Source organism: Stenotrophomonas sp. YJH_SMC_43, assembly GCF_059372535.1.
On record NZ_JCAFVQ010000001.1, the window covers coordinates 227264 to 281040 of the forward strand.

At 65.5% G+C, this 53777-nt stretch carries 59 protein-coding genes and 6 tRNA genes (2 of these 65 running past the window's edge); 47 read left to right on the forward strand and 18 right to left on the reverse strand.

From position 1 onward, the window contains the following. From tpiA to AC5QAH_RS01120, 28 genes are all read left to right on the forward strand, one after another. A protein-coding gene (gene tpiA / locus AC5QAH_RS00985) for a triose-phosphate isomerase (protein WP_010486422.1) crosses the window boundary here: on the forward strand, positions 1 to 362 show its end. 394 nt of this gene lie to the left of the window's left edge; only the last 362 of its 756 coding nucleotides appear in the window; its start codon lies beyond the left edge, outside the window; the stop codon is at positions 360 to 362. A gap of 31 nt (positions 363 to 393) precedes the next feature. Further along, on the forward strand, positions 394 to 831 hold the full coding sequence (gene secG, locus AC5QAH_RS00990; RefSeq protein WP_010486424.1) for a preprotein translocase subunit SecG: 438 nt from the start codon (positions 394 to 396) through the stop codon (positions 829 to 831). 51 nt (positions 832 to 882) lie between these two features. Next, positions 883 to 967: transfer RNA gene (locus AC5QAH_RS00995), tRNA-Leu, on the forward strand. A 111-nt stretch (positions 968 to 1078) separates the two neighbouring features. Continuing rightward, entirely contained in the window at positions 1079 to 1435 is a 357-nt protein-coding gene (locus AC5QAH_RS01000; RefSeq protein WP_010486426.1) for an NADH-quinone oxidoreductase subunit A, read from the forward strand. Beyond that, complete coding sequence (locus AC5QAH_RS01005; RefSeq protein ID WP_005410463.1) at positions 1426 to 1980, forward strand: NuoB/complex I 20 kDa subunit family protein; 555 nt, start codon at positions 1426 to 1428, stop codon at positions 1978 to 1980. The genes AC5QAH_RS01000 and AC5QAH_RS01005 overlap by 10 nt, the downstream gene beginning before the upstream one ends. Before the next feature lie 33 nt (positions 1981 to 2013). Continuing rightward, positions 2014 to 2763, forward strand: a complete 750-nt coding sequence (locus AC5QAH_RS01010; RefSeq protein ID WP_010486428.1) for an NADH-quinone oxidoreductase subunit C — start codon at positions 2014 to 2016, stop codon at positions 2761 to 2763. Further along, positions 2760 to 4067, forward strand: coding sequence for an NADH-quinone oxidoreductase subunit D (locus tag AC5QAH_RS01015; protein ID WP_010486430.1), 1308 nt, complete (start codon positions 2760 to 2762; stop codon positions 4065 to 4067). The genes AC5QAH_RS01010 and AC5QAH_RS01015 overlap by 4 nt, the downstream gene beginning before the upstream one ends. Positions 4068 to 4164: 97 nt before the next feature. Next, positions 4165 to 4692, forward strand: coding sequence for an NADH-quinone oxidoreductase subunit NuoE (gene nuoE / locus AC5QAH_RS01020; RefSeq protein WP_006381132.1), 528 nt, complete (start codon positions 4165 to 4167; stop codon positions 4690 to 4692). A 4-nt stretch (positions 4693 to 4696) separates the two neighbouring features. Then, positions 4697 to 6037 (forward strand): NADH-quinone oxidoreductase subunit NuoF, encoded by a 1341-nt coding sequence (nuoF, locus tag AC5QAH_RS01025; protein ID WP_010486436.1) that lies wholly within the window; start codon positions 4697 to 4699, stop codon positions 6035 to 6037. Next, complete coding sequence (gene nuoG, locus AC5QAH_RS01030) at positions 6034 to 8268, forward strand: NADH-quinone oxidoreductase subunit NuoG (protein WP_019338576.1); 2235 nt, start codon at positions 6034 to 6036, stop codon at positions 8266 to 8268. Before nuoF ends, nuoG begins: the two co-directional genes overlap by 4 nt. Further along, positions 8265 to 9359 carry an NADH-quinone oxidoreductase subunit NuoH gene (nuoH, locus tag AC5QAH_RS01035; protein ID WP_006381129.1) on the forward strand — a complete coding sequence of 365 codons (1095 nt, stop codon included), beginning with the start codon at positions 8265 to 8267 and terminating at the stop codon, positions 9357 to 9359. Before nuoG ends, nuoH begins: the two co-directional genes overlap by 4 nt. A gap of 4 nt (positions 9360 to 9363) precedes the next feature. Then, a complete protein-coding gene (gene nuoI, locus AC5QAH_RS01040; protein ID WP_005417924.1) occupies positions 9364 to 9852 on the forward strand; it encodes an NADH-quinone oxidoreductase subunit NuoI in 489 nt (162 codons plus the stop codon). A 9-nt stretch (positions 9853 to 9861) separates the two neighbouring features. Further along, positions 9862 to 10518: an NADH-quinone oxidoreductase subunit J gene (locus AC5QAH_RS01045; protein ID WP_010486441.1), complete on the forward strand. Its 657-nt coding sequence runs from the start codon at positions 9862 to 9864 to the stop codon at positions 10516 to 10518. Beyond that, positions 10515 to 10820: an NADH-quinone oxidoreductase subunit NuoK gene (nuoK, locus tag AC5QAH_RS01050; RefSeq protein ID WP_006381125.1), complete on the forward strand. Its 306-nt coding sequence runs from the start codon at positions 10515 to 10517 to the stop codon at positions 10818 to 10820. Before AC5QAH_RS01045 ends, nuoK begins: the two co-directional genes overlap by 4 nt. Before the next feature lie 7 nt (positions 10821 to 10827). Then, entirely contained in the window at positions 10828 to 12993 is a 2166-nt protein-coding gene (nuoL, locus tag AC5QAH_RS01055; RefSeq protein WP_495232031.1) for an NADH-quinone oxidoreductase subunit L, read from the forward strand. A gap of 23 nt (positions 12994 to 13016) precedes the next feature. Beyond that, positions 13017 to 14525 carry an NADH-quinone oxidoreductase subunit M gene (locus AC5QAH_RS01060; RefSeq protein ID WP_005410452.1) on the forward strand — a complete coding sequence of 503 codons (1509 nt, stop codon included), beginning with the start codon at positions 13017 to 13019 and terminating at the stop codon, positions 14523 to 14525. 15 nt (positions 14526 to 14540) lie between these two features. Further along, complete coding sequence (gene nuoN, locus AC5QAH_RS01065; protein ID WP_005410451.1) at positions 14541 to 16001, forward strand: NADH-quinone oxidoreductase subunit NuoN; 1461 nt, start codon at positions 14541 to 14543, stop codon at positions 15999 to 16001. 127 nt (positions 16002 to 16128) lie between these two features. After that, positions 16129 to 16205, forward strand: a tRNA-Met gene (locus AC5QAH_RS01070). Between the two features lie 82 nt (positions 16206 to 16287). After that, a tRNA-Met gene (locus AC5QAH_RS01075) sits at positions 16288 to 16364 on the forward strand. Positions 16365 to 16766: 402 nt separating this feature from the next. Continuing rightward, positions 16767 to 17357, forward strand: a complete 591-nt coding sequence (gene rimP / locus AC5QAH_RS01080) for a ribosome maturation factor RimP (RefSeq protein ID WP_005410450.1) — start codon at positions 16767 to 16769, stop codon at positions 17355 to 17357. A gap of 4 nt (positions 17358 to 17361) precedes the next feature. Then, positions 17362 to 18873, forward strand: coding sequence for a transcription termination factor NusA (gene nusA, locus AC5QAH_RS01085; RefSeq protein ID WP_006458580.1), 1512 nt, complete (start codon positions 17362 to 17364; stop codon positions 18871 to 18873). Positions 18874 to 18965: 92 nt separating this feature from the next. Then, positions 18966 to 21611 (forward strand): translation initiation factor IF-2, encoded by a 2646-nt coding sequence (gene infB / locus AC5QAH_RS01090; protein WP_010486450.1) that lies wholly within the window; start codon positions 18966 to 18968, stop codon positions 21609 to 21611. A 132-nt stretch (positions 21612 to 21743) separates the two neighbouring features. Continuing rightward, entirely contained in the window at positions 21744 to 22127 is a 384-nt protein-coding gene (gene rbfA, locus AC5QAH_RS01095) for a 30S ribosome-binding factor RbfA (protein WP_005410447.1), read from the forward strand. Between the two features lie 108 nt (positions 22128 to 22235). Further along, positions 22236 to 23144 carry a tRNA pseudouridine(55) synthase TruB gene (truB, locus tag AC5QAH_RS01100; RefSeq protein WP_010486453.1) on the forward strand — a complete coding sequence of 303 codons (909 nt, stop codon included), beginning with the start codon at positions 22236 to 22238 and terminating at the stop codon, positions 23142 to 23144. Positions 23145 to 23317: 173 nt separating this feature from the next. Next, entirely contained in the window at positions 23318 to 23578 is a 261-nt protein-coding gene (gene rpsO, locus AC5QAH_RS01105) for a 30S ribosomal protein S15 (protein WP_005410445.1), read from the forward strand. 151 nt (positions 23579 to 23729) lie between these two features. After that, a complete protein-coding gene (pnp, locus tag AC5QAH_RS01110) occupies positions 23730 to 25838 on the forward strand; it encodes a polyribonucleotide nucleotidyltransferase (protein WP_019336892.1) in 2109 nt (702 codons plus the stop codon). Positions 25839 to 26115: 277 nt separating this feature from the next. After that, positions 26116 to 27306 carry a glycoside hydrolase family 18 protein gene (locus AC5QAH_RS01115; RefSeq protein WP_049455698.1) on the forward strand — a complete coding sequence of 397 codons (1191 nt, stop codon included), beginning with the start codon at positions 26116 to 26118 and terminating at the stop codon, positions 27304 to 27306. A gap of 90 nt (positions 27307 to 27396) precedes the next feature. Continuing rightward, the gene (locus tag AC5QAH_RS01120; protein WP_010486459.1) at positions 27397 to 27801 is read left to right on the forward strand and encodes a VOC family protein; all 405 of its coding nucleotides are present in this window, start codon (positions 27397 to 27399) and stop codon (positions 27799 to 27801) included. A 24-nt stretch (positions 27802 to 27825) separates the two neighbouring features. On the opposite strand, the gene AC5QAH_RS01125 is transcribed toward AC5QAH_RS01120, so the two are convergent. The 3 genes from AC5QAH_RS01125 to AC5QAH_RS01135 are packed head-to-tail and all read right to left on the reverse strand — an operon-like array spanning position 27826 to position 29955. After that, positions 27826 to 29385 (reverse strand): PepSY-associated TM helix domain-containing protein, encoded by a 1560-nt coding sequence (locus AC5QAH_RS01125; protein WP_019336890.1) that lies wholly within the window; start codon positions 29383 to 29385, stop codon positions 27826 to 27828. A gap of 10 nt (positions 29386 to 29395) precedes the next feature. Further along, entirely contained in the window at positions 29396 to 29659 is a 264-nt protein-coding gene (locus AC5QAH_RS01130) for a hypothetical protein (protein ID WP_049455699.1), read from the reverse strand. Then, positions 29659 to 29955 (reverse strand): hypothetical protein, encoded by a 297-nt coding sequence (locus AC5QAH_RS01135; RefSeq protein WP_005410439.1) that lies wholly within the window; start codon positions 29953 to 29955, stop codon positions 29659 to 29661. Before AC5QAH_RS01135 ends, AC5QAH_RS01130 begins: the two co-directional genes overlap by 1 nt. A 428-nt stretch (positions 29956 to 30383) precedes the next feature. Between AC5QAH_RS01135 and thrS the strand changes: the two genes are divergently transcribed. The 9 genes from thrS to AC5QAH_RS01180 all read left to right on the forward strand — a co-directional run bounded on the left by thrS (position 30384) and on the right by AC5QAH_RS01180 (position 38211). Next, on the forward strand, positions 30384 to 32285 hold the full coding sequence (gene thrS, locus AC5QAH_RS01140) for a threonine--tRNA ligase (protein ID WP_010486466.1): 1902 nt from the start codon (positions 30384 to 30386) through the stop codon (positions 32283 to 32285). Between the two features lie 48 nt (positions 32286 to 32333). Beyond that, entirely contained in the window at positions 32334 to 32876 is a 543-nt protein-coding gene (gene infC / locus AC5QAH_RS01145) for a translation initiation factor IF-3 (RefSeq protein ID WP_005410437.1), read from the forward strand. A 265-nt stretch (positions 32877 to 33141) separates the two neighbouring features. Next, positions 33142 to 33339, forward strand: a complete 198-nt coding sequence (gene rpmI, locus AC5QAH_RS01150) for a 50S ribosomal protein L35 (RefSeq protein WP_005410436.1) — start codon at positions 33142 to 33144, stop codon at positions 33337 to 33339. 11 nt (positions 33340 to 33350) lie between these two features. Then, positions 33351 to 33710 (forward strand): 50S ribosomal protein L20, encoded by a 360-nt coding sequence (gene rplT, locus AC5QAH_RS01155; RefSeq protein WP_005410435.1) that lies wholly within the window; start codon positions 33351 to 33353, stop codon positions 33708 to 33710. A 193-nt stretch (positions 33711 to 33903) separates the two neighbouring features. After that, positions 33904 to 34899 carry a phenylalanine--tRNA ligase subunit alpha gene (gene pheS, locus AC5QAH_RS01160; protein ID WP_049409272.1) on the forward strand — a complete coding sequence of 332 codons (996 nt, stop codon included), beginning with the start codon at positions 33904 to 33906 and terminating at the stop codon, positions 34897 to 34899. A 121-nt stretch (positions 34900 to 35020) separates the two neighbouring features. Next, positions 35021 to 37402: a phenylalanine--tRNA ligase subunit beta gene (gene pheT / locus AC5QAH_RS01165; protein ID WP_049455700.1), complete on the forward strand. Its 2382-nt coding sequence runs from the start codon at positions 35021 to 35023 to the stop codon at positions 37400 to 37402. 27 nt (positions 37403 to 37429) lie between these two features. Next, on the forward strand, positions 37430 to 37729 hold the full coding sequence (locus AC5QAH_RS01170) for an integration host factor subunit alpha (protein WP_005410432.1): 300 nt from the start codon (positions 37430 to 37432) through the stop codon (positions 37727 to 37729). After that, entirely contained in the window at positions 37710 to 38066 is a 357-nt protein-coding gene (locus AC5QAH_RS01175) for a MerR family transcriptional regulator (protein WP_005410431.1), read from the forward strand. Before AC5QAH_RS01170 ends, AC5QAH_RS01175 begins: the two co-directional genes overlap by 20 nt. Positions 38067 to 38134: 68 nt before the next feature. Beyond that, a tRNA-Pro gene (locus tag AC5QAH_RS01180) sits at positions 38135 to 38211 on the forward strand. A 68-nt stretch (positions 38212 to 38279) separates the two neighbouring features. Here AC5QAH_RS01180 and AC5QAH_RS01185 read toward each other — a convergent pair. The 3 genes from AC5QAH_RS01185 to AC5QAH_RS01195 are packed head-to-tail and all read right to left on the reverse strand — an operon-like array spanning position 38280 to position 39666. After that, entirely contained in the window at positions 38280 to 38720 is a 441-nt protein-coding gene (locus tag AC5QAH_RS01185) for a GNAT family N-acetyltransferase (RefSeq protein ID WP_049455701.1), read from the reverse strand. Next, on the reverse strand, positions 38717 to 39160 hold the full coding sequence (locus AC5QAH_RS01190) for a DUF6713 family protein (protein ID WP_235650871.1): 444 nt from the start codon (positions 39158 to 39160) through the stop codon (positions 38717 to 38719). Before AC5QAH_RS01190 ends, AC5QAH_RS01185 begins: the two co-directional genes overlap by 4 nt. Continuing rightward, positions 39157 to 39666, reverse strand: coding sequence for a DUF3011 domain-containing protein (locus tag AC5QAH_RS01195; protein WP_010486479.1), 510 nt, complete (start codon positions 39664 to 39666; stop codon positions 39157 to 39159). The genes AC5QAH_RS01190 and AC5QAH_RS01195 overlap by 4 nt, the downstream gene beginning before the upstream one ends. Positions 39667 to 39908: 242 nt before the next feature. Between AC5QAH_RS01195 and AC5QAH_RS01200 the strand changes: the two genes are divergently transcribed. After that, on the forward strand, positions 39909 to 40304 hold the full coding sequence (locus tag AC5QAH_RS01200; protein WP_012511691.1) for a hypothetical protein: 396 nt from the start codon (positions 39909 to 39911) through the stop codon (positions 40302 to 40304). Between the two features lie 24 nt (positions 40305 to 40328). Here the strand turns inward: AC5QAH_RS01200 and AC5QAH_RS01205 are convergent, their stop codons facing one another. Next, positions 40329 to 41021, reverse strand: a complete 693-nt coding sequence (locus AC5QAH_RS01205) for an aspartate/glutamate racemase family protein (protein WP_010486483.1) — start codon at positions 41019 to 41021, stop codon at positions 40329 to 40331. A gap of 85 nt (positions 41022 to 41106) precedes the next feature. Here AC5QAH_RS01205 and AC5QAH_RS01210 point away from each other — a divergent pair, with 85 nt between their 5' ends. The 5 genes from AC5QAH_RS01210 to AC5QAH_RS01230 all read left to right on the forward strand — a co-directional run bounded on the left by AC5QAH_RS01210 (position 41107) and on the right by AC5QAH_RS01230 (position 43422). After that, a complete protein-coding gene (locus AC5QAH_RS01210) occupies positions 41107 to 41418 on the forward strand; it encodes an ArsR/SmtB family transcription factor (protein ID WP_010486485.1) in 312 nt (103 codons plus the stop codon). Beyond that, positions 41418 to 41768: an SRPBCC family protein gene (locus AC5QAH_RS01215; RefSeq protein ID WP_049482234.1), complete on the forward strand. Its 351-nt coding sequence runs from the start codon at positions 41418 to 41420 to the stop codon at positions 41766 to 41768. The genes AC5QAH_RS01210 and AC5QAH_RS01215 overlap by 1 nt, the downstream gene beginning before the upstream one ends. Before the next feature lie 37 nt (positions 41769 to 41805). After that, on the forward strand, positions 41806 to 42414 hold the full coding sequence (locus tag AC5QAH_RS01220; protein WP_049482236.1) for an ATP-dependent Clp protease proteolytic subunit: 609 nt from the start codon (positions 41806 to 41808) through the stop codon (positions 42412 to 42414). 98 nt (positions 42415 to 42512) lie between these two features. Next, positions 42513 to 43154, forward strand: coding sequence for a LysE family translocator (locus AC5QAH_RS01225; protein WP_019336882.1), 642 nt, complete (start codon positions 42513 to 42515; stop codon positions 43152 to 43154). 94 nt (positions 43155 to 43248) lie between these two features. Next, a complete protein-coding gene (locus tag AC5QAH_RS01230) occupies positions 43249 to 43422 on the forward strand; it encodes a DUF1328 domain-containing protein (RefSeq protein ID WP_006380555.1) in 174 nt (57 codons plus the stop codon). 22 nt (positions 43423 to 43444) lie between these two features. On the opposite strand, the gene AC5QAH_RS01235 is transcribed toward AC5QAH_RS01230, so the two are convergent. From AC5QAH_RS01235 to AC5QAH_RS01250, 4 genes are all read right to left on the reverse strand, one after another. Then, positions 43445 to 43777: an SMR family transporter gene (locus AC5QAH_RS01235; protein WP_100446302.1), complete on the reverse strand. Its 333-nt coding sequence runs from the start codon at positions 43775 to 43777 to the stop codon at positions 43445 to 43447. 13 nt (positions 43778 to 43790) lie between these two features. Next, on the reverse strand, positions 43791 to 44363 hold the full coding sequence (locus tag AC5QAH_RS01240; protein WP_019336880.1) for a TetR/AcrR family transcriptional regulator: 573 nt from the start codon (positions 44361 to 44363) through the stop codon (positions 43791 to 43793). An 88-nt stretch (positions 44364 to 44451) separates the two neighbouring features. After that, a complete protein-coding gene (locus tag AC5QAH_RS01245) occupies positions 44452 to 44685 on the reverse strand; it encodes a DUF1653 domain-containing protein (RefSeq protein ID WP_005410421.1) in 234 nt (77 codons plus the stop codon). Between the two features lie 12 nt (positions 44686 to 44697). Continuing rightward, positions 44698 to 44970, reverse strand: coding sequence for a hypothetical protein (locus AC5QAH_RS01250; RefSeq protein WP_010486501.1), 273 nt, complete (start codon positions 44968 to 44970; stop codon positions 44698 to 44700). A gap of 402 nt (positions 44971 to 45372) precedes the next feature. Here AC5QAH_RS01250 and AC5QAH_RS01255 point away from each other — a divergent pair, with 402 nt between their 5' ends. From AC5QAH_RS01255 to AC5QAH_RS01265, 3 genes are all read left to right on the forward strand, one after another. Further along, positions 45373 to 45579, forward strand: coding sequence for a hypothetical protein (locus AC5QAH_RS01255; RefSeq protein ID WP_010486505.1), 207 nt, complete (start codon positions 45373 to 45375; stop codon positions 45577 to 45579). A 132-nt stretch (positions 45580 to 45711) separates the two neighbouring features. Next, positions 45712 to 46275 carry a DUF3011 domain-containing protein gene (locus AC5QAH_RS01260; protein WP_010486507.1) on the forward strand — a complete coding sequence of 188 codons (564 nt, stop codon included), beginning with the start codon at positions 45712 to 45714 and terminating at the stop codon, positions 46273 to 46275. A gap of 167 nt (positions 46276 to 46442) precedes the next feature. After that, positions 46443 to 46646: a hypothetical protein gene (locus tag AC5QAH_RS01265; RefSeq protein ID WP_005417823.1), complete on the forward strand. Its 204-nt coding sequence runs from the start codon at positions 46443 to 46445 to the stop codon at positions 46644 to 46646. 100 nt (positions 46647 to 46746) lie between these two features. On the opposite strand, the gene dxs is transcribed toward AC5QAH_RS01265, so the two are convergent. The 7 genes from dxs to AC5QAH_RS01300 all read right to left on the reverse strand — a co-directional run bounded on the left by dxs (position 46747) and on the right by AC5QAH_RS01300 (position 53296). Continuing rightward, the gene (gene dxs, locus AC5QAH_RS01270; RefSeq protein WP_010486509.1) at positions 46747 to 48654 is read right to left on the reverse strand and encodes a 1-deoxy-D-xylulose-5-phosphate synthase; all 1908 of its coding nucleotides are present in this window, start codon (positions 48652 to 48654) and stop codon (positions 46747 to 46749) included. A 105-nt stretch (positions 48655 to 48759) separates the two neighbouring features. Next, a complete protein-coding gene (locus AC5QAH_RS01275; protein ID WP_019336875.1) occupies positions 48760 to 49425 on the reverse strand; it encodes an HNH endonuclease in 666 nt (221 codons plus the stop codon). A 437-nt stretch (positions 49426 to 49862) separates the two neighbouring features. Further along, positions 49863 to 51653, reverse strand: coding sequence for an acyl-CoA dehydrogenase C-terminal domain-containing protein (locus AC5QAH_RS01280; protein WP_049455704.1), 1791 nt, complete (start codon positions 51651 to 51653; stop codon positions 49863 to 49865). Between the two features lie 65 nt (positions 51654 to 51718). Beyond that, positions 51719 to 52195 carry an LEA/WHy family protein gene (locus tag AC5QAH_RS01285; protein WP_010486516.1) on the reverse strand — a complete coding sequence of 159 codons (477 nt, stop codon included), beginning with the start codon at positions 52193 to 52195 and terminating at the stop codon, positions 51719 to 51721. Positions 52196 to 52357: 162 nt separating this feature from the next. Continuing rightward, on the reverse strand, positions 52358 to 52909 hold the full coding sequence (locus AC5QAH_RS01290; protein WP_049455705.1) for a lipocalin family protein: 552 nt from the start codon (positions 52907 to 52909) through the stop codon (positions 52358 to 52360). 162 nt (positions 52910 to 53071) lie between these two features. Further along, positions 53072 to 53147, reverse strand: a tRNA-Phe gene (locus AC5QAH_RS01295). Positions 53148 to 53220: 73 nt separating this feature from the next. After that, positions 53221 to 53296 (reverse strand) — tRNA-Phe (locus AC5QAH_RS01300). A gap of 334 nt (positions 53297 to 53630) precedes the next feature. Between AC5QAH_RS01300 and curA the strand changes: the two genes are divergently transcribed. Continuing rightward, positions 53631 to 53777: the 5' portion of an NADPH-dependent curcumin/dihydrocurcumin reductase gene (gene curA / locus AC5QAH_RS01305; protein WP_010486522.1), read on the forward strand. 879 nt of this gene lie beyond the right edge of the window; the window shows 147 of its 1026 coding nt (coding positions 1-147); the start codon lies at positions 53631 to 53633; its stop codon lies beyond the right edge, outside the window.

Consider the following 53777-nt stretch of genomic DNA (forward strand, 5'->3'; position numbering starts at 1 on the left):
AGCGCGAGGCCGGGCAGACTGAAGCGGTCATCGCCAGCCAGCTGGCGCCGGTGCTGGAGCTGGTCGGCGCGGCCGGTTTCGCCAAGGCCGTGGTCGCCTACGAGCCGGTCTGGGCCATCGGTACCGGCCGTACCGCCACCAAGGAGCAGGCGCAGCAGGTGCACGCGTTCATCCGTGGCGAAGTCGCGCGTATCGATGCTAGAATCGCTGATTCACTGCCCATTGTTTACGGCGGTAGCGTGAAGCCCGACAATGCCGGGGAACTGTTCGCGCAGCCGGATGTCGATGGTGGGCTGGTCGGCGGCGCCTCCCTGGTGGCCGCGGACTTCCTGGCCATCGCAAGGGCGGCGGCCGCGAACTAATCCTAGAAGTTTTGTCCGAGGGCGGTTTCCAATGCTGATGTTGATCCTCAATGTCGTCTACGTGCTGGTCGCTGTGGCCATGATCGCGCTGATCCTGATGCAGCGTGGTTCGGGTGCGGCGGCGGGTTCGGGCTTTGGTGCCGGTGCCTCGGGTACGGTGTTCGGTGCGCGTGGCGCCTCGAACTTCCTGTCCAAATCGACCAAGTGGCTGGCTGTCGTGTTCTTCGGCATCAGCCTCTTCATGGCCTGGTATGCCGGTCATGGCAGCCGCCCGGCGGCCGACCAGGATCTGGGCCTGATGTCCGCTCCGGCGGCCGTCGCTCCGGCGGCTCCGGCGGGCGAGCTGCCGGCCGTTCCGAAGGCCGATGCGGTCCCGGCCGCCCCGGTTCCGGCCGCGAATGTGCCGGCTCAGGCGGAATCTTCGGTTTCTGGTGAAGAAAAGCCTTCGGAAGGCTCCCAGAAAGACTGAAGCCGGTTACAATACGCGGCGCATCGGGAAGATAGTCTGATGTGATCGTTTGCCCAGGTGGCGGAATTGGTAGACGCACTACCTTGAGGTGGTAGCGACGCAAGTCGTAGGGGTTCGAGTCCCCTCTTGGGCACCATTTGTAAGTAAAGCGGGTTCGTCTGGCGCGCAAGGCGCCAGGCAGATTTCCGTCCACTCCCCCATGCCAAAGCGCCTGCAGGCGCGGCGGCAGAGGCAAGAGAGAATCGCTGTGCTGGCCGAATATTTGCCGTCTCTGCTGTTTCTGATCGTTGCCACCGGTATCGGCGTTACGCTGATGCTGGTTGGTCGATTCCTCGGTCCCCGCCGCCCCGATCTGGAAAAGCTGTCGCCGTACGAGTGCGGCTTCGAGGCCTTCGAAGACGCGCGCATGAAGTTCGACGTGCGCTACTACCTGATCGCGATCCAGTTCATCGTCTTCGACCTGGAAATCATCTTCATCGTGCCGTGGACCCAGGTCTTCATGGAGCTGGGTGCCCGTTCGCTCATCACCATGGGCCTGTTCGTCGGCATGCTGTTCCTCGGTTTCATTTACGTCTGGAAGAAGGGAGCGCTGGAATGGGAGTGATTCAGACTCTCGATGGCCTCATGAACAACCCCACGCCGGAAGGCCGGGTTGATGACATCCTGCGGCCGGAAGGCGACAACCCGCTGCTGGAAAAGGGCTTCGTCACCACCAGCGTCGATGCACTGCTGAACTGGGCGCGCACCGGCTCGATGTGGCCGATGACCTTCGGTCTGGCCTGCTGCGCGGTCGAGATGATGCACGCCGGCGCCGCGCGCCTGGACCTTGACCGCTACGGCGTGGTGTTCCGCCCGTCGCCGCGTCAGTCCGACGTGATGATCGTGGCCGGTACCCTGGTCAACAAGATGGCCCCGGCGCTGCGCAAGGTCTACGACCAGATGCCGGACCCGAAGTGGGTCATCTCGATGGGTAGCTGCGCCAACGGTGGCGGCTATTACCACTACTCCTATTCTGTGGTGCGCGGCTGTGATCGCGTGGTGCCGGTGGACGTCTACGTCCCGGGCTGCCCGCCGACAGCCGAGGCGCTGGTGTACGGGATCCTGCAGCTGCAGAAGAAGATCTGGCGTACACAGACCATCGCCCGCTGACCCCTTCACCTGACAAGAGCGCGCCAAGCCCCCATGGCAGAGCAAGCATCCTTCATCGACCGACTGTCCGCACGTTTCGCTGGTGCGAAAGTCATCGTGGTCGAACCCCGCGGCGAAGTGACGCTGGAAGTGCCTGCCGCCGAGTGGCACGCCACCGCCCTGGCGCTGCGTGACGAGTTTGGTTTCGAACAGGCCGTGGATCTCTGCGGCGTCGACTACCTTGGTTATGGCTCCGACGAATGGGACACCGCCGACGTGTCTTCTCAGGGCTTCAGCCGCGGCGTCGAAGGCAAGGCCCAGGGCCGCTTCGCGTGGGGCGAGTTCCCCACCGAGGAAAACGGCGCCGACGGTGCCCGCCCGCAGCACATGCCGACCCAGCGCTTCGCCGTGGTCGCCCAGCTGCGCTCGTACCAGCACAACCTGATGATGCACCTGCGGTGCTTCGCCCCTGACGAAGCGCTGCCGGTGGTGTCCTCGCTGACCAGCATCTGGCCGGGCCTGAACTGGTTCGAGCGCGAAGCGTTCGACCTGTACGGCGTGATCTTCGAAGGCCACCCGGACCTGCGCCGGATCCTGACCGACTACGGTTTCGTCGGCCATCCGTTCCGCAAGGACTTCCCGTTGATCGGCAATGTCGAAGTCCGCTACGACGAAGAAAAGAAGCGCGTGATCTACGAACCGGTCACCTCGGTGGAGCCGCGCGTCGGCGTGCCGCGCGTGATCCGCGACGACGCCCGTCTGCAGACCGCAGAAGGTGAGCGCGCGCAGGAGGCAGTGAAGTGAGCCACGTACACCAGGCCGGCGAAGCATTCGCCAGCAACGCCGCCGAAAGCCGGCAGGAAATCCGCAACTACACCATGAACTTCGGCCCGCAGCATCCGGCCGCGCACGGTGTGCTGCGCCTGATCCTGGAAATGGACGGCGAAACCATCATGCGCGCCGACCCGCACGTGGGCCTGCTGCACCGTGGTACCGAAAAGCTGGCCGAGTCCAAGCCGTTCAACCAGTCGATCGGCTACATGGATCGCCTGGATTACGTGTCGATGATGTGCAACGAGCACGCCTACGTGCGCGCGATCGAGACCCTGATGGGCATCGAGGCGCCGGAGCGTGCGCAGTACATCCGCACCATGTACGACGAAATCACCCGCATCCTCAACCACCTGATGTGGCTGGGCTCCAACGCGCTCGACCTGGGTGCGATGGCGGTGATGCTGTACGCCTTCCGCGAGCGCGAAGAGCTGATGGACTGCTATGAAGCGGTCTCCGGCGCGCGCATGCACGCGGCGTACTACCGTCCGGGCGGTGTCTACCGCGACCTGCCGGACCACATGCCGAAGTACAAGGAATCGCGCTGGCACAAGGGCAAGGCGCTGAAGCAGCTCAATGCTTCGCGCGAAGGCTCGCTGCTGGACTTCCTGGAGAACTTCACCGTCGAGTTCCCCAAGCGCATCGACGAATACGAAACCCTGCTGACCGACAACCGCATCTGGAAGCAGCGTACCGTCGGTATCGGCGTGGTCACTCCGGAACTGGCCCACCAGTGGGGCATGACCGGCGTGATGCTGCGCGGCTCGGGCATTGCCTGGGACCTGCGCAAGAAGCGTCCGTACGCCAAGTACGATGCCGTCGATTTCGACATCCCGCTGGGCAAGGAAGGCGACTGCTACGACCGTTACCTGGTCCGCGTTGCCGAAATGCGCGAATCCAACCGCATCATCAAGCAGTGCGTGGCGTGGCTGAAGGCCAACCCGGGCCCGGTGATGGTGAAGAACTTCAAGGTCGCTCCGCCCAAGCGCGAGGACATGAAGGACGACATGGAAGCGCTGATCCATCACTTCAAGCTGTTCAGTGAAGGCTATTGCGTGCCGGCCGGCGAGACCTATGCGGCAGTGGAAGCGCCCAAGGGCGAGTTCGGCTGCTACCTGGTCTCCGATGGCGCCAACAAGCCGTTCCGCGTGCACCTGCGCGCACCGGGCTTCGCCCACCTGTCCTCGATCGATTCGGTCGTGCGCGGCCACATGCTGGCCGACGTGGTGGCGATGATCGGTACCTACGACCTGGTGTTCGGCGAGGTTGACCGGTAATGCCGTCCGCCACGCCAACGCCCGCTGCAGGCAGCCGGCGCAAGCCGGCGCCGCAGTTTCTGGAATTTCACGTTATGCATTTCGCTGAGGTCGGCCGATGAAGGCGACAGGTAATTTCGAGGCGGCGCGCGACGTCGACCCGATGGTGGTGCTGAGCGACAAGACCCGCGCTCACATCGATCACTGGCTGTCCAAGTTCCCGCCGGACCGCAAGCGCTCTGCCGTGCTGCAGGGCCTGCATGCGGCCCAGGAACAGAACGAGGGCTGGCTGACCGACGAGCTGATCGCCGGCGTGGCCAAGTACCTTGATCTGCCGCCGGTGTGGGCCTACGAGGTCGCCAGCTTCTACTCGATGTTCGAGACCGAGAAGGTGGGCCGCAACAACGTGGCCATCTGCACCAACATCAGCTGCTGGCTCAATGGCGCCGAGGACATCGTCCGCCATTGCGAGAAGAAGCTGGGCATCAAACACGGTGAATCGACCCCGGACGGCCGCGTCTACCTCAAGCGCGAGGAAGAGTGCCTGGCCGGTTGCGGTGGCGCGCCGATGATGGTCATCAACGGTCACTACCATGAGCGTCTGACCCTGGAAAAGGTCGACGAGCTGCTGGACGGGCTGGAGTAAGGGCATGGCACATCACCACGAATCCAAGGGTCCGGTCGGCCCCGCGCCGCTGCCGCACCAGGTGGTCTACACCACCCTGCATTACGACACCCCGTGGTCGTACGAAAGCTACCTGAAGACCGGTGGCTACGCCGCCCTGCGCAAGATCCTCGAAGAGAAGATCCCGCCGGAGCAGGTCATCGAGATGGTCAAGGCCTCGGGCCTGCGCGGCCGCGGTGGCGCCGGCTTCCCGACCGGCCTGAAGTGGTCCTTCATGCCCAAGGGCAACATGCAGAAGTACATCCTCTGCAACTCGGACGAATCCGAGCCGGGCACCTGCAAGGATCGCGACATCCTGCGCTACAACCCGCATTCGGTGGTGGAAGGCATGGCGATCGCCTGCTACGCCACCGGTTCGACCGTGGGCTACAACTACCTGCGCGGTGAGTTCCACCATGAGCCGTTCGAGCACTTCGAACAGGCCTTGGCCGATGCCTATGCGAACGGCTGGCTGGGCAAGAACATCCTCGGCAGCGGCGTGGACATCGACATCTACGGCGCGCTGGGCGCTGGCGCCTACATCTGCGGCGAAGAAACCGCGCTGATGGAATCGCTGGAAGGCAAGAAGGGCCAGCCGCGTTACAAGCCGCCGTTCCCGGCCAATTTTGGCCTGTACGGCAAGCCGTCGACGATCAACAACACCGAAACCTATGGTTCGGTGCCGGCGATCATCCGCAACGGACCGGAGTGGTTCAAGGGCCTGAGCCTGACCGCCAACGGCGGCCCGAAGTGCTTCTCGGTGTCCGGCTGCGTTCAGAACGGCGGCAACTTCGAAGTGCCGCTGGGCACCAAATTCCACGATCTGCTGGAAATGGCCGGTGGCCTGCGTCCGGGCCGCACCCTGAAGGGCGCGATCCCGGGCGGCGTGTCGATGCCGGTGCTGACCGCGGCCGAGCTGAAGGACCTGCCGATGGACTACGACACCATCCGTGCGCTGGGCTCCGGCCTGGGTTCGGGTGCGATCGTGGTGCTCGACGACAGCGTGTGCTGCGTCAAGTTCGCCTGCCGCATCAGCCAGTTCTTCCACAAGGAATCCTGTGGCCAGTGCACCCCGTGCCGTGAAGGTACCGGCTGGATGCACCGCGTGCTGGAGCGCATCGTCGCCGGCAAGGCCACGATGGAAGACCTGCACCAGCTGAAGGCGGTGGCCGGCCAGATCGAAGGCCACACCATCTGTGCGTTCGGTGAAGCGGCTGCATGGCCCATCCAGGGCTTCCTGCGCCAGTTCTGGGACGAATTCGAGTACTACATCGTCAACGGTCATTCGATGGTTGACGGCAAGAAGGTGGAGGCAGCCGCCGCATGAGCGCGCAACCCGTAAACCCGAACGTGCCACCGGATCACGTGACCATCGAAATCGATGGCAAGTCCCTGGTCGTGCCCAAGGGTTCGATGATCATCCAGGCGGCCGACAAGGCCGGCATTTCGATTCCGCGCTTCTGCTACCACGAGAAGCTGCCGATTGCCGCTAACTGCCGCATGTGCCTGGTGGACGTGGAGAAGTCGCCGAAGCCGGCGCCGGCCTGCGCTACCCCGGTGATGGACGGCATGAAGGTCGCCACCCGCAGCGAAAAGGCACTGAAGTTCCAGCGCTCGGTGATGGAGTTCCTGCTCATCAACCACCCCCTGGACTGCCCGATCTGCGATCAGGGCGGCGAGTGCGAGCTGCAGGACGTGTCGCTGGGCTATGGCCGTTCGGTCAGCCGCTTCAACGAGCGCAAGCGCGTGGTGCCGGACGAGGACATGGGCCCGCTGGTCGCCACCGAGATGACCCGCTGCATCCAGTGCACCCGCTGCGTCCGCTTCACCGCCGACGTTGCCGGTACCTACGAACTGGGTGGCATGTACCGCGGTGAGAACCTGCAGATCGGTACCTTCGACGGCAAGCCGCTGACCACCGAGTTGTCGGGCAACGTCGTCGACGTCTGCCCGGTCGGTGCGCTGACCAACAAGGTGTTCCAGTTCCGCGCCCGCCCGTGGGAACTGACCGCGCGCGAATCGCTGGGCTACCACGACGCGATGGGTTCGAACCTGTTCCTGCACGTACGTCGCGGCGAAGTGCTGCGCACCGTGCCGCGCGACAACGAAGCGGTGAACGAGTGCTGGCTGTCCGACCGTGACCGCTACTCGCACCAGGGCCTGTACAGCGAAGACCGTGCGGTCAAGCCGCTGCGCAAGGTCAATGGCGAGTGGAAGGAAGTGAGCTGGGCCGAAGGCCTGGCCGCGGCCGCCGAGATTCTCAAGACGAACCAGGGCGACAACCTGGGCGTGCTGGTGCATCCGTCCACCTCGAACGAGGAAGGTGCGCTGCTGGCCCGCCTGGCCAAGGGCCTGGGCTCGAGCAACATCGACCACCGCATCAACAACCGCGATTTCTCCGACGCCGCCACCGCCGAAGTGTTCGGCCTGCCGCTGGCCGAAATCGAAGGCGCCGACCGCATCGTCGTTCTGGGCAGCAACATCCGCCACGAACTGCCGCTGCTGCACGCCCGCCTGCGCAAGGCGCAGACCACCAACGGCGCGAAGATCCACGTCGTCAACCCGGTGGACTTCGACTTCGCCTTCAGCATCGCCGGCAAGCAGATCGTTGCGCCGTCGAAGTTCGTCGACGCGCTGGCCAACGCAGAGCTGCGCTCGGCAGTGCAGGGCGGCAACAACACCGTACTGATCGTCGGTGGCATCGCCGAGAACCACCCGCAGGCTGCCGCGATCCGCGCCGCTGCGCGTGATTTCGCTGCCGCCACCGGTGCCAAGCTGTGCCGCATCCCGCAGGGCGCCAATGCCGTGGGCCTGACCCGCGCCGGCGTGCTGCCGGCCGGCAAGGACGTGGCCGCCATGCTGGCGCAGCCGCGCCAGGCCTACGTGGTGTACGGCCTGGAGCCGGGCCTGGACTTCGCCGACGCACCCGCCGCGCGCAAGGCGCTGGTGGGTGCCCAGGTGGTGGCCTTCAGTCAGTTCGCCTGTGCCTCGACCCGCGACGTCGCCGACGTGATCCTGCCGATCGGTGCGCTGCCGGAAATCGACGCCACCCTGACCAACCTCGATGGTCGCGAGCAGTTGGCCCGTGCCGGCGGCAAGCTGCCGGGCGAGGCCCGTGAGGGTTGGCGCGTGCTGCGCGCCCTGGGCGGCGAGCTGGCCGTGGCCGGTTTCGACTTCACCGACCTGGCCGGCCTGCGTGCCAGCCTGGCCCCGGTTTCGGTCGCCGTTGCCGCTTCGGCGCAGCCTGTGGTCGCCGGCGAAGGCCTGGAAGTGGCTTCGACCGCCGCGATCTACCGCACCGATGCGGTGGTCCGTCGCGCCCCGGCGCTGCAGTCGCATCCGCTCAACAACGCCCCGCGCATCGTGCTGAACGCTGAAGATGCCGCTCGCCTGCAGCTGCAGGAAGGGCAGATGGCCAAGGTCGGCACCGATGCCGGCAAGGCCACCCTGCCGGTGGTGGTCGACGCCCGCGTCGCTGCGGGTTCGGTCTGGATTGAATCGGGCCACGGCGCGACCGCGCCGCTGGGTGCCGCTCGCGTATCGGTGGTGGCTGCATGAACGAATTGCTGTTGAACGCGGTCGACCCGCTGCACCAGTGGCTGCTTGGCCTCGGTGACATCGGCGCGCTGATCTGGATCATCCTGAAGATCCTGGTGATCACCGTTCCGGTGATCATCTCGGTGGCCTTCTATGTGGTCTGGGAACGCAAGCTGATCGGCTGGATGCACGTCCGCCACGGCCCGATGTACGTGGGCATGGGCATCTTCCAGGCCTTCGCCGACGTCTTCAAGCTGCTGTTCAAGGAAGTGGTCCAGCCGAGCAGTGCCAACAAGGCGATCTACCTGCTGGCACCGCTGATCACCCTGGCGCCGGCCTTCGCGGCCTGGTCGGTGGTGCCCTTCGATTCGCAGATCGTGCTGTCCAACGCCAACGCCGGCCTGCTGTATCTGCTGGCGATGACCTCGCTGGGCATCTACGGCATCATCCTGGCCGGTTGGGCATCCAACTCGAAGTATGCGTTCCTGGGTGCGATGCGCGCCTCGGCACAGATGATCAGCTACGAAATCGCCATGGGCTTCGCCCTGGTTGGCGTGATGATCGCGTCGGGCAGCCTGAACCTGAGCAACATCGTGATGGCGCAGGCCGGCAATTCCGGTTTCTTCGACTGGTTCCTGCTGCCGCTGTTCCCGCTGTTCGTCATCTACTGGGTGTCGGGCGTGGCTGAAACCAACCGCGCGCCGTTCGACGTGGTGGAAGGCGAGTCGGAAATCGTCGCCGGCCACATGGTCGAGTACTCCGGCGGTGCCTTCGCCCTGTTCTTCCTGGCCGAATACGCGAACATGATCCTGATCAGCTTCCTGATCTCGATCTTCTTCCTCGGCGGCTGGCTGAGCCCGATCCAGGGCTGGGTCAACTTCGGCGATGTCTCGCCGCTGGTCGACTGGATCTGGAAGGGCGGTGCACCGTGGCTGTTCGTCAAGGTGTTCTTCTTCGCCAGTGCCTACATCTGGTTCCGTGCCAGCTTCCCGCGCTTCCGCTACGACCAGATCATGCGCCTGGGTTGGAAGGTCTTCATCCCGCTGGCCATTCTGTGGATCGCGGTTACCGCCGTCATGGTGTTCTTCGGCGTGATTCAAAAGGGCGTCTAAAGTGATGAACAGGATTACCCATTACTTCAAGAGCCTGCTGCTGCTCGAACTGCTGGCCGGTCTCTGGCTGACCTTGAAGTACAGCTTCAAGCCCAAGTACACGATGATGTACCCGATGGAGAAGTTCCCGCAGTCGCCGCGCTTCCGTGGCCTGCACGCCCTGCGCCGTTACCCCAACGGTGAAGAGCGCTGCATCGCCTGCAAGCTGTGCGAAGCGGTGTGCCCGGCACTGGCCATCACCATCGACTCGGCCAAGCGCGAAGACGGCACCCGCCGTACCACGCGCTATGACATCGATCTGTTCAAGTGCATCTTCTGCGGCTTCTGTGAAGAAAGCTGCCCGGTGGACTCGATCGTCGAAACCCACATCCTCGAGTACCACTTCGAGAATCGTGGCGAAAACATCGTTACCAAGCCGCAGCTGCTGGCCCTGGGCGACCGTCTCGAGTCCGAGATCGCCGAGCGTCGCGCCGCCGATGCCGCTTACCGCTGAGGTCGAGAGATGGATTGGGTAAATATCGCTTTCTGGGTGTTCGCCATCGCGGCAACGGTTTCGGCCGGTGCGGTGATCAGCGTGCGCAACCCGGTTCACGCCGTGCTCTGCCTGGTGCTGACCTTCTTCTCCATCGCCTGCGTCTGGCTGCTGGTCGGCGCCGAGTTCCTCGGTGTGGCACTGGTGCTGGTGTATGTCGGCGCGGTGATGGTGCTGTTCCTGTTCGTGGTGATGATGCTGGACATCGATCCCACCAAGATGCGTGAGGGCTGGGTCCGCTACCTGCCGGTCGGCCTGATCGTTGCCGTGGCCATGCTGGTCCAGATGCTGATCCTGATCGGCGTGAAGGGCAGGGCGGTTACCCCGTTCCCCGCCGACAACGCCGCCGCGGTCGCTGCCGACAGCTCCAACGTCACCTGGCTTGCGCGCACGCTGTTCACCGAATACCTGCTGCCGTTCGAGTTCGCTGCGGTCATCCTGACCGTGGCCGTGGTTGCCGCCGTGATGCTGACCCTGCGTCGCCGTACCGGCGTGAAGAGCCAGAACCCGGGCGAGCAGACCATGGTCAAGGCCGGCCAGCGCCTGCGCATGGTCAAGATGGGCGCCGAAGCGCCGGTCGTGCACAGCAACAGCAAGCCGGCCACCGGCGAGGAGACCCAGCCGTGATTACCCTTGGCCACATGCTTGCGCTGGGCGCGGTGCTGTTCGCCATCAGCCTGGCCGGCATCTTCCTCAACCGGAAGAACGTCATCGTCCTGCTGATGTCGATCGAGCTGATGCTGCTGTCGGTGAACGTCAATTTCGTCGCGTTCTCGCGTCAGCTGGGCGATCCGTCCGGCCAGCTGTTCGTGTTCTTCATCCTGACCGTCGCCGCCGCGGAAGCCGCCATCGGCCTGGCGATCCTGGTGACCCTGTTCCGTACCCGCCGCACGATCAATGTCGGCGAAGTCGATTCGTTGAAGGGCTGATCCACAGATGGAAATCACTCTCTCCAAGAGTCTGTTGATCGCAGTGGTGCTTGCACCGCTGTTCGGCAGCATCATCGCCGGCCTGTTCGGTCGCCAGGTCAAGCGCTTCGGCGCGCAGACCATCACCATCCTCGGCGTTGCGGTTGCCTGCGGCCTGTCGATGTACACGCTCTACCAGCTGCTCTGGGGCGGTGCGCAGCCGTTCAACCAGAACATCTACACGTTCTTTGAAGTCGGCCAGTACTCGGCCCACGTCGGCTTCATGGTCGACAAGCTGACCGCGATGATGATGGTGGTGGTGACCTTCGTGTCGCTGCTGGTCCACATCTACACGATCGGCTACATGCAGGACGATCCGGGCTACCAGCGGTTCTTCAGCTACATCTCGCTGTTCACCTTCTCGATGCTCACCCTGGTGATGAGCAACAACTTCCTGCAGCTGTTCTTCGGCTGGGAAGCGGTGGGCCTGGTGTCGTACCTGCTGATCGGCTTCTGGTTCAAGCGCCCGACCGCGATCTTCGCCAACATGAAGGCGTTCCTGGTCAACCGCGTCGGTGACTTCGGCTTCCTGCTGGGCATCGCCGGCGTGCTGTGGGTGTTCGGCACCCTGGACTACTCGCAGGTGTTCTCGCAGGCCGGCATGCTGGCTGACCCGCGCGCCCAGCTGCAGATCTGGGACGGCACGATCCTGGGCATGCAGCTGCTGAACGAGCCGGTGATCTGGTCGATCGCCACCGTCATCTGCATCTGCCTGTTCATCGGCGCCATGGGCAAGTCGGCCCAGGTCCCGCTGCACGTGTGGCTGCCGGACTCGATGGAAGGCCCGACCCCGATCTCGGCACTGATCCACGCCGCGACGATGGTGACCGCCGGTATCTTCATGGTCACCCGCATGTCGCCGCTGTTCGAGCTGTCGCAGACCGCGCTGAACTTCGTGCTGTTCATCGGTGCCACCACCGCGTTCTTCACCGGCCTGATCGGCATCGTGCAGAACGACATCAAGCGCGTCGTCGCGTACTCCACGCTGTCGCAGCTGGGCTACATGACCGTCGCCCTGGGCGTGTCGGCCTATTCGGCGGCCGTGTTCCACCTGATGACCCACGCCTTCTTCAAGGCGCTGCTGTTCCTGGGCGCCGGCTCGGTCATCATCGCGATGCACCACGAGCAGGACATGCGCAAGATGGGCGGCCTGCGCAAGTACATGCCGATCACCTTCGTCACCATGTGGATCGGTACGCTGGCCCTGGTCGGTACGCCGTTCTTCTCCGGCTTCTATTCGAAGGACACCATCATCGAGGCGGCCGAGATCCACGCCCACATGCAGAACAGCTGGGTGGCCACCTATGGTTACTGGGCAGTGCTGGGTGGCGTGCTGGTGACCAGCTTCTACAGCTTCCGCCTGCTGTTCATGACCTTCCATGGCAAGGAACGCTTCCGCGACGCGCACGACGATCATGGCCATGGCCATGACGATCACCACGCCGCCGACGCCCACCATGGCGATGCCCATGACGACCACGGCCATGGCCATGGCCACGGTCCGCATGAGCCGCACGAAACCCCGTGGGTGGTGACCCTGCCGCTGATCCTGCTGGCCATCCCGTCGATCGCCATCGGTTTCTTCAGCATCGGTCCGATGCTGCACGGCACCGACTGGGCTGGCCAGCATGCGCACGAGGCGATCAAGGGCCAGGCACAGACGTTCTTCACCGGCATCGTCGACTTCTACGATCCGGCCAAGAACACCGTCGCGTTCCTGGGTGAAGAGTTCCATGGCCCGGTCGCGTTCGCGCTACACGGCATGATGCTGCCGCCGTTCTGGCTGACCCTGGCGGGCTTCCTGCTGGCCGCGCTGTTCTACCTGTGGAAGCCGGACCTCTCGGGCAAGGCACGCAAGACCTTCGCCCTGATCGTTTCGGTGCTGGAAAACAAGTACGGCTTCGACAAGCTGTGGATCGATGGCTTTGCCGGCGGCAGCGTCAAGCTGGGCAAGGTCTCGCGCTGGATCGACAGCAACATCGTCGACGGCGTGGTCAATCTCTCGGCACGTGTTGTGGACGTTGCAGCCGGCGTGCTGCGTCGTACCCAATCCGGTTTCCTCTATCACTACGCCTTCGCGATGATCATCGGCCTGATTGCCCTGCTGGGCGTGCTGATGCATTACCTGCGTTGATGACCTGTACGGAATAAGAAGACGTGTCGAACTGGCCTCTACTCAGTGTCCTCATCTGGCTGCCGATCATCGGTGGCGCCCTGATCCTTGCGATCCGTGATGCACAGACCGCCCGCTGGGCGTCGCTGGGCGTCGCGGTACTCACCTTCGTTGCAAGCCTTTCGCTGCTGAGCGGCTACAACGCAGGCATCGACGGTCTGCAGTTCGTCGAGACCCATGCCTGGATCCCGGCGTACAAGATCGGCTACAACCTGGGCGTGGACGGCATCGCCGTGGCGCTGATCCTGCTGACCACCCTGGTCAGCGTGCTTGCCCTGATCGGCGCCTGGAGCGCCATCGACAAGCGCGTGAACCAGTACGTGGCGGCCTTCCTGATCCTGGAAGGCGTCACCGTCGGCATCTTCGCCGCGACGGACGCGATGCTGTTCTACGTGTTCTTCGAAGCGATGCTGATCCCGATGTTCCTGATCATCGGTGTCTGGGGCGGCCCGCGCCGCATCTACGCAGCACTGAAGTTCTTCCTGTACACCTTCCTCGGCTCGGTGCTGATGCTGGTGGCGCTGATCTACCTGTACATGAAGGGCGGCAGCTTCCAGCTGGCCGACCTGTACGCGCTGCCGCTGTCGGCCAAGGAACAGACCTGGATCTTCTTCGCCTTCCTGATCGCCTTCGCGGTCAAGGTGCCGATGTTCCCGGTGCACACCTGGCTGCCGGATGCACACGTGGAAGCACCGACCGCCGGTTCGGTGATCCTCGCTGCCATCGCGTTGAAGATCGGTGGCTACGGCTTCCTGCGCTTCAACCTGCCGATCGTCCCGGACGCGTCGCAGGAATGGGCCTGGCTGGTGATCGCGCTGTCGCTGATCGCGGTGATCTACGTCGGCCTGGTCGCTCTGGTGCAGGACGACATGAAGAAGCTGATCGCCTATTCGTCGATCGCGCACATGGGCTTCGTCACCCTGGGCACCTTCATCGCCCTGTGGCTGGTGCGTGAGGCCGGCAACGCCGATGCCGCCCGCCTGGGCCTGCAGGGCGCCATGGTGCAGATGATCTCGCACGGCTTCGTGTCCGGTGCGATGTTCTCCTGCGTCGGCGTGCTGTACGACCGCATGCACAGCCGCCGCATCGCCGATTACGGCGGCGTGGTCAACGTGATGCCGTGGTTCGCCACCTTCGCCATGCTGTTCTTCATGGCCAATGCCGGCCTGCCGGGCACCAGCGGTTTCGTCGGTGAGTTCATGGTCATCCTGTCGGCTTTCCAGCGTAATCCGTGGATCGCACTGGGCGCGGCCACCACCCTGATCATCGGTGCCGCCTACACCCTGTGGCTGTACAAGCGCATCTTCTTCGGCGAGGTGGCCAACAGCCACGTGGCCGAACTGAAGGACATCAACGGCCGCGAATGGCTGGTGCTGGGCGTGTTCGCCATCGGCGTGCTGGCGCTGGGCATCTACCCCAAGCCGCTGACCGACCTGATGGAGCCCTCGATCGCGAAGCTGGCGATGCAGATCGCATCCAGCAAGCTGCTGTAATTCCAGGATTTGATGATGACCACCTCGCCGCTGCTGCCATTGACCGCCGCTGACCTGCCACCGCTCGCTCCCGAGCTGGTGCTGATCGGCAGCGCCTTCGCCCTGATGATCCTCGACCTGTTCGTCAGCAACCGGAACAAGATCGTCACCCACCTGTTCTCGCTCGCTGCGCTGGCCGTGGTGCTGTTCATGCTGGCCACCGGCGTGGGCGGGCAGGGGGAGGTCTTCCATGGCATGTTCGTGCGCGATACCGCCGCGGACGTGATGAAGACCGGGATCGTGCTGCTCAGCGGCCTGACCCTGGTCTATGGCTGGCGCTACCTGCGTGACCGCAACCTGTTCCAGGGCGAGATCCCGGTGCTGATCCTGTTCGGCACCGCCGGCATGATGATCCTGGTGTCGGCCGGCAGCCTGCTGATGGTCTACCTGGGCCTGGAACTGCTGGCGCTGTGCTCCTACGCCCTGGTCGCCAGCAACCGTGAGAACGGCCTGGCCTCGGAAGCGGCGATGAAGTACATCGTGCTCGGCTCGCTGGCCTCGGGCCTGCTGCTGTACGGCATGTCGCTGATCTACGGCGCCACCGGCAGCCTGCACCTGGACGTCATCCGCGACGCCATCCCGCACTCGGAAGAGCGCGTGCTGCTGATCACTGGTGCGGTGTTCATGATCGCCGGCGTCGCCTTCAAGCTGGGTGCCGCACCGTTCCACATGTGGCTGCCGGACGTGTACCAGGGTGCCCCGGCACCGATCGCGCTGTTCATCAGCTCGGCGCCGAAGCTGGCCGCCTTCGGCATGGCCTACCGCCTGCTGGAAATGGGCGTGGGCCCGCTGTCGACCGAACTGCAGCTGCTGATCGCCGGCCTGGCCGCGGTCTCGCTGGTCATCGGCAACCTGATGGCCATCGCGCAGAGCAACCTCAAGCGCATGTTGGCGTTCTCCACCGTCTCGCACATCGGCTTCCTGCTGATGGGCATCGCCGGTGGTGGCGCGCAGGGCTATGCCGCTGCGCTGTTCTACGCACTGGCCTACGCCATCATGTCCACCGCCGCCTTCGGCGCGATCATCGCGCTGTCGCGTGCCGGCTTTGAAGCCGAGAACATCGAGGACTTCAAGGGCCTGAACGCCCGCAACCCGTGGATGGCCGGCCTGGTGCTGTGCATCATGGCGTCGCTGGCCGGCATCCCGCCGTTCCTGGGCTTCTGGACCAAGCTGGCCGTGCTGGGCGCTGCCGTCAATGGCGGCCTGCTGTGGCTGGCCATCCTCGGCGTGCTGTGCGCCGTGGTCGGCTGCTTCTACTACCTGCGCGTCATCAAGGTCATGTACTTCGATGAGCCGGTGGGCGAGGCCATGCCGCGCAGCAATGACCGCGTACTGGGCCTGGTGCTGGGCGTGAACGCGCTGGCACTGCTGGCGCTGGGCCTGGCCTGGAACCCGATCATGGTCTGGTGCCAGCAGGCATTTGCGCATCTTGCATAAAAGTTGACACAAAGCTGCGCGATTCGTGTAATATGCGCAGCCTGAGTTGTCACTGCAGCGGTTCAGCCAGAACATCGTTGCGGTAGCCCTCCTCGAAAGAGCAGGGCAGCAGTTCAAGCACTTCCGGTGCGGGGTGGAGCAGTCTGGCAGCTCGTCGGGCTCATAACCCGAAGGTCGCAGGTTCAAATCCTGCCCCCGCTACCAACATCGAGCCGGCGCCAACCGGTCTGATGAATGAGGGAAAGCTTGCATGTTTTGAAGTTATCGCTCATAATTCCGCTTCTGATGCGGGGTGGAGCAGTCTGGCAGCTCGTCGGGCTCATAACCCGAAGGTCGCAGGTTCAAATCCTGCCCCCGCTACCAAGTAAAGAAATCGCCTTCGAAGTCCTGCTTCGAAGGCGTTTTTCTTTGGGGCGGTGCTCGATCCGCCGGGCATGGCCCGGCGCTACCCGTACGCCGCACGGTGGTAGCGCCGGGCCATGCCCGGCGAGCGCAGCGGACGCTTCGGGGTAGCCCCGCACCTTGCACCAGCGCGGTGCAGCCGCTATCATCAGCGACCTAGCAACACCCCTGAAGGTGGCCTCCCCAGCGGGAGTCCAGACCCGGAAGGAGGGCCGCAACCGGCAGGCAATGCGGGTTGCAACCGGAATCCAGTCACCGGAGTCTTTCCGGAAAAAGGGGCCCAGCGGGCCCTTTGTCGTTTCCGGGGCGTCATGTTTTCACGCCGGCCAAGGCCGGCACCCAACCAAGAGATCAAGGCAGGCTGTGAGCGACAAGGCAACCGACATCGCGAATCTGCTCGCCCCGACCGTCGTGTCGCTGGGCCTGGAGCTGCTGGGCGTTGAGTATCTGCCGGCCCCCGGCGGTGCGACCCTGCGCCTTTACATCGACGTGCCGCTGGCTGAACAGCCCGAGCGCATCATCAATGTCGACGACTGCGAGCGGGTCAGCCGCGAAGTGTCGGCGCAGCTGGACGTCGAAGACCCGATCAGCGGCAATTACACGCTGGAAGTGTCCTCGCCGGGCGTGGATCGCCCGCTGTTCAACCTGGAGCAGTTCGCCCGCCACCAGGGTGAATCGGCCAAGGTCACGCTGAAGCTGCCGCAGGACAACCGTCGTCGCCTGCAGGGCCGTATCGAGGCGACCGACGAGGCCGCTGGCACCATCACCTTCATCGTCGACAAGACCGAAGTGGTGGTGTCGGCCGACAACATCGACAAGGCACGGATCATGCCCGACTGGGTGGCGCTGGGGCTGGCCCCGAGCAAGCCGACCGGTCCGGCACCGAAGCGTCCGAAGCCGAACACGAATTCTTCTTCCAACGAGCCGGCGGCAAAGAAGCCGCGCGCGGAGTGAGCCAATGAGCAAGGAACTGTTGCTGGTAGTCGACGCAGTCGCCAACGAGAAGGGCGTGCCGCGTGAAGTGATCTTCGATGCCATCGAGGCCGCCCTGGCCTCGGCAGCGAAGAAGCGCTATCCCGACGAGGAAGTGCTGACCCGCGTGGTCATCGACCACAAGGATGGCAGCTACGAAACCTACCGCCGCTGGGAAGTGGTGGCCGATGACGTGGTCATGGAATCGCCGGATCGCCAGATCCGCCTGATGGACGCGGTCGATGAGGCCGAAGGCGTGGACGTCGGCGACTACATCGAAGAGCAGATCGAGAACCCGGATTTCGGCCGCATCGCTGCCCAGGCCGCCAAGCAGGTCATCGTCCAGCGCGTGCGCGAAGCCGAGCGCCAGCAGGTCGTGGATGCATGGAAGGATCGCGTGGGTGAGCTGATCACCGGTGTGGTCAAGCGCGCCGAGCGCGGCAACATCTACGTCGACCTCGGTGGCAACGCCGAAGGCTTCATCCCGAAGGACAAGGGCATTCCGCGCGACGTGCTGCGCGCCGGCGACCGCGTGCGCGGCTACCTGGCCGAAGTCCGTTCGGAACCGCGTGGCCCGCAGCTGTTCATCAGCCGTGCCGCCCCGGAATTCATGATCGAGCTGTTCAAGCTGGAAGTGCCGGAAGTCGGCCAGGGCCTGGTGGAAATCAAGGCCTGTGCCCGCGATCCGGGCGACCGCGCCAAGATCGCCGTGCTGGCCCACGACCAGCGCACCGATCCGATCGGTGCCTGCATCGGCATGCGCGGTTCGCGCGTGCAGGCCGTGTCCAACGAGCTCAATGGCGAGCGCGTGGACATCGTGCTGTGGAACGACAACCCGGCCAACTTCGTCATCAACGCGATGGCGCCGGCCGAAGTGCAGTCGATCATCGTTGATGAAGACAAGCACTCGATGGACCTGGCTGTCGCTGAAGACCGCCTGGCCCAGGCGATCGGCAAGGGCGGGCAGAACGTGCGCCTGGCCAGCCGCCTGACCGGCTGGCAGCTCAACGTGATGACCCAGGACCAGGTCACCGCCAAGTCGGAAGCCGAGCAGGCGTCGGCCCGCCAGCTGTTCATGGACAAGCTGGAAGTGGACGAAGAGATCGCCGGCATCCTGGTCAGCGAAGGCTTCGGTACCGTCGAGGAAATCGCTTATGTCCCGGTCGGCGAACTGCTGGCCGTGGAAGGTTTCGACGAAGACATCGTCGAAGAGCTGCGCGCTCGTGCCCGCGATGCGCTGCTCAATGAGGCCCTGGCAGTCGAAGAAGGCCTTGAAGACGGCCAGCCGGCGCAGGACCTGCTGTCCCTGAAGGGCATGGACGAAGCCACCGCATATGCGCTGGCCGGCCACGGCGTGCGTACCAGCGAGGACCTGTCCGACCTGGCCGCCGACGAGGTCATGGACTTCGGTATCGAAGGACTGGATCAGGCGCGCGCCGCTGCGCTGATCCTGGCCGCCCGTGCCGAAGAGATCGCCCGACTGGAACGCGGCGAATGAGCCGGCAATGAACAGGGCCCTGAGCCGCTCAGGGCGTAGAATCCGCGCCACCTCCAGATGCGGGGGGGCGCCCACAAGATCATAGGATCCGAATGTCGCAGCAAACCACCATCCGCAAGCTTGCCGAACTGGTCAACACGCCGGTCGAAAAACTGCTGGAACAGCTGGCCGGTGCCGGCATGAAGTTCAGCGGTCCCGACCAGGTCGTGACCAGCTCCGAGAAGGTTAAGCTCCTGGGCTTCCTTCGTCGTTCGCACGGCAAGCCCGAGCAGGCCCCGGAAGAGACCGATCAGTCTGCAAAGAAGATCACGCTCAACCGCCGGAAGCAGCAGGAAGTGACGGTCAATTCCGGTCGCAGCAAGACGACCGTGAATGTCGAGGTGCGCCAGAAGCGCACCTACGTCAAGGATGGTGCGCGCGCCATGACGCCGGACGAAGAGCGCGCCGACATCCTGCGCAAGCTGGAAGAGTCGCGTGCCCGCAACCTCGCCGAACAGCAGGCCTTGGCCGAGAAGGATCGTCTGCGCGACGAAGCCATCGTCCGCGCCCGTGAGGAAGAGATTGCAGCCAAGGAACGCGCAGAGGCCGAGAAGAAGGCTGCCGAAGAGGCTGCGGCTGCCGCCAAGGCTGCCGAGGCACTGGCCGCCACCAAGCCCAAGCGCGCTCCGATCGATGAAACCGCGCCGCGGCCGCCACGCACGCCGGCCGCCGCTCCGGCTGCGCCGCGCAGTGCGCCGCCGCCGCCGCGCAACGACGACCGCAACAACCGCAGCGCGCCGCGCAACGAGCGTGGCCCGGGCGATCGTTTCGCCGGCCAGATGCACCTGTCGGCTGCCGACCGCGCGCGTCGTGGCAACAGCAACAACAGCAACACCCGTGGTCGTCCGGGCGGGCGCAACCAGGCGGGTGGCCGTCGCGACATGTCGCGCGGTGGCAACAATGCCGGTCCGCACGCCTTCGAGCGTCCGACCGCGCCGGTGGTGCGTGAAGTGGCGATCGGCGACACGATCACCGTGGCCGACCTGGCGCAGAAGCTCGCGCTGAAGGGCGGTGAGGTGGTCAAGGCGCTGTTCAAGATGGGCGTGATGGCCACCATCACCCAGTCCATCGACCATGACACCGCCGCGCTGGTGACCGAAGAACTCGGTCACAAGGCAATCCGTGCCAATGACAACGATGCCGAAGACGCACTGCTGGCCTCGACCGGTGAAAACCAGGGCGAAGCCACCCAGCGTCCGCCGGTGGTCACCATCATGGGCCACGTCGACCACGGCAAGACCTCGCTGCTGGATTACATCCGCCGTACCAAGGTCGCCACCGGCGAAGCCGGCGGCATCACCCAGCACATCGGTGCCTACCACGTGGATACGCCGAAGGGCGTGATCAGCTTCCTGGATACCCCGGGCCATGCTGCCTTCACCTCGATGCGTGCCCGCGGCGCCAAGCTGACCGATATCGTGGTGCTGGTCGTGGCCGCCGATGACGGCGTCATGCCGCAGACCAAGGAAGCGATCCAGCACGCCCGTTCGGCGGGTGTGCCGCTGATCGTGGCGATCAACAAGATCGACAAGTCCGACGCCGACCCGATGCGGGTCAAGAACGAACTGCTGTCCGAGCAGGTCGTGGCCGAAGACTTCGGTGGTGATACCCAGATGGTGGAGATCTCGGCCAAGACCGGCCTGGGCATCGACGACCTGCTGGACGCCATCTCGATCCAGGCCGAGCTGCTGGAGCTGAAGGCCGTCGACGAAGGCCGCGCCTCGGGCGTGGTGATCGAATCGTCGCTGGACAAGGGCCGCGGCCCGGTCGCGACCGTGCTGGTGCAGCAGGGCCGCCTGAAGAAGGGCGACTACCTGGTGTGCGGCATCCAGTACGGCCGCGTGCGTGCGCTGTTCGACGAAACCGGCAAGCAGCCGGAGTTCGCCGGCCCGTCCATCCCGGTGCAGGTCCTGGGCCTGTCCGGCGTGCCGGAAGCCGGTGACGACTTCGTGGTCGTCGAGGATGAGCGCCTGGCCAAGGACGTTGCCCAGCAGCGTGAGACCAAGCGCCGTGAATCGCGCCTGGTGGCCACCGCTGGCAGCCGCATGGAAGACATCATGGCGACCCTGGGCAAGGGCGAGGGCCAGCAGGTCCTCAACCTGGTCATCAAGGCCGACGTGCAGGGTTCGGTGCAGGCCTTGAGCCAGGCACTGGTCGCGCTGTCCAACGACGACATCCGCATCAACGTGATCCACTCCGGCGTGGGCGGCATCACCGAATCGGACGCCAACTCGGCGGCTGCTTCGAAGGCCACCGTCATCGGCTTCAACGTGCGTGCGGATGCTTCGGCCCGTCGCATCATCGAATCCAACGGCGTCGACTTGCGTTACTTCTCGATCATCTATGACGTGATCGATCAGGTGAAGCAGGTGGCCTCCGGTCTGCTGGGCGTGGAGATCCGCGAAGAGATCATCGGTATCGCCGAGGTCCGCGACGTGTTCCGCAGCTCCAAGCTGGGCGCCGTTGCCGGCTCGATGGTCATCGAGGGCGTGGTCAAGCGCAACAAGCCGATCCGCGTGCTGCGCGACAGCGTGGTGATCTTCGAAGGCGAACTGGAATCGCTGCGCCGCTTCAAGGAAAACGTCGAGGAAGTCCGCAACGGTACCGAATGCGGTATCGCGGTGAAGGCCTACAACGACGTCAAGCCGGGTGACCAGATCGAGTGCTTCGAGCGTATCGAAGTGCCGCGCACCCTGTAATGCTGCAAGGTGGCCCGACCAACGGTCGGGCCCTACCATGTACCTGTAGCGCGCGACCGTTGGTCGGGCGACAATCGAATCAAAGGTAGCGCCCAACCGTTGGTCGGGCGACAACTGAACCAAGAGCTCCTCGTGCCCAAGACTTTCCATCGAACCGACCGTGTCTCCGCCCAGCTGCGCCGTGAACTCGGCACCCTGGTGCACAACGCCGTGCGCGAGCATGGGTTGCCCTCGGTGAGCGTGTCCGACGTGGAAATCACCCGCGACATGGCCCATGCCAAGGTGTTCGTCACCGCGCTGATGCCGGAACGTTCGGCTGAAGCCGTGGCAGGCCTGAAGGAGCTGGGCTACCGCCTGCGCATGGATCTGGCCCGCGCGATGAAGCTGCGCCACGTGCCGGAGCTGCATTTCCACTACGACGACTCGGTCGACCGTGGTGAGCACATCGACAACATCCTGCGCGACCTGCCCGATACGCTGGCCGCGGAGAAGCGTCGCGAGAGCGACGAAGAATAAGCCAGCGCCGGGCCCATGCCCGGCGTCTTTTCATTCTGACCGTGCGAGGCCGGACGCTGGCCGCGCTTCGCGCTCGCCGGGCATGGCCCGGCGCTACCCGTATCTGTCATGACCCGAATTCAGTTCCGCCGCCTGGATGGCATCCTGCTGCTCGACAAGTCGACCGGCATGAGTTCCAACGCCGCCCTGCAGGTGGCTCGTCGCCTGTTCCGTGCCGAAAAGGGCGGCCATACCGGCAGTCTCGACCCGCTGGCCACCGGCCTGTTGCCGCTGTGCTTCGGCGAGGCGACCAAGATTGCCGGCCTGCTGCTCGGCTCGGCCAAGGCCTACGACGCCGAGATCATGCTGGGCCAGACCACCGACACCGACGATGCCGAAGGCCAGGTGCTGCTGCAGCGCCCGGTGCCTTCGATCAGTGCCGAGACCCTGCAGGCGGCGCTGGCGCCGCTGACCGGCAGCATCCGCCAGCGCGCCCCGATCTATTCGGCGCTGAAGCAGGGCGGGGAGCCGCTGTATGTGAAGGCCCGCCGCGGTGACGTCATTGAAGCGCCGGAGCGCGAGGTGCAGGTGCACGCCATCGAGGTGCTCGAGCAGCAGCCGGAGCGGTTGCGGCTGCGTGTGACCTGCGGCTCGGGCACCTATATCCGCAGCCTGGCCCGCGATCTGGGCGAGGCGCTGGGCTGTGGCGCGCATATCAGTGCGCTGCGCCGGCTCTGGGTCGAGCCGTTCCGTGAACCGGCGATGGTCACCCTGGATCAGCTGCGGGCGATGGTCGAGGCGGGTGACGAGGCGGGCATGGACGCGCTGCTGCTGCCGCTGGCGGCCGGCCTGGCTGAATACCCGCGGGTCGACCTCGATGCCGACCAGGCCCACCGCTTCTGCGTCGGCCAGCGCCAGCGCGATCTGTCGTGGCCCCGTGGTCTGGTGGCCGTGTTCGGTCCGGACGATGCTGTCCAGGGGTTGGGTCAGGTCGATGACAGTGGCCTGCTGGCTCCGCAGCGTCGTTTCAACCTCTGACCGGGCCCGGACGGTTCAGCCCCGGACCTTGTTCCGAGGCCCCCCGACCGTTACAATTTCGCGGCCGTTTTCCGGCAGCCTGCCTCGCGCAGGTTTCATCCTCGTAGTCCACGGCGAGCCTGGCGGTGCGCGAAGCGCGTTCCTGCCGGCCACGCATCACAGAGAAAAAAGAAATGTCGATCGACACCCAGAAGGTCATTGAAGACAACAAGCGCAGCTCGGCTGACACCGGCTCCCCGGAAGTCCAGGTTGCACTGCTGACCGCCCGCATCGAACTGCTGACCGGCCACTTCAAGACCCACAAGAAGGACCACCACAGCCGCCGCGGCCTGCTGCAGATGGTCAACCGCCGTCGCAGCCTGCTCGACTACCTGAAGAAGAAGGACGTCGAGCGTTACAAGGCCCTGATCGAAAAGCTTGGCCTGCGTCGCTAAGCAACGAATCCCCCGCGGCGCAGCGATGCGCCGCGGTTTTGTTTTGTAGCACCGCAATCCCCGATTCAGGCCGGAACGATCCGGCCACCCGCTGGCGGCAAGGGTCGCCGACGGTCCAAATTCGCAGACAGCATCCCCAAGGACACCCTCCGTGGCAAAAATCACCAAAACCTTCCAGTACGGCAAGCACACCGTCACGCTCGAGACCGGCGAAGTCGCCCGTCAGGCCAGCGGTGCCGTCATCGTCAAGATGGACGACACCGTACTGCTGGTCACCGCCGTCGCCGCCAAGAGCGCGCGCGAAGGCCAGGACTTCTTCCCGCTGACCGTCGATTATCAGGAAAAGTTCTACGCCGGCGGCCGTATCCCGGGTGGTTTCTTCAAGCGTGAAGGCCGTGCGACCGAGAAGGAAACCCTGATCTCGCGTCTGATCGACCGTCCGATCCGCCCGCTGTTCCCCGAAGACTACAAGAACGAAGTGCAGATCATCGCCACGGTCATGTCGCTGAACCCGGACGTGGACGGTGACATCCCGGCCCTGATCGGCGCCTCGGCTGCCCTGGCCCTGGCCGGCACCCCGTTCATGGGGCCGATCGGCGCTGCCAAGGTCGGTTACAAGAACGGCGAGTACATCCTGAACCCGACCGTCAGCGAACTGGCTGACTCGCAGCTGGAACTGGTCGTCGCCGGCACCTCCAACGCCGTGCTGATGGTTGAATCCGAAGCTGCGCTGCTGTCCGAAGAAGTGATGCTGGGCGCCGTGACCTTCGGTCACCGCGAGATGCAGAAGGTCATCAACGCGATCAACGAGCTGACCGTCGAAGCCGGTACCAAGCCGTCGACCTGGGAAGCCCCGGCCAAGAACGACGCGCTGATCGCCGCCCTGAAGGAAGCCATCGGCCCGCGCCTGGGCGAAGCCTTCCAGGTGCGCGACAAGCTGCAGCGCCGCGACGCCATCTCGGCAATCAAGAAGGACGTGGTCGAAGCCCTGGCAGGCCGCGTGGCCGCCGAAGGCTGGAACCCGGCCGAGCTGTCGAAGGAATTCGGCGAGCTGGAATACCGCACCATGCGTGACTCGGTGCTGGACACCAAGGTGCGCATCGACGGCCGTGCGCTGGACACCGTCCGCCCGATCACCGTGAAGACCGGCGTGCTGCCGCGTACCCACGGCTCCTCGCTGTTCACCCGCGGCGAAACCCAGGCCATTGTGACCATCACCCTGGGCACCGCCCGTGACGGCCAGGTCATCGACGCCGTTGCCGGTGAGTACAAGGAAAACTTCCTGTTCCACTACAACTTCCCTCCGTTCTCGGTGGGTGAGTGCGGCCGTATGATGGGCCCGAAGCGCCGCGAAATCGGCCACGGTCGCCTGGCCAAGCGCGGCGTGCTGGCTGTCATGCCGTCGCTGGAAGCCTTCCCGTACACCATCCGCGTCGTCTCGGAAATCACCGAGTCGAACGGTTCCTCGTCGATGGCCTCGGTCTGCGGTTCCTCGCTGGCCCTGATGGACGCCGGCGTGCCGGTGAAGGCACCGGTTGCCGGTATCGCCATGGGTCTGGTCAAGGAAGGCGAGCGCTTCGTCGTCCTGTCCGACATCCTGGGTGACGAAGATCACCTGGGCGACATGGACTTCAAGGTGGCCGGTACCGCTGAGGGCATCTCCGCCCTGCAGATGGACATCAAGATCGAAGGCATCACCGAAGAGATCATGAAGCAGGCCCTGCAGCAGGCCAAGGCTGGCCGTCTGCACATCCTGGGCGAAATGGCCCACGGTCTGACCGCTCCGCGTGAAGAGCTGTCGGACTACGCGCCGCGCCTGCTGACCATCAAGATCCACCCGGACAAGATCCGCGAAGTGATCGGCAAGGGTGGTTCGACCATCCAGGCCATCACCAAGGAAACCGGCACCCAGATCGACATCCAGGATGACGGCACCATCGTCATCGCATCGGTCAACGCCATCGCTGCCCAGGCCGCCAAGGCCCGCATCGAGCAGATCACCTCGGACGTCGAGCCGGGCCGCATCTACGAAGGCAAGGTCGCCAAGATCATGGACTTCGGTGCGTTCGTCACGATCCTGCCGGGCAAGGACGGTCTGGTCCACGTGTCGCAGATCTCCAGCGATCGCGTCGAGAAGGTCGGCGACGTGCTGAAGGAAGGCGATGTGGTCAAGGTCAAGGTGCTGGAAGTCGACAAGCAGGGCCGTATCCGCCTGTCGATGAAGGCCGTGGAAGAAGGCGACGCCGTCAGCGCCGAATAATCGGCGGTGGGTGTCAACCTTGCTTGGTTGACACGCTCCTGGAATCGCTGAAATGAAAAAGCGGGCTTCGGCCCGCTTTTTCTTTGCCTCGAAGTTGCGAACAACCGCTCACCCAGGTCGCCGCATGTCCTGCTGCGGTGCATGAGAGGCGCTACGCAGCCATTGTTCTGTCACCGTTGCACGGATCGCGCCTGTCCATCGGACGACATGCCACGACATCGGTCCCACAGCCCCATCGGTTTGCTAACGTGGCGGCGCCTTCGAACCGGGAGATTCCATGTTCCGCCAGACTGTGGCCGTCCTTGCCGTACTGATTGCCGGCGCCCTGCCCATTGCCGCGCACGCTGCGCCCGCACAGCCGCCGATCTTCGGTGCCTACTACCCCGGTGGTTCCGCCGAGCGCTATCCGGTGTCGAGCATTCCGGCCGAGCGCCTGACCCACCTGTTCTACGCGTTCTCGACCATCGAGGACGGGCGCTGCACGATCGGTGCGGAAGCGCCGAAGAATTTCGCGGCACTGGCCGAACTCAAGAAGGCGCATCCGCACCTGCGCACGCTGATTTCGATCGGCGGCTGGGGCGCAGGCGGGTTCTCCGATGCGGCACTGACCGAAACCAGCCGCAAGCGCCTGGTCGACTCATGCATGACGCTGTTCTTCGAGCGCCATGCAGGCAGCTTCGATGGTGTGGACATCGACTGGGAATTCCCGGTCAGTGGTGGGCCGAAGGAACTGGCGCACCGCCCGCAGGATCGCGCCAACCTGACCCGGCTCGCGCAGGCGTTCCGCGTGGCACTTGATGCGCGCGGTCGCAAGGCGGGGCAGCCGATGCTGCTGACCGCCGCGCTGGCCGCCGGTCGCCTGCAGACGGATGGCCCCTACGATCCGGCGGCGAGCTACGACCTGCCGGCGCTGGCCAAGGTGTTCGATTTCATCAACCTGATGAGCTACGACATGGGCACCGGCTTCTCGGCGGTGTCGACCTTCAACGCACCGCTGCTTGAGGTGGCGGCCGATCCACTGGCGCCGGAGCTGCGCCGTTGGAACAACGTGGCCGGTGCCGTGCAGTTTTACCGCGACCACGGCGTACCGGCCCACAAGCTGGTGCTGGGCGTGCCGTTCTACGGGCGCGGCTTCAAGGTTACAGGTGATGCCCCGGATGGGTTGTACCAGCCCTACAGCGCACCGGCCGATGCAGGCGACTGGCGGGTGATCAAGGCGCGCTATCTCGACCAGCCGGGCTGGACGAAGCACTGGCAGCCGCAGGCGCAGAGCCCGTGGCTGTACAACGCCGAACAGAAGGTCTTCATCAGCTATGAAGACCCGCGCTCGATCGGGCTGCGTGCGCAGTTCGCCCGCGAGCAGGGCCTGGCCGGTGTATTCATGTGGGAGCTGACCGGCGACGACGAGCAGGCCAGCCTGCTCAACGCCATGCTGGGCCCCTGGCAGAAGGCGCGCATCGGCGATTGAGCTGCATCAGGCGATGCCCGGCGCAATGCCGCAACGCCATCGGCCCAACCCCGCACAGCATGTCCACGCCCGCAGCGTTACGCTGCGGGCATGATCCATCTCGAACGCCTGGACCATCTGGTCCTCACCGTCGCCGACATCGACCGCAGCTGTGATTTCTACCAGCGCGTGCTCGGCATGCAGGTCGTGCGCTTCGGCGCGGGACGTACCGCGCTGCAGTTCGGCCAGCAGAAGATCAATCTGCATCCGGCCAGTGCCCCGCTGCAGCCGCATGCGTTACGACCCACGCCGGGCAGTGCCGACCTGTGCCTGGTCACGCTTACGGCGACAATCGATGTGCTGGCACACCTGCAGGCGCAGGCCGTCGCGGTGGAGGAGGGGCCGGTGGCCCGCACCGGCGCACTGGGTCCAATCGAATCGGTGTACTTCCGCGACCCGGATGGCAACCTGATCGAAGTCAGCCGCTACCTGGACCCAGCGCACCTGCTCCGGTAGCGCCGGGCCATGCCCGGCGAAGGCTCAGTTGGCCCAGACGCTGTTCGGATCGCCGTTGCGGGCGCGGCGTTGACTGGCCACTGCCAGGCGGGCGAAGCCGAAGGCCATGGCCAGCGCGATGGCATCGACCCAGAACAGCGGCCAGTGGCCACGCGCGGCCGCACGCCACAGCCAGTCACCATTGAGTGCGCCGTGCAGGATCGGCACCAGCGCGGTACTGATTGCCGCCGCCCACAGCAGCTCGCGTGCGGCCTGTGCCGGGCGGCGCAGCGCGGCCCACAGCGCACAGGCCGCCCAGCTGCCGAAGCAGGCCCAGCGGATGCCGTGGTCGACCGCCGCCGGCGCCAGCCGTTCCAGCACCAGCGCGGTGAGGAACGCGACCGAGATCGCCACGCACAGGCCGATGCACACGCCGACCGTGGCCCGTGCCATGTTCACGCCGGCGCGCGGTTGCTGCGGCTGGCGACGCTTGCGCCGCGACTCGATCCACAGCAGGTTGCCCGAGTAGAACAGGAACGCACCGCCCAGGCCGAGCAGGAAGTACAGCCAGACCACCACCCCGTTGCCGAACTCGCCGAAGTGCAGCGCATAGGCGGCGCTGAGCGTGGCGTGGTTGGCGTCGCGCTGGCCTGGCAGCTGGGTGGCCAGTACCTGGCCGGTGGCGACATCCAGCGCCACGGCGCCGAGCGGGCCGAGGGTGCCGGTGGATTCGCCGGTGATCTCGATGGTGGCGTTGGTGTCGCCCGCGTTGGCCAGCTTCAGGTAGGCCGGCTCGAAGCTGGTCACGCCCTGTGCGCGCGCCACCTCCAGCGCCCGCGCCTGCAGCACGCGCAGGCTGCCCGGCGGCGAGGGGATGCCGGTCGCTTCACGCACCGGTGCGGTGTCCATCGCTGTTGGCACGGCCTGCAGGGCCTTGCCGTCGAAGATCAGGGGGTTGAGCAGGGCCATCTGCACGAACACCAGGCAGAGCAGGGCGCCGGTCACCGCGAACATCAGGTGGAAGGGCAGGCTCAGTACGCCGATCACGTTGTGCGCGTCCTGCCACAGCTGTTTCAGGTTGCGCCCCGGACGCAGCGCGAACAGGTCGCCGAGCAGCTTCGGCAGATGGATCACCAGGCCGCTGAGCAGCGCCATGCCGTACAGCAGGCTGACAATGCCCATCACGTAGATGCCGGCCACGGGCAGGCCCAGGCTGTAGTGCAGCTCGTTGACCAGCTCGGCCAGCCCGGTCTGCGGCGGCGTCGGGCTGCCGCCAATCTGCCCCGGCCAGGCATAACGCCAGCTGCCATCATCGGCCTGCCAGTACGCAAGTGGCTGCGGGTGGTCGGCGCCGGGGAAGGTCATGCCGACGTGGCGGCGGGCTTCCGGGTGTGTCGCCAGTACGTCTTCCAGCAGGTACTGCGCATCGTCCAGCCCGGCTGGCAGTGCGGTGGCCGCGCCCGGGGTCTGCCACAGCGGCAGGTCGTGATGGAACAGGGTCAGCGCACCGGCGTAGAAGGCCACGAACAGGCCGAACCCGGCGACCAGGCCGACCCAGGTGTGCAGGGTGGTGAACGTGCGCAGCGTCTGCGAACTGAACTTCATGGGAGAGGTCTCATTGCACCGCGCCGGTCAGGCGCAGCAGCCCGAGCACGGCGAAGACGGCGGCGGCGCTGCCGCCCAGCACGAGCCAGGCACGCAGCGCGCTGCGGAAACTGAACGCCCACAGGGCGGCCAGCATCCACAGCGGGATGAAAGCGATCAGGGTCGGCACCAGCGCCCGCTGCCAGGGGCCGGGCGGCAGCCATGCCAGCAGGCCGGTCGCGGCCGCGGCCAGGAAGAAGCCGGCGACGATGCCGGCGAAGGCGCGCGGCCACATCAGGGCGACTCCGTGCCCGGGCGATGCCAGGCGGCCAGTGCCGGCAGCAGCATCGCCGCCAGCATCCAGGTGCACAGCATGGCCACCAGGCCGGCGGCAAAGCCGAGCTCGGCCATCCACAGCCACAGCGCGGCGGCGGCCGCGACCAGGCCGATCTGGCGGCCCAGGCGGCCGGCCCGGCGCAGGCGCGGCCAGCGGCAGTGCGGCGAGGCGGCATAGAAGGCCAGCGCGGAGAACATCGCCGCCAGCATGCCCAGGCTGCAGAAGCCCAGGGTGGAAAGGCCGACGGTGATCATTGCGGGCGGCCGCCGTGGCAGCGGGCCAGCGAACGCGGGGCACGGGCGGGGCCGGCGGGAGCCGGTCGGAGCGGGTGGCGCATCACGAGGTCCTGGGGGGAAGCGGGCAGGCTGGCACGGGGCGGGCTGCGCGGACATGGTAATCATTGCGTTTTCACGCCGCCAGCGAGGGCCATTCAGCGTACCGTACGGTAGCCCTTGGGCTTTCCGGTGCGCTGGTTTAAGATCATCACACTCCCCGACTGGAACAAGGTGGCCCGCGCCCAGCGCCGGCCGAGCGTGCGACATGAGCACTACCACCGCCCACTGTTGACCTGCCCCCGAAGGCCCTGTGTCCCTGGCGCCCTCGTGGCGCTTTTTTATTGCCCGGGCGCCGCCCCGGGAGCGCTTTCCAGCCCGCCCAGCGGGCCCCGCACGAAGCCACTCCGATGATCAACATTACCCTCCCCGACGGCAGCCGCCGCGAGTTTGAAAACCCCGTCAGCGTCATGGACGTCGCCCAGTCGATCGGTGCCGGCCTGGCCAAGGCCACCATCGCCGGTGCCGTGGATGGCGTGCTGGTCGATGCCAGCGACGTCATCGACCACGATGCCAGCCTGCGCATCATCACCGCCAAGGACGAGGAGGGCGTGGAGATCATCCGCCACTCCTGCGCCCACCTGGTCGGCCACGCCGTCAAGCAGCTGTACCCGGATGTGAAGATGGTGATCGGTCCGGTGATCGCCGAAGGCTTCTACTACGACATCTACTCCGAGCGCCCGTTCACCCCGGACGACATGGCCGCGATCGAGAAGCGCATGGGTGAACTGATCGCCCAGGACTACGACGTCATCAAGAAGATGACGCCGCGCGCCGAAGTGATCGAGATCTTCAAGGCCCGTGGTGAGGACTACAAGCTGCGCCTGATCGAGGACATGTCCGACGACATCCAGGCGATGGGCATGTACTACCATCAGGAATACGTGGACATGTGCCGTGGCCCGCACGTGCCGAACACGCGCTTCCTGAAGGCCTTCAAGCTGACCCGCATCTCCGGCGCCTACTGGCGTGGCGACGCGCAGAACGAACAGCTGCAGCGCATCTACGGCACCGCCTGGGCGGACAAGAAGCAGCTTGAGGCGTACATCAAGCGCATCGAGGAAGCCGAGATGCGCGACCACCGCCGCATCGGCAAGCAGCAGGACCTGTTCCACCTGCAGGAAGAAGCGCCGGGCCTGGTGTTCTGGCACCCGAAGGGCTGGGCGCTGTGGCAGGTGGTCGAGCAGTACATGCGCAAGGTCTACCGCAACAGCGGCTACGGCGAAGTGCGCTGCCCGCAGATCCTGGACGTGAGCCTGTGGAAGAAGTCCGGCCACTGGGACAACTACCAGGACAACATGTTCTTCACCGAATCGGAGAAGCGCACCTACGCGGTCAAGCCGATGAACTGCCCGGGCCACATCCAGGTGTTCAACCAGGGCCTGCACAGTTACCGCGACCTGCCGATCCGCTACGGTGAGTTCGGTTCCTGCCACCGCAACGAGCCGTCCGGCGCGCTGCACGGCATCCTGCGCGTGCGTGGCTTCACCCAGGACGACGGCCACGTGTTCTGCACGGAAAACCAGATCGAGTCGGAAGTGACGGCCTTCCATCAGCAGGCGCTGGCGGTCTACCAGCACTTCGGCTTCGACGACATCCAGATCAAGATCGCCCTGCGCCCGGAATCGCGCCTGGGTGACGATGCGACCTGGGACAAAGCGGAGGGCGCGCTGCGCTCGGCGCTGACCGCCTGTGGCGTGGAATGGCAGGAGCTGCCGGGCGAGGGTGCCTTCTATGGCCCGAAGATCGAGTACCACCTGAAGGACGCCATCGGCCGTACCTGGCAGCTGGGCACCATGCAGGTCGACTTCATGATGCCGGGCCGCCTGGGCGCCGAGTACGTGGACGAGAACAGCCAGAAGAAGCACCCGGTCATGCTGCACCGGGCCATCGTCGGCTCGATGGAGCGCTTCCTGGGCATCCTGATCGAGCACCATGCCGGCCAGTTCCCGGCCTGGCTGGCCCCGACCCAGGTGGTGGTGGCCAACATCACCGACGCCCAGGCCGACTACGTCTCGGGCGTGACCAAAACCCTTGCGGAGCAAGGCTTCCGCGTCAGCTCGGATTTGCGTAACGAGAAGATCGGCTATAAAATCCGCGAGCATACGTTGCAGCGCGTGCCCTACCTGCTGGTCATTGGTGACCGCGAGAAGGAAAATGGGGCTGTGGCGGTGCGTACGCGTTCTGGCGAAGATCTGGGCAGCATGAGCCTGCAGGCCTTCATCGAGCGGCTCCACGCCGAGGGCGCGTAAGCAAAGGTCCGGTCCGGGCGCACAGGCACCCGGACCGGTTCGATACCCTTGGGAGAACGTAATATCAGCACCCCTGACAACAAACAGAACCGCAAGAATCAGGAAATCCGTGTGCCGCGCGTCCGCGTGATCGGCAGTGACGGAGAAATGATCGGCGTGTTGTCGCGCGACGAAGCGCTGTCCATGGCCGAAGATGAAGGCCTGGACTTGGTCGAAATCCAGCCGCAGGCCGATCCGCCGGTCTGCAAGATCATGGACTTCGGCAAGTTCAAGTTCGAAGCGCAGAAGAAGGCCAGCGAGGCCAAGAAGAAGACCAAGCAGGTCGAGATCAAGGAAGTGAAGTTCCGTCCGGTCACGGACGAGGGCGACTACCAGATCAAGCTGCGCAAGATGCGCGGGTTCCTTGAGGATGGTGACAAGATCAAGGTCAACATCCGCTTCCGCGGCCGTGAAATGAGCCACCAGGAACTGGGCCGCGAAATGGCCAACCGGATCGAGACCGATCTGGGCGAGGACATCGTCATTGAATCCCGTCCGCGCCTGGAAGGGCGTCAGATGGTCATGATGATCGCGCCGAAGAAGAAGACCTGAGGCCTGACGGGCCGCCCTCCGGGGCGCCTGGCTGAACGGTTCAGGGTGAAGGGGCGCCATCGGCGCCCCTTCGCTTTTGCGGCATGCCGGTGAATTGCCGTGAAAGGGTTGCAGGGGCTGGTGGCAGGGCGGTTTTGCCTGTATCATGCCCGGCTCGACCCACCCAGGACGGGTCGTACGCCGATCATGGCAGGACGGAAAGAGCGGCCCAGGCCGCCGCCAGATCAGTCAGAAACCAGGGTCATATCCCATCAAGGACATTGCAATGCCCAAGATCAAGACCAACCGGGCAGCGGCCAAGCGTTTCCGCAAGACCGCCTCGGGCAAGTACAAGTGCGGCCACGCCAACCGTAGCCACATCCTCACGAAGAAAGCGACCAAGCGTAAGCGTAATCTGCGTCAGACGGGCCATGTCCGTGCAGAAGACGCAGGCCGTCTGGACCGCATGCTCCCTTACCTCTGAGGAACTGAAAAATGGCACGAGTTAAGCGTGGCGTACAGGCGCGTCGCCGCCACAAGAAGATTCTGGATCTCGCCAAGGGCTATTACAACGCCCGTCGCAAGGTCTTCCGCGTCGCCAAGCAGGCGGTCATCAAGGCTCAGCAGTACGCCTACATCGGCCGTAAGCAGAAGAAGCGCAACTTCCGTTCGCTGTGGATCACCCGTATCAATGCGGCTGCCCGCATCAACGGCCTGAGCTACAGCCGCTTCATGAACGGTCTGCTGAAGGCCGGCATCACCCTGGATCGCAAGGTCCTGGCTGACATCGCCGTGCACGACGCAGCCGGTTTTGCTGCGCTGGCCGAAAAGGCCAAGGGCGCGCTGGCGGCATAAGTCCTTCCCGATGCCGTAACCGTTCACTCGGAACGGTGTCAGGTCAAGGCAATGCATGGGGAAGGGCGCAAGTCCTTCCCCATTCTTTTTTGGGTCCCGGCGAGGCCACGATGGCAGCGCGGGGACGGCGGTGGCGACAGGGGTCGGCCCTTCGCGCATCGCGATGGCAGATCGACTGGAGTTCCGGCCCCCCATGAGCGACATCCAATCCCTCACCACCCAGGCGCTGGCCGATGTGGCCGCCGCACAGAGCCCTGACGTGCTGGAACAGCTGCGCGTGGCCCTGCTTGGCAAGAGCGGCAGCATCACCTCGCAGCTCAAGCAGCTCGGTACCCTGCCGGCCGAGGAGCGCAAGGCCGCCGGTGAAGCGATCAACCAGGCCCGCGATGCGCTGACCCGCGCGCTGGGTGAGCGCAAGGCACTGCTGGAAGACGCGGCACTGGATGCGCGCCTGGCCGCCGAAGCCATCGACATCACCCTGCCGGGTCGCAACGGCGACCGCGCCGGCCTGCACCCGATCACCCGCACCCTGGAGCGCATCACCGGCATCTTCGGCCGGCTGGGCTACGAGCTGTCGGAAGGGCCGGAGATCGAGGACGACTGGCACAACTTCGAGGCGCTGAACTTCCCGCCGCACCACCCGGCGCGCGCCATGCACGACACCTTCTACTTCGGCGACGGACGCCTGCTGCGCACGCATACCTCCGGTGTGCAGGTGCGCTACATGGGCGACCACGCGCCGCCGCTGCGCATGATCGCCGCCGGCAAGGTGTACCGCAGCGACAGCGACCAGACCCACTCGCCGATGTTCCACCAGGTCGAAGGCCTGCTGGTGGACGAGCATTCGACCTTCGCCGACCTGAAGGGCACGCTGGCCGAGTTCGTGCGCGCGTTCTTCGAGCGCGACTTCGAGATGCGTTTCCGTCCCAGCTACTTCCCGTTCGTTGAACCAGGTGCGGAAGTGGACATCGCCTGGCAGCAACCCGATGGCAGCACCCGCTGGCTGGAAGTGCTCGGCTGCGGCATGGTCCATCCGAACGTGCTGCGCAATGTCGGCATTGATCCGGAGCGCTACACCGGCTTTGCCTTCGGCATGGGCGTGGAGCGTTTCGCGATGCTGCGCTACGGCGTCAACGACCTGCGCGCGTTCTTCGAGAACGACGTGCGGTTCCTGAAGCAGTTCGCGTAAGCCGCAACCGTGTAGAGCCGAGCCATGCTCGGCTGCTTTTCTGGATGGACGCCTCCTTGCGCATGCGCTGGGCGACCACAAAAACCGCAACGGGAGGCACACCTCCCACCAGGGTGACACCATGAAATTCTCCGAAAACTGGCTGCGCAGCCACGTCCCGACCTCCGCCTCGCGCGATGAGCTCAGCGCGGTGCTGACCGCCATCGGCCTGGAAGTGGAAGAGGTGACCGCGCTTGGCGAAGGCCTCGAGCACGTGGTCGTGGCGCGCATCGTCGAAGCGGTGCGCCATCCCGAAGCTGATCGCCTGCAGGTGTGCAAGGTCGATGCCGGGCAGGGCGAGCTGCTGCAGATCGTGTGCGGCGCGCCGAACGCGCGCCCGGGCCTGGTCGCGCCGCTGGCGATGGTCGGCGCGCAGATCGGCGAGCTGAAGATCAAGCCGGCCAAGCTGCGCGGCGTCGAGTCGAACGGCATGCTGTGCTCGGCCAAGGAGCTGGGCCTGGACAACGATGCCTCCGGCCTGCTGGAACTGCCGGACGACGCACCGGTCGGCCAGTCCCTGGTCGAGTATCTGGGGCTGCCGGACGCCAGCATCGAGATCAAGCTGACCCCGAACCGTGCCGACTGCTTCAGCCTGCGCGGCATCGCCTACGACGTCGCCGCCGCCACCCGCAGTGAAGTGCTGGACTTCGCGGCCGACGCCATTGCGCCGGTCGGCAGCCGCGAACTGTCGATCCAGCTCGACGCCGGCGCCGAAGCACCGCGTTACCTGGGCCGCGTCATCGAAGGCGTCAACGCCGCTGCCAAGACCCCGCTGTGGATGGCTGAGCGCCTGCGCCGCAGCGGTGTGCGTCCGGTCTCGCTGCTGGTCGACATCACCCAGTACGTGATGCTGGAGCTGGGCCAGCCGATGCATGCCTACGACCTCGGTACCCTGCAGGGCAGCATCGCCGTGCGCCGTTCGCGCGCGGGCGAGAGCCTGAAGCTGCTGGACGGCCGCGATGCCGCACTGGACGACAGCTTCCTGGTGGTTGCCGATGCTGACCGTGCGGTCGGTCTGGCCGGCCTGATGGGCGGCTTCGATACCCGCGTCACCGACGCGACCACCGCCGTGTTCCTGGAAGCTGCGCACTTCGCGCCGGCCGCGATCATGGGCCGTGGCCGCAAGCTCGGCCTGCACACCGATGCCGGCCACCGCTTCGAGCGTGGCGTCGACCCGGCATTGCCGCGCACCGCCATCGAATACGCCACCCGCCTGGTGCTGGACCTCGCCGGCGGTACCCCGGCGCCGGTCACCGAGGCCGTGCGTGCCGATGACCTGCCGCAGCCGGCGACGATCGTACTGCGCCGTGCTCGCATCAGCCGCGTGCTGGGCATCACCATCGACGACGCCGAAGTCGAGCGCATCCTGCGCGCGCTGGGCATGGACGTGGCTGCGACGGCCGAGGGCTGGCAGGTCGTCGCGCCGAGCCGTCGCTTCGACATCGCCATCGAAGAAGACCTGATCGAAGAACTGGCCCGCATCCACGGTTACGAGCAGATCCCGACCACGCTGCCGGGCGGTGCCTCGCGCGTGGCGATGCCGAGCGAGACCCAGCTGGACGCGCTGAGCGTTCGTCGCCAGCTGATCGCCCGCGACCAGCAGGAAACCGTCAACTTTGCCTTCGTCGACGACGCGCTGCTGACCCAGTGGCAGCTGCGCGATGGCCTGGTACCGCTGGCCAACCCACTGTCGGCCGAACTGGCGGTGATGCGCCCGTCGCTGCTGCCGGGCCTGGTCGCCACGCTGGGCCGCAATGCCGCGCGCCAGTTGGGTCGCGTGCGCCTGTTCGAGCTCGGCCGGGTGTTCACCCAGCAGGCCGGAGATGGCCAGCCGGCGCCGCTGGAAACCCCGCGCGTGGCCGCTGCGGTCTGCGGTGATGCGCAGGCGGTGCAGTGGGGCCTGCCGACCCGCAAGGTCGACTTCCACGATCTGAAGGGCGACCTGGAATCGCTGGCCGCTGCCAGTGGCGCGCAGCTGGAGTTCCGCCCGTCGGCCCGTCCTTACGGCCACCCGGCGCGCTCGGCCGAGGTGTTCCGCGATGGCGTGGCGATGGGCTGGATCGGCCAGGTCCATCCGCGCCTGGTCAAGGCGATGGACATCGAATCCGACGTCTACGCCTTCGAACTGGATCTGGAACCGCTGACCGCCCGCCGCCTGCCGCGTGCCGGCGAGCTGTCGCGCTTCCCAGCGGTGCGTCGCGACCTGGCGTTCCTGGTGCCTGAACAGGTGGCCTGGGCCGATCTGGCGGCGACCGTCCGCCAGGCCGCCGGCCCGCTGCTGCGCGACCTGAACCTGTTCGACCGCTATGTCGGCCAGGGCGTCGAGCCGGGATTCAAGAGTCTCGCTATGGGCTTGATTTTGCAGGACAAGTCGCGCACTCTGACGGACCGCGACGTGGATGCGGTGGTGGCCGAGGCGGTCACTGCCATCGAGCGTGAACACCACGCCCGGATCCGCGGCTGAGCGGGCAGCACTCGGGGGTAGCAGGCAATGGCATTGACCAAGGCGGAGATGGCGGAAAAGCTGTTCGACGAAGTCGGTCTGAACAAGCGGGAAGCCAAGGAATTCGTCGACGCGTTTTTCGATGTGCTGCGTGAAGCATTGGAACAGGGACGTCAGGTGAAGCTGTCGGGCTTCGGTAATTTCGATCTTCGGCGCAAGAACCAGCGCCCGGGTCGCAACCCCAAGACCGGCGAGGAAATTCCGATTTCCGCCCGTACGGTGGTCACCTTCCGTCCGGGCCAGAAGCTCAAGGAGAGGGTGGAAGCTTATGCTGGATCCGGGCAGTAACCGCGAACTACCGCCGATCCCGGCCAAGCGCTACTTCACCATCGGTGAAGTCAGCGAGCTGTGCGACGTCAAGCCGCACGTCCTGCGCTACTGGGAAACCGAGTTTCCCAGCCTTGAGCCGGCCAAGCGCCGAGGCAACCGCCGCTACTACCAGCGCCATGACGTGCTGATGGTGCGGCAGATCCGCAGCCTGCTGTACGAACAGGGCTACACCATCGGTGGTGCGCGCCTGCGTCTGGACGGCCCCGATGCCCGCGAGGAATCGGCGCTGAGCAATCAGATCATCAAGCAGGTACGCATGGAGCTGGAAGAAGTGCTGCAGTTGTTGCGCCGCTGACCCCATTTCCATCGTAATCCGCTATACTTCACGGCCCGCCGCACTGGCGGGCACATCGCAGCATCAGTCGGGGCGTAGCGCAGCCTGGTAGCGCATCTGCCTGGGGGGCAGAGGGTCGTCGGTTCGAATCCGGCCGTCCCGACCACTGTGATGAATCAAGAAGCCTGCGCAGCAATGCGTGGGCTTTTTTGTGCGCGCTGCTGATGCCGATGATCAGTCTTCAGCGAAGCGGTAGATCAGCTCCGGGTCGCCGTCATCCAATCCGTGCACGATGCCGCTGTCGATGAAGCCCGACGCAACGAGCAGGCGCTGCATGCCGATGTTGGAGGCATTGGTCGAGGTGAACAGCTTGCCGCGACCGCGCCGTGCGATCGCGTGTCGCAGCAGTGCGGTACCAATGCCGTGGCCGCGGCGTTCGCGCGCCACCATCAGCATCTCGACGAAGGCCTCGCCGAAGAAGTGGTGATGCATGACCAGGTAGCCGACGACCCTGCCGTCCTGCTCGGCGACATACAGGCCGCCGTGTGCCAGCCAGTTGCCAATCTGCATGATCCGCTCTGGATCAATGGCTGCCACGCTGTCGAGCGCGATCAAGGCATCCGCGTCCTGGGGGCTGCCGTTACGCAGGCGCGGAGAACGGGACGTCCGGCTCATCGCGGGCGGAGCCGCAGCAACAGACCGCCACCCGATACAAAACAGGCGAGCAGGACGATGATCGACAGCGGCAGGTGGAATTCATTGCGACCGAGCAGGGCAAACGCCAGGTGGATCAGCGCCGTGCCAATGCCGAGCGCGCCACAAACCAGTGCATAGCCGCGCGCCGTGGATGTACCCAACAGGGCATGGCGATAACCCCCAAGCACGGCGCCGACTGCGAACAGGTTGAACAGCAGGAAGCCCTGGATGCCGCCGGGCACATGGAACATGGTCCATTCCTGCCAGAACGCAGCGTCGATCTGATGCAGGATCAACGCCAGCAGCGTCGCCAGATACCATCGTTCCATGTCGTGCTCCCTGCCATGCAGGCCATAGTCTATCGACTCCGCCTTGCACGCACGCCTACTCGTTGCAGCCAGCGCGTGGCAGGCAGTCAATACACCCGGAACTCGGCACGGCAGCCGTCGCTGACCCACACGCCGCGACGGTCCCAGCCCCAGTTGCGGTCCTCGATGCAGGTCGTCACCGATTTCTGCTTGACCAGCCGTACCTCGTGACGAACGCGAATCCGGCACTCCTTGTCCTTGTTCTCGTAGGACTCGCAGACCAGGCGTTCACCCTCGTTGTCGCGGTCACGGCCGCGGCCACGTCCCGGCCAGCGCCCGTATCCATCGGCGACGAACTCGGCGCGGCAGCCGTCGGTCACCCATAACGTGCGGCGGCTCTGGCCCCAGTTCTGGTTCTCCACGCAGCGGGTGACCGACAGTTGCCTGGCCAGGCGCATCGGGCCCTCGATGGGGCATTGCTCGGTCTTGTTGAACTGGGATTCGCAGCGCAGCGCTGGAATGTGATCAGTGTCGTAGTCCTGGGCGGCCACGGCGGTGGCGGCCAGCAGCAGGACAAGGGCGGCGCCGGTGATCGGCAGCAGCGGGCGAAGGGTCATAGGGAGCCTCGAGCGTGGATTCGGGCGGCAAGAATGACCCGGCACGGGGCCGTCGGAACGCATCGTTCCGGAAGTGGCTCAGTAAGGATTTAGTAGTGCGCACGGGCCCATGCAGAGGCTTACATCCCGTATCATCGCTGCACATCCGATCGCATCGGTTTACACCTTCTTACATGTCTTCCACGCCTGTCGGCGCAGCCTGTGGCTGCCGTCACTGGTGTGCGGGCGGCCTGTGGGGGAGGATGCGCGGACCACGACGACCACAGGGGGTTGCGTTGATCAGCAGTACCGTCATTCATCGCTCGGCCGACGCAGGCGGCGCCGAGGTGCGGGTCCTGGACACCACGTTCAAGGGCAAGCATGTGTTCATTGCCTGGGGCCTGCGCGGGCCGGAACTGACCCGCAGCGCGGACCCGGCTGCGACCGTGGCCGCACGCAAGGCGCTGCACGCGGTTGCCGGCCACAGCGAAGGGCCGCGCAGCCCGGAAGTGTTCATCGCCAACCAGTCGGCGGTGGCGATCACGGTCTATCGCCTGCTTACCGAAGCGCGCTCCGGCGATGCCATCTTCTTCCTGTGCGATTCCCAGGCGGTGGTCGAGTGGCTGATCACCGCGCTGGAAGTGCAGGGCGCGGACTGATTCCGCGCTGCACCGAAGGCAGGATCAGGCCAGTGCTGCGTCCACGGCAGCCCGCGCATGCAGGGCAGTGGTATCGAACAACGGCACTGAACTGTCCTCCGGGCGTACCAGCAGCATGATCTCGGTGCAGCCAAGAATGATCGCTTCGGCACCGCGCGCCACCAGTCGCGCGATCACGCCGGCATAGACCTGCCGTGAGTGCTCGCTGACCACGCCGGCAATCAGCTCCTGGTAGATGATGTCGTGCACGCTGCGCCGGTCATCGGCATCGGGCACCAGCACTTCCAGATCGAAGCGATCCTGCAGCCGGCCGCGGTAGAAGTCCTGCTCCATGGTGAAGGCGGTGCCGAGCAGGCCCACCTTGCGTGCGCCTGCCTGCACGATGGCCTGGGCGGTGGGGTCGACGATATGCAGCAGCGGCAGTGGGCAGGCCGCCTCGATGCGGTCGGCCAGCGTGTGCATGGTGTTGGTGCAGACCAGCAGCAGATCGGCACCACCGGCCTGCAGGCGCCGTGCGGCGTCGACCATGTGGTCGCCCAGTGCATCCCAGTCGCCGTCGTGCTGCAGCTGCTTGATCGGGGCGAAGTCCACCGACCACAGCAGCAGCTGCGCGGAGTGCGCGCCACCGAGGCGCTGCCGTACGTCCTCGTTGATGAGCCGGTAGTACTGGGCCGAGCTTTCCCAGCTCATGCCGCCGATCAGGCCAAGGGTCTTCATGCATTGCTCCAGGGAAGAGGCTGTCATTGCAGCACAGCAGATCGGAGGGTTGCATTAAACATTAGTGGATACTAATGTATTGATCATGATCGAGAACGCCCTGTTCAAGGCGCTGGCCGACCCCACCCGCCGCCATATCTTCGAAAAGCTGGCCGAGGGCGGGCAGCATGCCAGCGCGCTGCGCGAGGGCATGGCGATCAGCCAGTCTGCGATGTCCCAGCACCTGGCAGTGCTGCGCGATGCCGGACTGGTGCATGAGCAGCGCCAAGGCCGCTTCGTCCACTACGAGGTCGATCCGCGCGGGCTGGCCCACATCGGCCGCTGGTTGCAGCGCTACCGGGCCTACTGGCCGGCGCGGATGTCCGCACTGCAGAACCTGCTGGAGGAGATGGACTGATGGACGACGTTCTGAACGAAGCGGCTCCCGCCTTGGTGATGGAGCAACGGCTGCCAGCACCACCGGGACGGGTCTGGCGCGCACTGTGCGATCCAGCGCTGCGTGAGCGCTGGTTGCCTGCAGCCGATCTTGCCGACCCGCAGCCCTGCCTGTGCGAGGAAGGACGGGAGCTGGGGTTCCACTTGCGCGATGCGCAGCCCCCACATCTGCACAGCCTGGTGTGTTTCCGGCTGCGCGCGGATGGGGGTGGAGGGACGGTGCTGACCATCGTGCATCGGCTCACTGACCGGCGTTCTCTGATCCCGCCGGCTTCCAACGATGAGCATCGCACGGTGATGCGCGCGGCTTGAACCAGCGCTTGGATCGAACGCTATAGGGAGCAGGCACATGCGGGACAGAATGCAGCTGGTACCGATGGTGGTGGAGCGCAGCGAGCGGGGCGAGCGCTCCTATGACATCTACTCGCGGCTCCTGCGCGAGCGCATCATCTTTCTCAACGGCGAAGTCGATGACGCCGTGTCGGCGCTGGTCTGCGCGCAGTTGTTGTTCCTGGAATCGGAAAACCCGGAGAAGCCGATCCATCTGTACATCAACTCGCCAGGCGGAGTCATTTCCAGCGGCTTGGCGATGTACGACACCATGCAATACATCTCGGCCCCGGTGCATACGCTGTGCATGGGCACCGCACGGTCGATGGGTTCGTTCCTGCTGATGGCCGGCGAGCCCGGTCACCGCGCGGCGTTGGCCAATGCCAGCCTGCACGTGCACCAGCCGCTGGGCGGGGTGCAGGGCCAAGCTTCGGACATTTTCATCCACGCCGAGGAGATGCAGCGCACCAAGCAGCGCATCACCCGACTGTATGCGCAGCATTGCGGACGCAGTGTCGAGGACGTCGAGCAGACCTTGGACCGCGATCGTTTCATGAGTGCCGAGCAGGCATGCGAATGGGGCCTGATCGACCAGGTACTGGTACGGCGCGACGCGCTCGCTGCCTGAGCCGGCCTCTGTAACCACCACATCCACGCTGTGCTGTATGTGCCGCGCGCTGCAGGCGCGTTCTATGCTGGTTGCGTCTTCTGAAGTGGATGTGCGCTATGGCCCTGCATACCTGGTGGTGGTTCCTGGCCACGGTGTTTGTTCTGTGTGGCACGCCGGGGCCGAACATGCTGCATATCCTCGGCCGCAGCGTCGGACTCGGCTTCCGCGGCAGTGTGCCGGCGATGGCCGGCTGCCTGCTGGCGATGCTGCTGGTGCTGGCCGCGTCCGCTGCTGGCCTGAGCGCATTGCTTCATTCCTCGCCGATGCTGTTCGAAGTGCTGCGCTATCTGGGTGTGGCCTACCTGGCCTGGCTGGGCCTGAAGGCATGGCGCGATAGCTGCCGTCCCGCGCCTGCGGTGACGGTGGATGCCGCACTGCCGATGACGCCGACGCTTGGTGCCTGGACCGTGTTCCGTGGTGGCCTTCTGGTGGGCCTGAGCAATCCCAAGCTGCTGCTGTTCGCGGCGGCGTTCCTGCCGCAGTTCGTCGATCCGTCACGCGGCCAGGCACTGCAGTACAGCGTGCTGGTGGCCACCTTCGCCGCCTGCGAACTGTTCTGGTACGTGATGTATGCAGCCGGTGGCCATGGCCTGCGCCGCTGGCTGGCCAAGCCGTTTGCACGACGCTGGTTCGAGCGGCTGGTGGGCAGCGTGTTCCTGGCGTTTGCCGTCGCGCTGCTGCGCTTCCGTCCGCGCTGATTCACGCCGCGCACGCGGCCTGTTCACGACTGCCGCATCGGCCACGGCCTAGCCTGATCATCCAGTACGCAGTCCCTGCGGGGAAAGGTTTGACATGATCAAGTGGGCCATCATCTTCGCCATCATCGGCGTCATTGCGGGCGTGCTCGGCTTCGGTGGCATTGCCGGTGCCGCGGTCGGCATCGCCAAGTTCCTGTTCTGGGCCGGCATCATCATCGCCGTGGTGCTGTTCCTGCTCGGCATGACCGTAGCGAAGAAGGTCAGCTAGCGTTGATCGCGCAGCAGCGTGCTCAATGTGCGCTGCTGCGCGAGAACAGATTGATCACCATTACACCGGCGCAAATCAGGCCGATGCCGATCAACGCGGGTGCATCCAGGCGCTGCTTGAACACTACCAGCCCGATCAGCGAGATCAGCACGATGCCGACGCCGGACCAGATCGCGTAGGCGATGCCGGTCGGGATCGACTTCATGGTCATCGACAACAGGTAGAAGCACAGCCCGTAGCCGACCAGCGCGCCCAGCGTCGGCGCCAGCCGGCTCATGCCGTCGGACGCCTTCAGCAGTGATGTCGCAATCACTTCCAGCACGATGGCGGCAGCAAGGTAGAGGTAGGGATTCATTGCGCGCTCCAGTTCACTGCGGGTCGCACAGTTTCAGGGCCTGCTCGGCCATGGCCAATGCGTTGGCACGTTCCTCCTCGTCCAGCGGACGCCCATAGGCCGTGGCCCAGTAGCCATCGGCAGCGCAGCGCGCCGCGTACAGCCGGGGATCGTTGGCTTCGCCGGCGAATTCGGCCAGCATCGCACGCTTCCAGGTGCGCCAATGCGCGAGCAGGGCCGGTTCCATCAGGTTGCCGAGGGTCAGGCCGATGTCGTTGTCCTGCTCCTGCTGCAGCAGATGCTCGAAATTGGCCTGCACATAGGCGCGGCTGAAACGGCCATGGCCTTCGGGATTCTCCTGCAGCAGGGCGCGTACCCGCGCTTCGAACTCGCCGATGAGCGCTCCGACGGCTTCATCCACCAGTGCCTGCTTGCTGCTGAAATGATGGAACAACGCACCCTTGCTGACACCAGCGGCCTGCGCGACGTCCTGCACGGTCAGCGCGGCCAGGCCGTTACGGCCGATCACTTCAATGGTGGCCTGCAGCAGTGACTGGCGCACGCTGTCGGGCGCCTTGCGGCGCGAACGGGAGGGGGATGCAGACATGGTGGGAAGAAACCGACTGGACGGTACGATTGTAGCGCAGGCCCGCTGTGTTGCCGCGCGCTGCCGGCCTGGACCGGCAGCGGAACCGTCATGCGTCGACGCGGGCGAAACGTGGTTGCGGTCCGTGCTCGCCGGGCACCTGCTCGACGAACATGGCGTACGGGCGTACCCATAGGCCGCCTTCGCCATACAACGCGCGGTACAGCACCATCGGCTGCAGGGTCTCGCTGCTGCGGACGATGTCCAGCACTTCGTACTCGCCGCCCTTGAAGTGGCGGTAGCGGCCCGGGGCCAGGGTGGGGAGCGGACTCAGCTCAGCCATGGTGGGCGCGACTCACTTGCGCGCCGGGCTGGCCGGCTTTGCGCAATAGGCGTTGATGGCTTCGGCGGTATTGGCCAGGCCCTGTGCCTGCGCCAGTTCCCACGGGCGTTCGCAACGCTGGCTGTGCTCGCACCACTGGTAGCCGGCCGAACCGATGCAGCCATGCGCATCGCGATCACCGCCGACCACCGGCGTGGCTGTCGCTTGGGCGTGCGTGGGTGCCTTGTCCAGGCTGGCGCAGGCGACCAGGACCAGTAGCGCGGGAATCAGAAGAAGGGATTTCATCGGCGGAGCTCCGTGCCTAAAGCAACAGTGTCGGCCGCAGGAAAAACGGCAGCAAGTGCTCAGTGCAGGGCGGCGCGGATCAGTTCCTCGATCAGCACCAGATAGCTGGCCACGAAGTAGAACTTCAGCAACGTCCAACGCTGCTGCGAGAAGAAGGTGCGCATGTGGAAGGGGCCCCTGTTGGTGACGGTAGTGTGAAGCTCTGTCAACTCCGTGACAAGGGTCACGAAAGGGATTCACTAAACGGCCTCAGGGATGTGAGGGCGGGGCGGTCTGACAGTCCGGCGCGGCATTTTCGTACAAATCTGATAGGCCATCCCGGAGGTGCTCGCTAGCCTGATGGTGTACCGGCGCTCAGGGCCTTCCGCTGCCGGCATGCCTTCATTCCGCAGGAGTCTTCCAATGGTCATTACCGTTCAATGCAACGCCCGGCACTGGTCCGTACTGGATCCGCAGGCGCATGACGCCACCCGTTATGCACGGGGCGCCGAGGCTTTCGATGTCGCTGCGGCGCGGGCCCTGGAGCACCACCGCCGTACCGGCCAGCGCAGCACGGTACGGGTCGAGGCGCTCGGCAATTCGGTGGACGCACTCCACGTCGGAAGTTGACACCACCGGCTGAGGCGCAGTCAGCCACGGTTGAGTTGTTTGAATGGGGAAAAAACCGCCGTGGGGCGCCCCCCTGTGCGCCGCGCCACGAATCCTCGATGCTTGCGCCATCGTATTCATCCGGAGATCCCGATGGGCAAGGCACTCACCTGGCGCACCCTGGCCTGCACCCTGCTGCCAATGCTGGCGGCCGCGGGCGGCGCGCAGGCGCAGAGCTATGGTTACGGTTATGACGACGATCGCTACGGCGGTCGTGATGGCGGCGGCATCGTACGCTGCGAATCGATCAAGAACCGCAGCAATGAATGCCGCCTGGAAGGCCGTGCCCGGATGATCCGCCAGTTGTCGGGCTCGCCGTGCGTGGAAGGCGAGACCTGGGGACAATCGCGCTATGGTGTCTGGGTTACCCAGGGCTGTCGTGCCGAGTTCGTTGGCGAGTACCGCCGCGGCGGTGGCTGGGGTGGTGGCCATGGCAACGGCTGGGGCAATGGTGGCAATGGCTGGGGTGGGGGTGAGGTGATCACCTGCCATTCCAACGGTCATCGCCAGGAGTACTGCGATGCGCGCATCCGTCGTGGTGTGCGCCTGGTCCGCCAGGATTCACGCAGCGCCTGCATCGAGGGCCAGACCTGGGGCTGGGACCGCCGTGGCATCTGGGTCAGCGACGGTTGCCGGGCGCAGTTCCAGGTGAATTGAGCACGCGCCTCGAAAATCAGAATAATCTGATACAGCTCACATTTTGAACGTCGTATCTTCTGCGATCAGGGCACCTCTGCGTGCCCCTGATCCGCCGCGATGAAGTCTGCCGTAACCGGCACGCCTGTCCCGCCACCGTCGATACGCTGCCTCAAGGAGTGAGCTGCATGTTGATCCGCCTGCAATGCGAGCAACGCCAATGGCGCGTGCTGCACCCGGACCGGCCGGAACCGATCGAGTTCCGAGATGGTGCCCGGGCCTACGATTTCGCTGAAACCCTTGCACGCCTCCACTTCGTCGACACCGGGCAGCGCGCTGCGGTGCGGGTGGAGGCCAGCGGCGCGTTCGTGGAAGCGGTCAGCTACGGCTGAGGGCTGGGGCTCCCTGATCTGTCCCCACGCATGGCGTGGATCGACCCCTGTTCCGCAGTGGATCCACGCCATGCGTGGATCCACTGGGTGGTGACCGGTCTCAGCCTGCCGCGCTGAGCGGCGGGGTCCCGGCAGCCAGCTGCGGCCAGCGCTTGAGTACCGCCGCGCGGATGCCTGCGGCGTCGATGCCGGCTTCGGCCAGCAGGTCCTCGCGGCTGGCGTGGTGCTGGTAGCTGTCGGGCAGGCCCAGGTGCAGGATCGGGCGCAGCACGCCTTCGGCATTGAGCAGCTCACCGACGCCGGAGCCGGCGCCACCGGCCACCACGTTGTCTTCGATCGTCACCAGCCCCTCGTGCTGGGCGGCGACAGCCAGCACCAGCTCGCGGTCCAGCGGCTTGATGAAGCGCATGTTGACCACGCTCAGGCCCAGTTCGCGGCCAACCTGTTCGGCGGCGGCCACGGTGCTGCCGAAGGCGAGCAGGGCGATACGACTGCCCTGAAGGCGCAACTCGCCCTTGCCGATCGGCAGGGTGGACAGGTCGGTGCCGGCAGCCACGCCGGTGCCGGTGCCGCGCGGATAGCGCACGGCGGCTGGGCCCGGGTGCTGCAGGCCGGTGCTGAGCATCTGCCGGCACTCGGCCTCATTGGATGGCGCCATCACCACCATGTTCGGAACGCAGCGCAGGAAGCTCAGGTCGAGGTTGCCGGCATGGGTCGCACCGTCCGGGCCGACCACACCGGCGCGGTCAATGGCGAACAGAACATCCAGGTCCTGGATGGCCACGTCATGTACCAACTGGTCGTACGCGCGCTGCAGGAAGGTCGAATAGATCGCCACCACCGGCTTGCCCCCCTGGGTCGCCATGCCGGCGGCCAGCGTGACCGCGTGCTGTTCGGCAATCGCCACGTCGAAGTAGCGCTGCGGGTATTCCTTGCTGAAACGCACCAGGCCGGAGCCTTCGCGCATCGCCGGGGTGATGCCGTACAGGCGCGGCTCGGCGGCGGCGGCATCGCACAGCCAGTCGCTGAACACGTCGGTATAGGTGGGCTTCTTGGCGCCAGCCTTGGCCACCAGGCCCTTGTCCGGATCGAACGGACCCACCGCGTGGTAGCCGATCTGATCGCCTTCGGCCGGCTCGTAGCCCTTGCCCTTTGTCGTCATCACGTGCAGCAGCTTCGGGCCCTTGGAGGCGCGCAGCGTCTTCAGCGTGGACAGCAGGGCGGGCATGTCGTGGCCGTCGATCGGGCCGGTGTAGTGGAAACCCATTTCCTCGAACATCGTGGACGGCACGAACATGCCCTTCCAGTGTTCTTCCCAACGCTTCACGAAGCGCGCCGGGTTGTTCTTCTTGTCGCCGAGGATCTTCTTGCCGCCTTCGCGCAGTGCATTGAGCGTGCGGCTGCCGGTAGCACGGCCGAGCATCTTGGTCAGGCCGCCGACCGCCTCGGAGATCGACATGTTGTTGTCGTTGAGGATCACCAGCAGATTCGGTTCCGGCTCCATGCCGCCGGCGTGCATCAGCGCTTCGAAGGCCATGCCGGCGGTCATCGCACCGTCACCGATCACCGCAACGACCTGGCGGTTGTCGCCTTCGGACTGGCGAGCGATGGCCATGCCGAGCGCGGCCGAGATCGAGGTCGACGAATGGCCGACGCCGAAGGTGTCGTACTCGCTCTCTTCACGCTTCGGGAACGGTGCCACGCCGTCCTTCTGCTTGACGGTGTGGATCTCGTCGCGGCGACCGGTCAGGATCTTGTGTGGGTAGGTCTGGTGACCGACGTCCCAGACCAGCTGGTCCTGCGGGGTCTGGTACAGGTAGTGCAGGGCCACGGTGAGTTCGATCACGCCCAGACCGGCGGCGAAGTGGCCGCCGCTCTTGCCCACCGACTCGATGAGGTAGGCACGCAGTTCGTCGGCGACCGCCCTCAATTCGGATTCGTCGAACGTGCGCAGGTCATCCGGTGTCTGGATGCGCGCGAGGCGGGGATAGCGGGCAGAGTCGATCATCATGTTCGCACTTGTTCTGAACGCCCATTTTCGCCCTCAAACGGGGGTGGGGCAAGCAAACGCCGCCGCCCGTGACAGGACGGTGAGGGTTGCATTTTCGGCGATTCAGGTGCTCAGTTTTGAGCGCTTCGGCAATTGCGCCTTCAGGAAGGCCATCTGGTCGGCCAGGATGTTGCGGTTGGACAGGATCAGATGCTCGATCCAGCTGGGCCGGTAGGGCACCGCCAGCAGTGGCATTCCGGCCTGCTGCGGGGTGCGGTCGCTCTTGCGCGAGTTGCAGTGGAAGCAGGCGGTGACCACGTTTTCCCAGCAGTCCAGGCCGCCCTTGGACAGCGGCATGACGTGGTCGCGGGTGAGCGTGGGGCGGTTGAACTGCTGGCCGCAGTACATGCACAGGTGGGCGTCGCGGGCGAACAGGGCCGGGTTGGTCAGGTTCGGCGTCGGGTCGATCGCGCGGGAGCGGGCGTGGCCGCGCGCGGCGATGATCGGGTGCAGGTCCATCCCGCTCTGCAGGCCGCTGAAGCGGTTTGTGCCGCCGTGGATGTGCAGGCAGGGATCGCCGAGTGTCCAGGCGACGGCTTCGCGGGCGTAGAGGCACGCCGCATCCTGCCAGGTGATCCAGTCCAGTACGCGTCCGTGGGCATCAAGCGAGAGCAGCCGGACCGAACCGGGGCGATGCAGCGTCGTGGCGTTGGGCGATGCTTCGGCGCCCGGAGCAGAAAACGGAGCTCCGGCTTCGATCAGACCCAAGCGTGTAGTGTCTGTCTCCATCGGGAGAACAGCTTATACCTGAATGTTGACGATTTGTGTATCGCCCGTCGGCGATACGCAAATCGTCAACATTCAGGTCCGCGCATTCCGCATCCCAGCCCGCCGATGGCGGGTTGGGATGCCCACGCATTCCTCCTATCCCCTGCGCCGTCGGCGCGCCCCCCTTAACAAAGGGGGGCTTTTCTCCAGATGGATTTCGGTGGTTTTCATCCACGCATGACGTGGATCTACGCAGATCGCGGGGAACTGTCAGAGGCGGGGGGTGTGGGTTGGCAGGACCGTTGGCGCCATGGTTGGCGCCATCGAGCCGCCAAGGATGGGTTTACGGCGTGTCCTGCCAGCCCACACCGCCCCGCCATCCACCGGGATGCAGCTGTTGCTTTTGCGGTTGCCGGCCAGCGGCCGGCGCAACCGCGGGTGCCGGGCGGCAGCCCGGCTCAGGCGCCGAAGCGCTCGTCGTCCATCGCCATCAGCGGGGCGGCGCCGGCCTGGATGGCGGCGGCATGGCTGAGCGTGCGCGGCAGCACGCGGGCGAAGTAGAACCGCGCGGTCTCGCGCTTGCTCTGGGCGAAGGCGGCGCCGTGCGCGCTGGCATCGGCGGCGGCCACGCTGCGGGCCCACCAGTAGGCCAGAACCACGTACCCCGAATAGAACAGGTAGTCGTAGCTGGCCGCACCCAGTTCGTCCGGGTTGGCGGCCGCGCGCTGCAGCACGTCCAGGGTCAGCTTGCCCCATTCGGTGGCCTTTGCGCGCAGCGGGCCGATGAACTCGGCCAGCGCTTCGTTGCCCTCGTGTTCCTTGGCGAAGGCTTCGATCTCGGCCAGCATCAGCTTCAGGCCGGCGCCCTGGCTGGACGCGGTCTTGCGGCCGATCAGGTCCAGTGCCTGGATGCCGGTGGTGCCTTCATAGAGCGTGGTGATGCGGGCGTCGCGCGCAAGCTGCTCCATGCCGTGCTCGCGGATGTAGCCGTGGCCACCGAAGCACTGCAGGGCGTTGTAGGTGTTCTCGATACCCCACTCGGTCTGGCAGGCCTTGGAGATCGGGGTGAGGAAGCTCACCAGGGTGTCGGCGCGCTCGCGCTCGGCGGCGTCCTCGGCATGGTGGGCGACATCGATCAGGGTGGCAGCGTGCAGGGCCAGCAGGCGGCTGCCCTCGACCAGCGACTTCACCGTCATCAGCATGCGACGCACATCCGGGTGGACCAGGATCGGGTCGGCCGGCTTGTCGGGGAACTTGGCGCCGCTGAGGGCGCGCGACTGCAGGCGCTCACGGCTGTACTTCAGCGCGTTCTGGTAGGCGCGCTCGGACAGGCCAATGCCCTGCAGGCCCACACCCAGACGCGCGGTGTTCATCATGGTGAACATCGCCTGCAGGCCCTTGTGCGGCTGGCCGACCAGGTAACCCTGCGCACCATCGAAGTTCATCACGCAGGTGACCGAACCCTTGATGCCCATCTTGTGCTCGATCGAGCCGCAGCGCAGTGCATTGCGCTCGCCGACGTTGCCATCGCGGTCAACCTTGAACTTGGGGGTGACGAACAGCGAGATGCCCTTGGCGCCCGGAGGGGCGTCAGGCAGCTTGGCCAGCACCAGGTGCACGATGTTGCCGGTCAGGTCGTGCTCGCCGGCGGTGATGAAGATCTTGGTGCCGGTGATCGCGTAGCTGCCATCGGCATTCGGCTCGGCCTTGGTCTTGAGCAGGCCCAGGTCGGTGCCGCAGTGCGGCTCGGTCAGGCACATCGTGCCGGTCCAGCGGCCTTCGATCAGCGGCTTGAGGAAGGCTTCGTGCTGCCAGGCTTCGCCGTGCTGCTTCAGCGCTTCGATGGCGCCGTGCGAGAGCAGCGGGAAGTTGCCCCACGCCAGGTTGGCGGCGTTGATCATTTCGTTGAGCGGCACGCCCAGGGTGTGCGGCAGGCCCTGGCCGCCCAGCTCCGGCGAGGCGGTCAGGCCGGTCCAGCCGCCATCGACGAACTGGTCGTAGGCCTGCTTGAAGCCGGGCGGGGTGGTCACTTCACCGGTGGCCTGGTCGAGCACGCAGCCGATCTCGTCGCCGACGCTGTTGAGCGGGGCCAGCACGGTGGCGCTGAAGCGGCCGGCTTCTTCCAGCACGGCATCGACCACGTCGGCGGTGGCGTCGGTGAAGCCCAGGCGGGCGAACAGGGGCTCGACCTTGAGCACATCGTGCAGGGCGAAACGGAGGTCGGAAAGCGGGGCGGTGTAGCTGCTCATCGGTACGTCTCGATTTGATCAGGGACAGGGGGAGCGGCGCCGGGCGCCGCGGCGGAAAGCGGGAGTCAGCGCAGCACGCCCGGCAGGCCCGGGGCCTGGTTGAGGGTGCTGCGGCTGCTGATGTCGAAGCTGCGTTGCTTCTTTTCCTGCGGCGTGGCCGCCACCGTTCCCTTCAGGCCGTAAGCCAGGGTGCGGTTGCTGGCCAATGCGTCGGCCACCACCAGGCGTGCGGCCGAGCTGGGCACCAGGTCGACATTGATGACATCGGCCGAGGTGCCGCCGATGGAGATGCCCGGCTTGGCCTGCAGGGTGCCGGCGTCGCTGTCCCCCACGGTCAGCGCCAGCGCGACGTCATCGAAGGTCATGGGCATGGAGCTGTAGTTCTGCAGGCGCAGGGCCACGGTCCAGTTGCCGTCGGCGCGCACGGTCAGCTGCTGCAGGCTGGCCGCCGGTTCCGAAACACGCTTGACGATGCCGTTGTTGCAGGCAACAAGGGCGAGGGTGCACAGGACGATCAAGGCGATACGGAAGCGGTGGAGCATGGGCGCAGGTCCTCTGGAGGGGTGCGTTGGATAAGCATACTACGGCGTATGGTCGTTTGGATCGCCTGTGGCGACCCGTCGCAGAGGGTAGCGCGTGAAGATGGCGGCCGGGCGTGCGCAGCGCCGGATGGCGCACGCGTGGTGCGCTGGATGCCGGGCGGTTCAGTCGGCGGGCGTATCGCGAATCGGGGCCATCAGGCGCAGTGGGCCGAGGTCGTAGCCCATGGCTTCGGCTTTTTCTTTCAGCTGTTCGAACCGGGCGCGATCCATTTCCGGCAGGCGCGAGAGAATCCACAGGTACTTGCGGTCCGGTTCACCGACCAACGCCCACTGATAGTCCGGATCCAGTGCCAGGACCCAGTAGTCGGCCCAGACCAGCGGCACCCAGCTCAGCCAGTCCGGCACGAAGCGCACCTGCAACTGGCCGGGATGGCCGGCGACCGGGCGTGCTACGCCTTCAGCAACCACGCGTTCTCCGTCGCCGTTGCGGCAGGCGTTGGTGACACTGATGCGGCCATCGCGGCGCAGCCCGTAGTTGGCGGTGATCTCGCCGACGCACTGCTTCTGGAACGACACCGGAAGATGCGCGATCTCGTGCCACTGGCCGGCATAGCGATCGATGTCCAGCATGTCGACCGCGCGCATCGGCTCGGCGGCGATCACCGGCAGGGCGGCCAGCAGCAGGCAGGCGAGCAGGGCGGGGCGCAGATGCATCGACAGGCTCCAGGCAGGAGTCTGGAGCGTAGGTGCCGCGGCGCGCGGCGGTGTAAATGTTTCGTCAACCGGACGGCGGTGGGCTGGCATGTATCGAGGCCAGGGGGGGGATCGCAGATCGCAGACAAAAAAAAGACCTGCATTTCTGCAGGTCTCTGAAGATGGTGGCCGAAGACGGAATCGAACCGCCGACACGGGGATTTTCAATCCCCTGCTCTACCAACTGAGCTACTCGGCCAAATTGTGTGGCAACCGTCATCAAACCCGGTTTCCGGAAAAAAAAGACCCGCATTTCTGCAGGCCTTCGAAAGTGGTGGCCGAAGACGGAATCGAACCGCCGACACGGGGATTTTCAATCCCCTGCTCTACCAACTGAGCTACTCGGCCACATGTTTCGTTGCAGCGAGGTCGCTGCCAAGGACGCGTATATTACGGAGGTCGGCTGCCTTCGGCAAGCGTTTTGCCAAGATTTCTTCACATTGCCGTCTGCGTGCTCGCAAGTGCTTGATCCTCCGTCGTGGGGCGGGGCGTGGTCAGTCGATCATCGTCTGCGGTGGAAATCAGCAGATCGCCGCGATCGTCAAAGCTGCAAGGGCAAGGGCTGCGCCGGACCCGTGCCGCGCCGGTCCATGGAACGCTGTTTTCGTGGCCGCCATCGGGGATGGCTGCGGCGTAGTGTCGGCACTCCTTTCCTGATGCTGGCAACAGCAGAGACCTGGCCATGTCCGATTCCTCGACCACCTCCCGCATCGTGCTTGCGTCGCGTCCGCAGGGGGCGCCAAGTGCAGCCAATTTCCGCCTGGAACAAGTTGCGTTGCCGACATTGGCCGCTGGCGAGGTGCTGCTGCGCAACCGCTACCTGTCGCTG

What these genes read in the sequence shown, in the direction of transcription:
- AC5QAH_RS01275 (WP_019336875.1), bottom strand. Translation starts at nt 49,425, where the DNA reads ATGGAGACAGACACTACACGCTTGGGTCTGATCGAAGCCGGAGCTCCG.
- AC5QAH_RS01255 (WP_010486505.1), top strand. Translation starts at nt 45,373, where the DNA reads ATGGTCATTACCGTTCAATGCAACGCCCGGCACTGGTCCGTACTGGAT.
- rpmI (WP_005410436.1), top strand. Translation starts at nt 33,142, where the DNA reads ATGCCCAAGATCAAGACCAACCGGGCAGCGGCCAAGCGTTTCCGCAAG.
- AC5QAH_RS01045 (WP_010486441.1), top strand. Translation starts at nt 9,862, where the DNA reads ATGGATTGGGTAAATATCGCTTTCTGGGTGTTCGCCATCGCGGCAACG.
- AC5QAH_RS01220 (WP_049482236.1), top strand. Translation starts at nt 41,806, where the DNA reads ATGCGGGACAGAATGCAGCTGGTACCGATGGTGGTGGAGCGCAGCGAG.
- AC5QAH_RS01125 (WP_019336890.1), bottom strand. Translation starts at nt 29,385, where the DNA reads ATGAAGTTCAGTTCGCAGACGCTGCGCACGTTCACCACCCTGCACACC.
- AC5QAH_RS01290 (WP_049455705.1), bottom strand. Translation starts at nt 52,909, where the DNA reads ATGCATCTGCGCCCCGCCCTGCTCGCCTGCCTGCTGCTGGCCGCCCTG.
- thrS (WP_010486466.1), top strand. Translation starts at nt 30,384, where the DNA reads ATGATCAACATTACCCTCCCCGACGGCAGCCGCCGCGAGTTTGAAAAC.
- nuoI (WP_005417924.1), top strand. Translation starts at nt 9,364, where the DNA reads ATGAACAGGATTACCCATTACTTCAAGAGCCTGCTGCTGCTCGAACTG.
- nuoG (WP_019338576.1), top strand. Translation starts at nt 6,034, where the DNA reads ATGAGCGCGCAACCCGTAAACCCGAACGTGCCACCGGATCACGTGACC.
- AC5QAH_RS01245 (WP_005410421.1), bottom strand. Translation starts at nt 44,685, where the DNA reads ATGGCTGAGCTGAGTCCGCTCCCCACCCTGGCCCCGGGCCGCTACCGC.
- AC5QAH_RS01250 (WP_010486501.1), bottom strand. Translation starts at nt 44,970, where the DNA reads ATGAAATCCCTTCTTCTGATTCCCGCGCTACTGGTCCTGGTCGCCTGC.
- AC5QAH_RS01285 (WP_010486516.1), bottom strand. Translation starts at nt 52,195, where the DNA reads ATGCTCCACCGCTTCCGTATCGCCTTGATCGTCCTGTGCACCCTCGCC.
- AC5QAH_RS01120 (WP_010486459.1), top strand. Translation starts at nt 27,397, where the DNA reads ATGATCCATCTCGAACGCCTGGACCATCTGGTCCTCACCGTCGCCGAC.
- nuoF (WP_010486436.1), top strand. Translation starts at nt 4,697, where the DNA reads ATGGCACATCACCACGAATCCAAGGGTCCGGTCGGCCCCGCGCCGCTG.
- AC5QAH_RS01185 (WP_049455701.1), bottom strand. Translation starts at nt 38,720, where the DNA reads ATGAGCCGGACGTCCCGTTCTCCGCGCCTGCGTAACGGCAGCCCCCAG.
- nuoH (WP_006381129.1), top strand. Translation starts at nt 8,265, where the DNA reads ATGAACGAATTGCTGTTGAACGCGGTCGACCCGCTGCACCAGTGGCTG.
- AC5QAH_RS01205 (WP_010486483.1), bottom strand. Translation starts at nt 41,021, where the DNA reads ATGAAGACCCTTGGCCTGATCGGCGGCATGAGCTGGGAAAGCTCGGCC.
- AC5QAH_RS01135 (WP_005410439.1), bottom strand. Translation starts at nt 29,955, where the DNA reads ATGATCACCGTCGGCCTTTCCACCCTGGGCTTCTGCAGCCTGGGCATG.
- AC5QAH_RS01130 (WP_049455699.1), bottom strand. Translation starts at nt 29,659, where the DNA reads ATGTGGCCGCGCGCCTTCGCCGGCATCGTCGCCGGCTTCTTCCTGGCC.
- nuoE (WP_006381132.1), top strand. Translation starts at nt 4,165, where the DNA reads ATGAAGGCGACAGGTAATTTCGAGGCGGCGCGCGACGTCGACCCGATG.
- rpsO (WP_005410445.1), top strand. Translation starts at nt 23,318, where the DNA reads ATGTCGATCGACACCCAGAAGGTCATTGAAGACAACAAGCGCAGCTCG.
- nuoL (WP_495232031.1), top strand. Translation starts at nt 10,828, where the DNA reads ATGGAAATCACTCTCTCCAAGAGTCTGTTGATCGCAGTGGTGCTTGCA.
- truB (WP_010486453.1), top strand. Translation starts at nt 22,236, where the DNA reads ATGACCCGAATTCAGTTCCGCCGCCTGGATGGCATCCTGCTGCTCGAC.
- AC5QAH_RS01215 (WP_049482234.1), top strand. Translation starts at nt 41,418, where the DNA reads ATGGACGACGTTCTGAACGAAGCGGCTCCCGCCTTGGTGATGGAGCAA.
- AC5QAH_RS01235 (WP_100446302.1), bottom strand. Translation starts at nt 43,777, where the DNA reads ATGAATCCCTACCTCTACCTTGCTGCCGCCATCGTGCTGGAAGTGATT.
- AC5QAH_RS01005 (WP_005410463.1), top strand. Translation starts at nt 1,426, where the DNA reads ATGGGAGTGATTCAGACTCTCGATGGCCTCATGAACAACCCCACGCCG.
- AC5QAH_RS01260 (WP_010486507.1), top strand. Translation starts at nt 45,712, where the DNA reads ATGGGCAAGGCACTCACCTGGCGCACCCTGGCCTGCACCCTGCTGCCA.
- AC5QAH_RS01210 (WP_010486485.1), top strand. Translation starts at nt 41,107, where the DNA reads ATGATCGAGAACGCCCTGTTCAAGGCGCTGGCCGACCCCACCCGCCGC.
- nuoN (WP_005410451.1), top strand. Translation starts at nt 14,541, where the DNA reads ATGACCACCTCGCCGCTGCTGCCATTGACCGCCGCTGACCTGCCACCG.
- dxs (WP_010486509.1), bottom strand. Translation starts at nt 48,654, where the DNA reads ATGATCGACTCTGCCCGCTATCCCCGCCTCGCGCGCATCCAGACACCG.
- AC5QAH_RS01265 (WP_005417823.1), top strand. Translation starts at nt 46,443, where the DNA reads ATGTTGATCCGCCTGCAATGCGAGCAACGCCAATGGCGCGTGCTGCAC.
- AC5QAH_RS01170 (WP_005410432.1), top strand. Translation starts at nt 37,430, where the DNA reads ATGGCATTGACCAAGGCGGAGATGGCGGAAAAGCTGTTCGACGAAGTC.
- AC5QAH_RS01225 (WP_019336882.1), top strand. Translation starts at nt 42,513, where the DNA reads ATGGCCCTGCATACCTGGTGGTGGTTCCTGGCCACGGTGTTTGTTCTG.
- AC5QAH_RS01200 (WP_012511691.1), top strand. Translation starts at nt 39,909, where the DNA reads ATGCGCGGACCACGACGACCACAGGGGGTTGCGTTGATCAGCAGTACC.
- secG (WP_010486424.1), top strand. Translation starts at nt 394, where the DNA reads ATGCTGATGTTGATCCTCAATGTCGTCTACGTGCTGGTCGCTGTGGCC.
- AC5QAH_RS01010 (WP_010486428.1), top strand. Translation starts at nt 2,014, where the DNA reads ATGGCAGAGCAAGCATCCTTCATCGACCGACTGTCCGCACGTTTCGCT.
- AC5QAH_RS01175 (WP_005410431.1), top strand. Translation starts at nt 37,710, where the DNA reads ATGCTGGATCCGGGCAGTAACCGCGAACTACCGCCGATCCCGGCCAAG.
- AC5QAH_RS01115 (WP_049455698.1), top strand. Translation starts at nt 26,116, where the DNA reads ATGTTCCGCCAGACTGTGGCCGTCCTTGCCGTACTGATTGCCGGCGCC.
- pheS (WP_049409272.1), top strand. Translation starts at nt 33,904, where the DNA reads ATGAGCGACATCCAATCCCTCACCACCCAGGCGCTGGCCGATGTGGCC.
- nusA (WP_006458580.1), top strand. Translation starts at nt 17,362, where the DNA reads ATGAGCAAGGAACTGTTGCTGGTAGTCGACGCAGTCGCCAACGAGAAG.
- AC5QAH_RS01240 (WP_019336880.1), bottom strand. Translation starts at nt 44,363, where the DNA reads ATGTCTGCATCCCCCTCCCGTTCGCGCCGCAAGGCGCCCGACAGCGTG.
- AC5QAH_RS01195 (WP_010486479.1), bottom strand. Translation starts at nt 39,666, where the DNA reads ATGACCCTTCGCCCGCTGCTGCCGATCACCGGCGCCGCCCTTGTCCTG.
- AC5QAH_RS01230 (WP_006380555.1), top strand. Translation starts at nt 43,249, where the DNA reads ATGATCAAGTGGGCCATCATCTTCGCCATCATCGGCGTCATTGCGGGC.
- rplT (WP_005410435.1), top strand. Translation starts at nt 33,351, where the DNA reads ATGGCACGAGTTAAGCGTGGCGTACAGGCGCGTCGCCGCCACAAGAAG.
- AC5QAH_RS01280 (WP_049455704.1), bottom strand. Translation starts at nt 51,653, where the DNA reads ATGAGCAGCTACACCGCCCCGCTTTCCGACCTCCGTTTCGCCCTGCAC.
- infB (WP_010486450.1), top strand. Translation starts at nt 18,966, where the DNA reads ATGTCGCAGCAAACCACCATCCGCAAGCTTGCCGAACTGGTCAACACG.
- pheT (WP_049455700.1), top strand. Translation starts at nt 35,021, where the DNA reads ATGAAATTCTCCGAAAACTGGCTGCGCAGCCACGTCCCGACCTCCGCC.